This window comes from Spirosoma horti (genome assembly GCF_054776595.1).
In genome coordinates, this window is the sequence record NZ_BAAHBQ010000006.1 from 1 (window position 1) to 57,671 (window position 57,671).

Below are 57,671 nucleotides of genomic sequence, written 5' to 3' on the forward strand. Positions count from 1 at the left end.
AGAAGCGCTTCGCTATTGGTAATGCCCTGACCTTTCAATGCGTCGCTAAGAGCATCTGTGCTCCCTTTGAGTTCAGTTATTGATAAGCTCATCGATGTTAATTAGTTAAGTAATGGTAGTGAGTTATTCCTAAGACGGCATTTTGGGATTATGTAACACCTTTATAAAAAAATGACCGTTTGACGGAAACATATTCTAGGGTTTATGGTCGTACTATACCTATCCCTGACGAAACTCAACGTCGAGAGTTCGATTCAGGCGGGAGCCTATTCATGAACGTTCCTTTGTCTTAGACGGGAGGGTATTTGCAAGACAATCACTTGTTAATTTCTATCTACTTCACTTAACCCCATACGGGTAAGTAAAATACGTTACAGCTTTACGGCGGCAGGAGGCACTCACCAACTAATGCACAAACACGGGCAACCATTCAATCAGATTTCAAACAAATTTGTTGAACAAACGAATCCCTGGCCAGTTCAACCAAAGACAAATCTATACTCATATGGCAACACCTACCTGCCATCTAAACCCATAGTATCTATGCCTCCGTGAACAGGTCATAAAATTGGTAGGCCACCTTTGTGCCTGACAGGCTTCTTGCTGGAGAAGATCAAATCAATAGCTTACTCCTTTTCCCAGTGAATCGGTGAACCAACCGGTCGGTGCCTTTCGGTGGCTGACTGACAACACGCTAGTTCTTTTTGCGGATTGCTAATGAACAACAATGACCACTGGCTTCTTCAGCGTTTACCCCAAGCCATTCTCCAGTTAGATCCAGACGGATATATCACCTACGCTAATCCAGCGGCTACCGCCCTGACTCAATACGCCCTTCACGAGTTAGTTAATCAGCCCATTTCCTGCCTTTATCATCCCGTGGGTGATACCACCAAAGCGTATTACGAACTGAGCTTGGCTAAAAAAAATGGCCTATTCCGTACCCAGGGCTGGCGGACCAGGAACGATGGCACTACCGCCTGGTGTGAAATCAGCTATAACTGCCTATATGAGGAAAACACTACCTTCTTAGGCTATGCTTGTACGCTGACGGATCGCTCAGCTCAACAGCAGGAAGCCCTTCGACTTCGTCAACAGGAGGAGCGGTTTCGGTTGATGGTGGAAGGCGTCAAAGACTACGCCATCTTTATGCTCGACACAAGTGGCCATATTCTGACCTGGAATGAAGGCGCTCAACGCATTAAAGGGTATGCGGCTAATGAGATCATTGGTAAACACTTCTCCACCTTTTATACGGCCGAAGATCTGGCCGATGACAAACCGGCCCGCGAGCTGACGATTGCCATCCAGACGGGTAAGTATGAAGAAGAAGGCTGGCGGGTTAAAAAGAATGGATCGGTCTTCTGGGCTAACGTGGTAATTACGGCCCTGTTCAATGAAGCCAACCAACATATTGGCTTTTCTAAAGTGACCCGTGACCTGACCGAACGGAAACAAAATCAGGAAGACCTTCGCCAGAGCGAAGAACGCTACCGCTCCCTGGTGGAGCAGGTGACTGACTACGGCATCTTTATGATGGATGAAAAAGGGCGGGTCATTAACTGGAATGAAGGGGCCCGGCGCATCAGTGGCTATACCCAGTCGGAAATCATCGGCAAGTATTTCTCAATTTTCTACCCCCAGGAAGACATTCTCAATGGAAAACCAGCTCGCGAGTTACAAGTCGCCCTGGATTCGGGTACCTACGAGGAGGAAGGCTGGCGGGTTCGCAAAGATGGGCGCCTGTTCTGGGCCAGCATTGTCATCACGGCCATGTATAATTCCGCTGGCCTCCATATCGGCTTTTCTAAAGTGACCCGTGACCTGACCGAACGAAAAGAAGCCGAACGTATTTTACGGGAGAGCAATGATCGCTATCGCACCCTGACACTTGAGTTACAACGCTCCAACGAGGATCTTCAGCGATTTGCTCATGTGGCCAGCCATGATCTGAAAGAGCCTGCTCGCAAAGTGAAGCTGTTTAGTAGTCGATTAGAAGTGGAGTACCGGGCCATGCTGCCTGAGAAAGCTCAGTTGTTTGTCACTAAGATTCAGCAATCGGCTGACCGCATGTTAGCCATGATCCAGGGCGTTCTAACCTACTCCTCTCTTAACAGTACCCCCCAGTTGCTGGAATGGATTGATTTAAACCAGCTGTTGGCACAAATCGAAACGGATTTAGACGTGTTGATTCTTGAAAAGCAGGCGCAACTCACCAGGCAGACCTTACCGTCTATTGAAGGGATACCCCTATTAATCTATCAGCTATTTTACAATTTGATCACCAATGCCCTTAAATTCGCTAAAGCTACGGAACCTGCCCAGATCAGCCTCTCAACGATCCGCTTAACCGATGAGAAGTATATACAGATCCAAGTAGCGGATAAGGGGATCGGCTTTGATGCCAAATACGCGGAGAAAGTTTTTGAAACGTTTACGCGCCTACATGCCAAGGATGCTTATGAAGGGACGGGACTTGGTTTAGCCCTGTGTAAAAAGATTGTCCATCGTCATGGGGGAACCATCACGGTGGAGAGTGCCATCAATGAAGGGACTACCTTCCTGATTACGCTTCCCCGTAAGCAATCGGGAGCGTAACAGGATGGTAAACACTTATTGACTAGATCCAAGATAGCCTTTACAAACGGCCCAGACAGGTAGTCTGGATGTGCTATCCGAAGATGAGCCATTGTCATTTCGCATCGGATCAGCGACTGGACAGTTGGGACAGCAGCCCCTGAATATCTTGATCGATTAGTTTGATGGCGGCTTGCACCTGATTAATCAGATCAACACGAAGCTTCAATTCATCGACTTTATATTCACCCCCATTACTCAGCAGCAGTTGAATCGTACGTTCATTCTTTTTCTGCTTTGGACTCAGCCCTTCAATATCAATCCATTGACTTTTCAGTAGATAGGTTACCGAGTAACGCCCACTACTACTAAAAACCGGCTGAGAAAGCATATTCCAGACCATTACAGGATATTGATCTGAATGCGCAGGTATGTACCAGATATCTCGAAGCAGATTGCGAGGATGCTCCAGTGGAATTCGGCGCACCGAACGAAGGGATAATAGCCCTAAAAGTGAACTGCCTAGACCAGCGGTAATAGCGGTCGCTTTTGATTCATTCTCGGGTAGGAGGCCGGCCGCAATGCCACCAGCGGCCCCCGTCAGAATTGAGGAAACCGTGAGGTTTCTGACTCGGACCTGCTCGAGCCGATCCTGATAGACGATGAGTCGGTTAACCCGCAATGCTTCACAATCCAACTCAGCCGCTACACTGGCCACCTGTATGCGAAAAAGAGCAATCCGCTCCTGAATACGAGCTTTTTGCTCGGACACTAGAAAGCGTTGAGCCAACGAAGAGTCCTTACTTAGTTTCCCACATTGTAGCTGATAACTTTGTAGGAAAGGCAGCAGTCCAGCCGCATGAGCGACCATCAGATTATAGCGACTGTACCGGGGCAAAAGCCGGGTAAGCAAAGAGTCTGGTGGTTCAGTCCACTGATAAGACGTGGTATCATAGGGGTGATTTGGGTAACAGGAAGCCGCATGTGAATCTGGATAGAGAGGTCTGGAACAGCTACCTAGCAGCAGCAAAGAGCTCAACAGACTACCCAGCACACAAATAGATCTTACTAGGGTAATTGACATGAGTACAGGCAGTCTTGACGCTAAAAGCAGCCTAAAGACCTTAAAATAGCCATTGTGATTTAACCAGTCAACTTCCGTCAAGACTACCTGAGTGCGGCTCAATTCATAGTAATGACTAGTCGCTTCCCATCGGTTATCACCACGTCATAAATGGATTCAATTTCGGATAGATCAACCGTAACGGTGTCTATGGTGAGCTTTCCGTTGGCAGCTAGTTGAAACATATCTGGCAAGATCTCGCGAAATAGTTGACCTACATCCTGCCGTGTCCAACTACCTAATCCCGAACCGGATAGCTGTAGATTAACGCTGCGCAAATTTTCAGCGGATAGTTGGATCTTATCCCCGGTGACGCTCCCAATGGAGACAAAACGTACTGGGTGGGTAAAGGCCCCTTTGCCTTTTAGAGAGGTTAATATCAACTCCGCCGAGCGGCCCCACAAATAATCGACGATCACGTCTATCGGCGTATTATTGTGGATCGCTCGAAGTTGGGCTAGAAAATCCTCATCTGGCTGATCCACCGAAATGACTTCATCAGCTCCCAGGCTCAGCAATTCTTGCAGTGAGCTGAGATTACGGCCCGTAGCAATCACTCTCTTGGCTCCATAGTGTTTGGCAATCTGCACGGCCAGTCGGCCCGTAAAGCCGGTAGCTCCGTTGATCAAAACCACCTCCCCGGCTTGTATACGGGCCCGGAAGCGTAGTCCCATCGCCGAGCCAATCACCCCATTAGGCAGGGCCGCTGCTATGGCGTCATTCAACCCATTGGGTACAATCACCATCCGGTCTTTCTCCACTATAGCTTGCTGAGCAACCATACCGGTCACGCCCAAGGCGTAAACTCGAGTACCGTCGGCTAGCACACCCACGCCATCACCCCCAATAATTTTGGTTTGACCAGCCAATTGAGGTTGAGCGGAATAATGTTTACCGCTGGCTTGGCCTCGGTCGATGTGTTTAATGGCAGCCGCTTTAATAGTCAGCAGTACTTCGTCTTCGCTCGATACAGTCGGGTTAGGCATCTCGGCATAACGTGGCTCTCCCCCTTGTGGATGCATAATGGCAGCTTTCATCTTACTTATTGGTTGACTATTAAGCTAGGTTTGTTAAAGAGCCGGTAGTGATTGACTTAGTGATGGAGCTAGCCACCTGTAAGCGGTGATAGCTCGCATAGGAAATCAGAATTAATACCAAGGCTAGTAGCGCCGACGCAGAGTCGCGGACTGAATCGCCGGAAGCTAGATGCGCGATAAAACCTGAGATGACTGTGATTACGAAGCCTGCGTAGGCCCACTCTTTAATTCGGCCTTTTAGCAAGGGTGGCACGAGCACGGTTATGCCAATCACCTTAGCAACGGCTAGCTCTACCCGGAAATAATCCGGAAAACCAAAATGAGCACAAAGGCGCCGGGCCTCTTCAGACGTGAGGTAGGCATAGGCGTTGGCCAGCATCCATAGACTGAACATAACCGTCGTTACCCAATAAATAATGGTTAATCGTTTCATTGTATCGCTTCTTTTGTTATTGTTGATACAAAAGTAAAGGGCCAGTAGGCCCTCCGACGATAACATTTGTTACCAAATAGCGTATCCTGGCTTTGCTAATTGGGGCGAGCGATTTTGGCTTTAATCCGGCTCAAATGAACCCGGCTTACGCCCAGGTAGGAGGCAATGTAATGCTGAGGGACGCGCTGGACGATATGCGGGTTTTGCGTTAGCAAATTTTCATAACGCTCCTGAGGGGTATCCCGGATCAGCGAAAGAAAATGCTTCATATAATCTAGGGTGCGCCCAAACAAGGTCTCTAGGATTTGGCTACGAATAGCCGGTATCGCACTGACCTCTTCTAGTACTTTATCGATACTCGCTTTATCAATCCACCACAGAGTGCAAGGTTCGATCGTCTCAATGGAAAACAAGCTTGGCACACTATTTCGGAAACTCTCAATGGAGGAAACAGTCCTGTTCTCAAAAAAGAACTGAAAAGTAATATCCTCTCCCTTCCTATTGAACCAAACCCGTAGGCAACCTTTTTCAACTAAATAAGCTTTGCGGGATATGTCCCCTTCCAGAAGCAGAACGGTCCTGGCCGGTACCTGAATTCGGTGAAAATAGCCGGTATACTCCTCCCATTTTTCGGCCGACACGGGGAAATTTTTTCTAAATTTCTCGAGCATGATAATTTAGCTAGTTTGGCCACTAAGCATTGCGGTTGTAAACTAACTAAATATAGAATCGGTTCAGTGATCTGTTAAGCATAGGCAGTCTACGGTCGGTCGATAATGCGCCCTAATGTGTGTACGTTATTGGTAGCACTGCACAAACAACTTCATCTGAAAGGAGAGCGTTTTGTGAGCCGGTCCAGGATGGCCCTAATGGTAGACTCTTTACGTTAACAACTCAAAAATCTTATCCCTAAACGGGCATACGCACTGTTATTGGGATACTTACAATAACTTAGCCCACAAGAGTGCAACCGCTTTCGTTTAAGCCAAACATGTTTACGACCGATGACTGAAATTCAGATGTTGATCAATCAAACCGCCAATGCGTATCAGTGGACGAATAAGCTGGTTGAGACCGTGCCGCCTGACAGGTGGAGTATCATTCCTCCCATCGTAGAATCAAGTATTGCTTGGCAGCTTGGGCATTTGATTATCAGTCAGTATTTCCATTCAATTATGGTTATTCGGGGGCACCAAATGGATATTCTCCAACAGCTTCCAATCCGAGAATATAGTGAGTGGTTCACCGTATCAGGCCCTTCCTTGTCAGTAGGTAAAGTAGATTCAGTTAAATTAATAGCTGACTTGCAATTCATGCAACAAAAGTCGTTGGCTATATTAGCGACTCTGGAAACTTCAGAACTAGATAGTCCGCTAGAATCCACTCCTACTCCTCATCCAATCGCTAACACAAAACGGGAGGCCGTTGATTGGAATATCAAGCACACCATGTACCACTGTGGTCAGATTGGGCTTATTAAGCGCGTGGTGGATGTGCGCCATGACTTCGGCCTGCGATTAGCGAGATAACCGAATCGTAGGCCTTGCCATTTAAGAAACAGGTACATAATATTGATGCGTGAGTAAGTCCACTGACATCTGTACGGTCTATGAACAAACACTGGCACGTACGCCAAGAAAAACAGACTTCCCCGGCAAAGTGCTACTAGTTGGGTGTCTGACAGTATTGATCGCACCTGAATAGATGCACAAAAAATGCTTTTTTCAATTACAGCAACCGGGCTTAGTCGTTAGCCAGCTAAGCCTAAGCAGCGCGTTGCTACCCTCCCTTTTTAATCCATCCTGTAAGATGGCCAAGAGGGTAAACGACCGCTCATTTCCAGACGGATTCACCTTCGACCAACTAGCAATAGTCATTTCCCCAAACATATTCCTGCTAGTTCAAGGCGCATCATTACGCAGTCGACGCTGGTTTAACACACGCAACTGATAGAGCTGACATTAAAGAAGGTTAATGTTGCCGAACTTTCAAAAACTGTTAATATTGCCAACCGGTACGAAGCCGTCAGGCTGGCAATGGCAGAACAGGCAACCCAGCAGCAAAAAATAGCGGATGTCAGTTTGGTGGTGACAGGCCATAACGGACACCCGAATTTCGCAATGAAAATATCCCTGTTTGTTCTACTTAGTGCCATCAGCCTGTGTAGGGCCTACGCCCAGTCAACGGCAGACTCCACAGTCACCCGAGCTAATAGTCTCAAAATTAACCCACTGAGCCTTATTGTCGGCGACGTATCTGTCTTTTATGAACGGATGCTGACCAAACGTGCATCGCTGGTGGGTGGAGTGGGCTTCGGTTCGGAAACGTATGAATATCACAACGCCAACAACCCCACGCCGAGATTATTTCACTATAAGCGGGTTACGTTGGAATACCGGCACTATTTCCACCGGCGTCCTTTGTCCCCCACTGGCTTTTACGCAGGCGTATACGGTCGCTATTCCGGGCTCACGCTCGACGACTATCAGTTCGACAATCAGGGTACTATTATTCGAGACCCGAGCGGTAGGTTAGTCAGGGCTATACAGCAGCTTCACGTGTGGATGCCCGGCGCTATGGCTGGTGTGCAAACAAGCACACCGCGAGTAGTGGTCGATTTGTTTTTGGGACTTCACTATCAACTACCGACCAGCAGTCCCCCTCTGAAGGCAGTCCTGCCGGAACAGATGAGCCGAAAAGGTTTTACTCCCCGCTTTGGGCTGACCCTGGGCTATCGGTTTTGATGATTGGATCGTGTAAGGTCTGACACTCAGCCAACGTATACGATTTTTTACTCACCAGCTTGTTATTCGGCTAACTGAATTAAATCAACCGATAAACGAGAACATTGGATGCGATTAAAAACGGGACACAAATTACGGTCCCGTACCGGCCGTTGCGGTCACGACTTGAAGAGTCGCATCTCAAACAAACGCCCCATTTTAGGATGCATATACATAACCAATAGTCGCGCGTCTCCCTTTGGGGGAGCATTTTCTGAGAATTTTTGTAAAACGGCTATCTTTCTATCATTCAGGATTATCCTCTAAGAATTTGATCTAGTCAATCCAATAAATCACCTTTTATACTCTCTACTGACCTATAAGCCTGTTTCTGTTGTAGGAAACGGGAACCTTGAATTGATTTAGGCTCATTTTAGCCTAATTCTACTTTTAGCCATGCAGTTCAACGACCCGCTAGATTCAATAGCAACAGCCCAAACGGCTATGAGAAACGAGTACCGAAATGGCGCTACTGGGGTATGCGTCTCGGGAATCGTTTGGCTCACAACGGCCGCTGTTATCGACAACTTTTCAACCAAACAGGCCATCTGGGCACTCCTAATCGGTGGTGGCCTCATTCATCCCATTAGCACCTTAATTAACAAAATGATGGGCGTCAAAGTGGCTACCAGCAAAGGCAATCCCTTAACAGGCCTTGCTATGGAGGGAACCATTTTTATGATGATGACGATCCCGATTGCCTATGGCCTCTCCCTACAACGGCCCGAGTGGTTTTTTCAGGGTATGGGACTAATCATCGGAGGTCGGTACTTAACGTTTCGCACGCTGTATGGCAACAAACTATTCTGGATATTAGGTGGTCTGTTAGGCCTATCAGCTTATGGTTTATTTGTCACAAATACACAATCGTTGATCACTACTCTCACGATTGGCCTCATCGAAGTAATTTTCAGCGTTGTCCTTTTTTATGACTTTTCCTCGAAGCAAAAAGCGGAGTCTAAGAGGCTGTACACGTAACAAGGTCAACATTTTCGGCTGTTGCCAAAAGACATCTAAGCGTCTGGTGCACAACAAGAATAAGCTAATAGGAATCTATTTAGCTCTAAAAAACTAGCCTTTTTTGATATTTAGACACGAGCCGCTAATTGGCTATCTACCCTTTCCATAGGTTACGTCCCTAAGTACGAAAACTATATATCTAGGCTAACTAAGTTTGTTTGAAGTTAACCTAAACCTAATGCGATGTAAGGCATTAATTCGTTACAGCATTAAAATGAACATGCTGTATGAATCGCTCCTTTTTTTGGCTGGCTTTACTGATCGTAGCGGCTCCCACCTGTATCGCTCAACGGTACCAAGGTTAAAAGCCTGCTCAGCTTTATATCCCGTTACTCTACCTAGTCAGATACGTACTTATCCTCTGTTGTGATCATTGCCTTTGCTTTACCTTTGGGCCACTGCCGCTGCCCTCAAGCGAAACCCATTGTCGTGGCCTAGTTTGGCTGGCCCGTTCTCATTGGTTCAGTGGTAGTGAGCCTTGAGGTAAACCGCCCTACGGTATTACACAAACATAACCCCTACAGCGATGAAATGGCTAGCCTGGTTGCTGGAAGATAAGCCTGGCCCGGTAGGTAAGCTCCGAGTGGATGCTCCGGAAGACCCAAACCAGCCCCCACCCAAGAAGTGGGTAATTTGGGTCGCCATCATATTGGGTATTGCCTGCTGGGAGGTAGGCTTACTCTGGGTGGTTGACCAGTGGCCAGGGCTGAGGATTAGTCAAGGACTCTTGAAGCTGGGCGGCTTGTGCCTGTACGCATGGGTCAGCTATCGGGTGAGCACCAAGCCGGATTATGCCAATCTAGGCTGGTGGGGTGGTCTATTAGATAACCCATTCCGTAGCTCGGATAATGTCAACCGCTGGCTGCTCTATCTCCAACTTCTTCTACTTCCGGGCAAGTTGATGGCTTACAGTTTTGCCATGGGCTGGGTCATCTTCGAGCAGCTGACCAGGAGGCCTAGCCCATAGTGGTTTACTGACTGTCATTGCGCCAAGACTGATTCAAGAAAGCGGGCTGAGAATGGGAAAGCGGCCTCCTGGAGTTATACCCTAAAATTTATGTTCATTAACACGAGTGGAGCGTACGTAGGCAGCCTATGAAATTCTTGATTCCCTTGCTGATAGGCGGCATTTTTTCGTCTATTCTGTCAAGCCTCTTTCTGCTCTCTTATTACCGATTAGTAAGAGGGGCTTGTAAGACAACCGGACTGATTACCTCGTTTGATCGGAGTGCTTCCTTCCAGCTTCGCCAGCTTTTTGTTCCAATAGTTCGCTTTAAGACGGGGACCAATACCTGGGTTGAAAGCCAGCCTAAGCACTCGATATTTCATGAACTGAATTATTTCAGCCTTCACCGAGAGGTGCGGGTTCATTACCAGAAAGAGTCCCCAGAGAATTTCATCATTGAAAGTGGGCTGGAAGTGCTTATCAACTGGCTACTTATTGGTCTTACTCTTTGCGGTATAAGCTGGTTACTTCTTTAATAAATCAGCGATTTGTGAGATTGAACCTTTGGATGAGAATTTAGTCGTGTTGAGCGTCATCCCCTAAATGCACTATTGTCTGTCCAAGACCGTACAGTAACTGTCCAGAAACGGACAGTAATCCGTAGCAAAACAGGCTATTCCTAAGCGGAGTAGCCTGTTTTTTGTTTGGCAATAGATTTGTACGATAAAATGTAAACTAATTGGGCAAGGCAATGCGTCGAACGTATTTAGGCGAGTTTGAAGAGGTGGTACTGCTCATGGTCGCCATTCTGGATGGAGAAGGCTACGGGGTTACTGTCAGCCAGACCCTGGAAGAACATACGGGACGGGTGGTCACCTTCGGCACCGTACATAATACGCTCATCCGGTTGGAAGAGAAGGGCTTTGTACAGTCTGAACTGGGTGGTGCCACCGCCGAACGAGGTGGTCGGCGAAAGCGGCTGTTCAGGATTACGGCCCTGGGCAGCCGGGCGTTACAAGAGATACAGCAGTTACGGCAGGAGCTTTGGCAACTGCTACCACCTCAAAGCCTGCAACTAAGTAGCTTATGAACCCGAAACCGCAACCCCCGCGCTGGACACAACGGTTACTCCGATGGCTGCACCCCGCCGACACGCTGGAAGAAGTTGAAGGGCAACCTCGACGAATTCGATACCTACGAGTACTACCGGGTAGCTTACACTAAACTGGCCTTTCGCCACCAAACGAATATAAGCGACTATATTTCAAACACTTGCACTAAATCTGTTCTATTAAACGCCCCATTTAAGGAGCAAATACATGAAGAAGCCATCGTCTTAGGGAGGAGCATTTTATTCGATGATTCTACATTCATCACAAATAACTGGGTGCACCATTCTTTACCCGTCGATGATTGATTCGTCTGATTGAAAGCTGCTTTAAGCAATGAGATAAGTTATTGAGTTGGCTTCCCTATGACCTACTTTTGGATGATTAATCACTTAGCATTGCTTAATGCCTGAGCTAATAACTAAAAACCAATTTGGCACAAAGCCGCATTATCAACTCTTAGATGGACTGCGGGGGGTAGCCGCTATAATCGTGGTGTGCTTTCACCTTACCGAGCCTCTGGCCAACAGCCACCTTGACAACGTGGTCAACCATGGCTACCTGGCGGTCGATTTCTTCTTCCTCCTGTCCGGCTTTGTCATTGGGTATGCCTACGACGACAGATGGGATAAGTTAACCATCGGCGGCTTTCTTAGTCGCCGATTCGAGCGGCTCCAACCACTGGTGGTCTTGGGCATGACGCTGGGTGCCCTTGGCTTTTACCTGACCGACTCAACGATATGGCCTCTTATACATACCGTTCCGGCATGGAAGCTGATCGTTGTTTGGCTTATAGGCTGTACGCTGATACCCATACCCCTGTCAATGGATATACGCGGCTGGCAAGAAATGCATCCACTCAATAGTGTGGGCTGGTCACTGTTTTTCGAGTATACTGCCAACATACTCTACGCGTTGGGGCTGAGAAAAATGTCAACTAAAACATTGACTTGTTTTGTCGTGCTAGCCGGTGGTTTGCTTTTGCATCTTGCAATCACTAGCCCGAGCGGGGACGTTACCGGTGGCTGGACACTTAACGCCGAACAAATGCGGGTTGGCATAATACGTACACTTTTCCCATTTTTTGCAGGTTTGCTCCTTTCACGGGTAGCCCGGCCAATCTATATCAAACGTGCGTTCGTATGGTGCAGCGGGCTGATTATGGCTGTTTTACTAATGCCCAGAATAGGCGGAGCCGACCATGTTTGGATGAATGGGCTATACGAAGCGTTTTGCATCATCCTGGTCTTTCCCCTTATCGTCTATATCGGTGCCAGTGGCGTAGTGCATAGTCAAACGGAAGCGAAAATTTGTCAGTTTATGGGCAATCTTTCCTATCCCTTATACATGACCCATTATGTGCTGGTCTATTTTTACGTAGCCTGGGTGAGCAATCACAAAGGCATTACCTTATGGCAGGCTTGGCCTTATGCCCTGCTAACTTTTTCAGGCGCTATCTTATTAGCTTACGCCAGTTTAAAGTTGTACGATGAACCGGTACGAGCGTGGTTACGTAGCAAGCTGAAGTAGCATAAAGTATACACCCCTAAATTAGTGAGCTCTCACGTTATGTTTGCCAACGTTGGGAACTTTAGGCTAAGTACTCGTAGATGATTCGTTTCATTAATTCCCCATTCATGCGCAGTAAATTCTTCTTGTTTCAGATGGGAGCCTTTGATGAGCCATATAGTTTAACATCTGTCCAATGCCATCCGTCGCATAAGGTAGTCCATTACTACCAGAACTGAATTTATAAACTCGTTGATAAGGTACAAACACAGTACTTTATCGCAATTACTCGATAAGAGCTGGGAGAACGCATACTCCTTTAAATTAAAAAAAGGCAATTGCCTTCCTTATGATGAGATAGCCATTTATCATAATTCGTAGATTTTTTTTCTCTGATAAGCTGCGGGTGGGCTGAATGTGTTCGGACAACGCAGCAACAAAGCTGGCGTAATCAGTCAGGAGCTATCGGGCGGACCAGTTGGTACTGGCGTAATCGCGTCAGCTTATAAATGCGGACATCGGTGACCGGACAACCGCGGCCGCTCATCAGCAAACCAATGATTTTAACATGGATGCCAGCAACGGACTGGTCGCTTCCTTCTGGCCCCGCTGGTATAAAGTAATCAGTACGACTAACGCGGCCATCAACGGGGCCGAAGGACTAAACCTAGCACCTGAAAAAATCAACCCAACCATTGGCGAAGCCCGGTTTGTACGGGCCTTTTCGTACGTTCATCTGGTCCAAACGTTTGGTGCCATTCCGTACATCGACGCGTTCGTGACCGATCTGGAATCGGTGAAGGGTATTAACAAAATGGCGGAGAACGATGTCTACGCCCGCATCATTACCGATCTGGAATTTGCCAAACAATGGCTACCCGATCAGCAACCGGCCGATGTGCGCACCCGCCCCACCAAAGGGTCGGCAGTGACGTGTCTGGCGACGGTGTATCTCATGCGGGGTGATTATCAGAAAGCGTATACCGAAGCGAAATGGGTGATTGATAATAAAGATAAATTTGGGTACCGGCTGGAAGCTGACTTTCAGGATTTATTTATTGCTACCAAAGCCGATCAGCTCAAAGAAACCATTTTTGCGGTCGATTTCGTAGGTCAGAAGGTAGGACCCGAAAGTACAAACGATGATCTGATGGGCGCCGTGACGGGAATTCGGGGTACCGATCAAAACGGTTGGAGTGTGGCAGTACCGACCCTGAAGGTATACCAAAGTTGGGACGCCCGCGATTATCGTAAAAAAGTAAGTCTGGAAGACTCCATGCGCATCGGTGGTGTAGTAAAGCCCTATACCGCATTTCCAACGGCCGCTCGTCCGCACATTGCCAAGTTTGCCCGTTATCCGGGTAATGCCAACTCCGAAGGCCGTTATTCCGATCATAATTATGTTTGTTTCCGCTACGCCGAGGTACTACTAACGGCGGCCGAAGCGTTAGCCGAAGTAAACAATGGTCCGAACGCCGAAGCCATTGGTTATATCAATCAGATTCGAAGCCGGGCGCGCAACTGGGCTGGCCGCCAGACAAGCTTCCCGGCCGATGTGGCACTGGGTATGAGCAAAGAGGCTTTCATTAATCTGGTCCTGGAAGAACGGCGGCTGGAACTAGCCTTCGAGTTCAAGCGGTGGTACGACATCAAACGACGTAAATTGGGAGATGCTGTCTTCAAAGGGGATAACTCCCTGGAGCCACACACCAATTTTGACGCCAGTCGGGATTACTTGTTCCCTTAGTACCGAAATGGCCATCAACCCGAGTTGTTAGTCAAAACCCGCTACCTTTTGTCAGCCGAGGCCACGTGGCGATGGATGATGCAGTTGACTGGACAGTAGGATTAATTAAGAAGTTCTTTTTCTGAATAGATTCACCGGGCAACCCTTGCGGCTGCAAACTATAACCCGGCAAGGCAACTAAGATGACTTATCTGGCAATTGATACGATAAAAGAGCGAACCTTCGACGCCATCGTGGTCGGTACGGGTATTAGCGGAGGGTGGGCAGCCAAGGAACTGACCGGCCGGGGGTTACGGACGCTGGTGCTGGAGCGGGGCCGGGACGTCAAGCACATTGTGGATTACCCAACCACGATGGCACAGCCCTGGGAACTCGAACACCGCGGACAGGTGCCCCTGGCGGTTCGTAAAGAGTATTCGATTGCCAGTAAGAATTACGCATTTCGGGAAGACACGGCTCACTTTTTTACTAAAGATGCTGAACAGCCGTATGTACAGGAACAACCCTACGACTGGATCAAAGCGTATCAGGTAGGTGGCCGTTCGTTACTGTGGGGGCGTATGACACAGCGATGGAGTGACTTTGATTTCAGCGGCCCAGCCCGCGATGACTACGCCGTCGACTGGCCCATTCGCTATAAAGACATTGCGCCCTGGTATAGTTACGTCGAACGCTTTATCGGCGTGTCGGGGAATCGGGATGGCCTGCCCCAACTGCCCGACGGCGAGTTTCTACCGCCCCACGAGATGAGTTGCGTAGAGTCCTATTTTCAGAACAAGATGCGCAGCCGATATGCTGACCGACCGGTCATTATCGGACGTGTTGCCCACCTGACTCAACCGAAGCCCATTCATTATCAGCAGGGTAGAGCGAAGTGTCAGCATCGGAATCTATGCGATCGGGGGTGCCCCTACGGTGGCTATTTCAGCAGCAACGCATCGACCTTCCCCTGGGCGGCCCGCACCGGGCGCATGACGTTACGGCCCCACTCGGTAGTCCATTCAGTGATCTACAATGAATCGCGAAAACGGGCAATCGGCGTGCGGGTAGTTGATACGCAGACGCACCAGATGACTGAGTATTATGCCCGGATTATTTTCCTGAACGCGTCGACGATGAACACGAATTTGATCCTGCTCAATTCAAGGTCAAACCGCTTCCCGGACGGGCTGGGCAACGACTACAACGTGCTGGGCAAATACGTAGCGTTTCATAGCTACCGAGGACGGATTAGTGCGGAGTACGATGGTTTTCAGGAATTTAAGACCGATGGAGTCCGGCCTAATGCGTGCTACATGCCCCGGTTCAGAAACCTGCACCGGCAGGAAACCGATTTTCTACGGGGCTATGCCGTAGCCTTCTCGGCGGGGCGCGGTACGGTGCCGCACACCGAGGAGTTAGGCGTCAGCCTGAAAGAACAACTGCTGCAAACGAACTACGGAAACTGGAACGTGGGAGCCAGCATGATGGGAGAAACCATTCCCAAAGAAGCGAGCCGGGTTCGACTTGACCCTACGCTAACTGATCCGTATGGGATTCCCCAACTGCGTATTTCGGTAGCCTACGACGACAACGACACGAACATGTTGAACGACTTCTTCGATCAGTTATCCGAAATGTATACCGAAGCGGGCTTTACGAACATCCGTAAACTAGACACCCAACGTACTCCCGGCAACGAAAATCATGAGATGGGTGGGGTACGGATGGGGAAAGACCCTAAAACGTCAATGCTCAATCGCTGGAACCAGCTGCATAGCTGCCCAAATGTGTTCATTACCGATGGCGCCTGCATGACCTCGACCTCTACGCAAAACCCTTCTCTAACGTACATGGCCCTAACGGCCCGGGCGGCTGACTACGCCGTAAAACAACTGAAAGCACATACTATATAGCCATGATACCCCGTCGAACCTTCCTTAAAACAACGCTTGCCCTGGCCGGAACGTCGGCAATGGGCTTTTCAGTGAAAGGGGCAAAACCACGCCTGTCATTCTCCACCCTGGGATGCCCTAAATGGCCGCTGGCACAAATCCTGACGACAGCTGCATCCGATGGGTACGAGGCCATCGAAATTCGGGGGTTGCAGGGAGAACTTTTCTTGCCCAATTGCCCAGAATTCAGCACCCCGGCCCGGCTGGCAGCGACCAAACAGCAGTTTGCTGCCCACAACGTAAAAATCTGTAACCTGGGAGCCTCGACGGCCCTGCATTACCTTGATCCGGTGAAGCGGGAGAAAAACCTGGCCGAAGCCCGGCGGTTTATCGATCTGGCCCATGAGTTATCGTGCCCGTATGTCCGGGTGTTCCCGAATGATCTTCCCAAGGACCAGGACCGTGAGCAGACGCTAAACCTAATCGGAGAAGGCTTGCTCGACCTGGGGAATTACGCCAAAAAGGCGAATGTAACGGTGCTGCTTGAATCGCACGGCGAAGTAGTCGGAAAAGATGTGCTGCTGCGGATTCTGAAACAGGCCGAGCATCCGAACGTAGGCATGATCTGGGACATCTTTAATATGTGGTCGGTAACTAAGGAGACGCCAAAAGAGGTGTATCAGGCGCTGAAAAAATACATTCGTCATACCCATGTCAAAGACGGAAAAATTGTCGATGGCAAGCCGCAGCTCACGTTTTTGGGGAAAGGTGAAACTCCCCTCCGGGAAGCGATCGACGTGCTGAAAGGTAACCACTATGCTGGCTATTACAGTTTTGAATGGGAAAAAATGTGGCATCCTGACCTTCCAGAGCCAGAGCTTGCCTTCGCTGATTACGCCAAAGCAATTCAGACGTATTTTTAAACAAATTTTCGCCAACAACTGAGTTGAGGGTAAGTAGCCTATTTCCCATTCCGTTTACCGATTGAAGGCGTCAATAAAATTAGATGCGTAAGATGAATTTGGCTGATGCGACTCGCTGTAACTACTAGATTGTTGGACGATGTTTGCATTACGTCTGTACATGTGTTTCAAACAAGCTGTAACACGGTATCAGGCGGAGGCTCCTGCACGGCTTTTGTGAAATCATAAATGGTTGTCTTAACGGGTAAGGAGGTGGTGTGAAGCATCTAGTTGGCTAGCCATTTTTTTAGTTGCCTAAATCGAGCTTTAGGTATAATGATTTCCTTACACATCGCTTCATTCACCAGGGATAAACAATATTTTCCCTGTTGCCAATAGGCGTATTTCTGGATGCTTCTGCGATGAATAATAGCCTGGCGACTAGCCCTGAAAAATTGCATTGAATCGAGTTTAGCAGCTAAATCAGTCAAAGTTAAGTCAATGTGAAAGGTTCCTAACGGGTGGCATACCAGGTAGGCTCTATTGTGCACATAAAAGCAAAGACAATCGGCTACATTTAGAATCCTACTTCCCCCCTCTCCGTGCGCCTGGATTGTCTGAAGCCAAACGGGTGATGGTTGACGGGTGGGCTTTTGTTGATGTCGTTTCAGACGACTCTCAATGGCCGCCAGCAAATCTTTTGTTTTGAATGGCTTGGTTAGATAGTCATCGGCCCCCAGGTCCATCCCCCGGCGCAAGTCAACCATATCCGACTTGGCGGTTAAAAAAATAAAGGGAATAAACATTAAGGATTCATGCGTGCGAATGAGCTCTAATACGTGGTACCCGCTCAGGTGGGGCATCATAATATCACAAAGGATTAAATCCGGCGGTTGTTGTTTGGCTAAACTGACGCCTTTTAAGCCATCAGCTACAGCAACAACTTGGTAGCCTTTGAGGCTTAAAATTTCCACCAAGTTCTTTCGAATTGGCTCTTCATCTTCAATCAGTAGAATGTTTGTCGGCATATACAGGCACGGATAAGTTTATTTATTCAAAAATCTAGGGTAGATTATGAGTGGTTAGACTGCTGAGCCTACAGGTAATGCCTTTTTCCCGCGAGCACCAGAGCGCGTTCAGAGAAGGAATTACCTGGGGCGCCATCCAGTCAGACAGGTATGCGTTTACGTTATCTGGCTTGCCTGTTTGAGTAAAAGTTTGCTCCCTGGCGTGTAATCGTAAATCTACTAAACGACCTTGTTGATTAAGAAGGGGGGTAAAAAATAGTAGGGTCCGTAGGCTATGGGTAATTTCAGCAAACTCCGTTATCTGAACGGTTTGAATAGGGATTTCCATAAAAGTAAAATAAACCTATGGTTCGTATCCTTTTTAGCGACTCCCCCGTTTCTTTACCTAACCCCAAAAGTTATTTCACTGAAGCTTTTATTAGAGAATACACTTTTGGTTATATCCCTCTCCTGTCTGGGTAGTAATATACTTGTTAAAGTCGGCAAGAAAACACACCGAATATGGGGGCACTCGTTTTGACAATGCGTTTCTTAAGTAGACAGGGCTAAATATAAATTCATTTTTTATCAAATTGGTTACTAAAAGGTCTCATATTAAGGATTTATCTATAAAATATATTTACATGAAAGGAGAATAGGCATAGTTTAACTAAATAAACAAGCATGCTTAGGCCAAAAGCGCACTACCGCTAATTATATTGATACTCTACCTGTCCACCCTGCTTCAATGACTATCACAGTTGGATTGCGGATGGTGTTCAAGAAAACAACTACAGTGGATTCAGCTGTGAAACATTAAGTTGTAACTCTTATGCTCACGCTTTTTTTCACATGAACTGGGGTTGGAAGGAAAACTATAATGGCTGGTATGCATTGCAGGAGCACAACCCTGGGGCCAAAACTAGAATGGCAACCTCCATATAATCACTGGAATCAGGTATTAATTTTACAACCATGAAAAACCTTGTAAGCTTGGTTTTACGGATGTTCAGCCTGCTATTTGCCAGAGAGGCAACGAGGGTTTTGATGCCGGACGACCGGTCACCCGCTATCTGCACGGGCGTTGGCAATTGGCGAAAGTAGTGTCCTCTTCGGGTACAAAACCGGCGCTCGGATCGGTTATACTGAAATTATCGAGACTGGAAATAATCAAGTAGAAGACTACGACAAAATAGTAAGAGACGGCTCGTCCGTGCAGTAACACACTCGTTACCAGTCCTTATCTATAGGGTTAGTGCCGACACACGTACGTCTCACGGCCCGGCACTTCGAGCCAGTGTACGGCAATAGCTACTGTTAGGGCTTACGTAAATTCAGTCGCGCAGGGCCAGTAGCATGACAAAGTTCAACATAAGCACAAGGCAGATGATACCCACGTAGATGGCCCACAAAAAATACTCGATCCGGTCGGAGGCTACAAAGGCTGGGCAGTTGCAAGGAACTACTCGACACTCTCCCACAGCTCGATGTTATTCCCTTCAGGATCAAGGATATGAACAAACTTCCCGTAGTCATAAACGGCTATCTCATCAAGTACAGTCACGCCATCGTTTTTTAGCTGCTCCACCAGCTCTTCAATATGCTCGACACGGTAATTGATCATGAAGTCTTTTTTTGACGGCTCAAAGTAGTTGGTGTCTTTTTCAAACGCCCCCCAAACGGTTGTCCCTTGTTTGCTTGGGTCTTCGGCATCACGCCACCTGAACGTAGTCCCAAACTCATCCATGGGTAATCCCAGGTTACGGGAGTACCAGTATTTCATTTTCTGCGGGTCATCGCATTTAAAGAAGATGCCGCCTATTCCAGTCACTTTTTTCATGTATCTACTATAAACAATGTACTTGTATAAACTACTCGTCAGCCAAAAGCTTAATCGCTAGCCGATCGATCATTTGGCTGGCACCGGCATCATCATTTCCTTCACCAGCTTCCGTGTACTGACTCTTTCGATCAATCTTTTTGATAACTCCCGCTGCTGTTTTTTCAAAAGCAGTTGAGTGAATTACAACGTTATAATTATCTTTGCAACTAAGATACTTACCAACAAAGATAAATGAAGAACGACGTAGTAAGAAGACTGAGCCAGCAATATGCATACACGTCTATTCAGATGCATGAAGCCGTTGCCCGAAAGGCAGGATTTTCCGGGACTGATCATAAATATTTAGGGTTCTTCATACAAAAAGGGTCAATGACAGCCGGTGAACTGTCCGCACTAACCGGTCTGACGACAGGGGCAGTTACCGGTTTGATAGACCGGTTTGAAAAGAAAAAACTGGTGAAAAGACGATTTGCGGAAGACGATAGACGGAAGGTTATCATTGAACCAAATACGCCAGCCATAATGGCCCTACTAGCACCGCTTTATAAAGACTACAGAAAGGAATCGGAAGAACTCATTGCTTCCTTTTCAGACGAGGAAATTAACGTCATTGAAATCTATTTTTCGAAAGCGATTGACCTGATGAATGAAACGACCCGAAAACTCAACAACAAATAATCAAAAAAGTGAAAACATGGCCCCATATATAGTTGACTTCCAAACTATTGACAAAACAATACTCAAGCTTGTCGGCGGAAAGGGCGCCAACTTGGGCGAACTGACCAGGATTGACGGAATCCATGTGCCAGATGGTTTTTGTATCTCTACGCAGGCCTTTAAACGAATCGTTGAGGAAACGCCGTTGGTCAACGAATTACTGGATCAGTTGTCGCTGTTGAGGGTCGAAGAGCGGGATAAAATCAATAAAGTGAGCGCTAAGCTTCGCAGGGTGATCGAAGGGATCACCATCCCAGAAGACATTCAGTCAGCCATTACCCAACACCTCGCCAGACTTGGAGAAAACAATGCCTATGCTGTACGATCCAGCGCCACAGCGGAGGATTTGCCAACGGCCTCCTTTGCAGGCCAGCAGGATACGTATCTGAACATCATTGGAAAAGAGGCCCTCCTAGCCCATACCAGCAAGTGCTGGGCATCGCTATTTACTGAACGGGCAGTCATCTACCGACTCCAACAGACCACATCGTCGGCCCAATTCGACCACCGAAAGGTTTATTTGTCTGTTATTATCCAGAAAATGATTTTTCCGGATGTAGCAGGCATTATGTTCACTGCCGATCCTGTCACATCGAATCGAAAAGTACTCTCCATCGACGCCAGCTTCGGATTGGGCGAGGCCCTGGTTTCCGGCCTTGTGGATGCGGATAATTACAGTGTCTGCAATGGCAAAATTATCGCGAAGAAGGTATCCACCAAGAAACTGGCCATTTATGCGGTAAACGAGGGCGGTACCAATGAACAGGCAATCGAGCCTATCCGGCAGAACAGGCAGGCACTGACGGATGAGCAGATTTTACAACTCGCCCGCATGGGCAGAAAGATCGAGGCCCATTTCGGTCGCCCCCAGGACATCGAATGGTGTTTGGCTGATGACACGTTGTCTATCGTTCAGAGTCGGCCGATCACGACCTTGTACCCGATCCCGGAGACGAATGAGTCGGAAAATGCCGGACACGGCCCACTGGTCTATGTATCGGTCGGCCATCAGCAAATGATGACCGATGCCATGACGCCGTTGGGCTTATCTTTTTACCTTTTGATGACGCCTGCACGCATGCGCACGGCCGGTGGACGGTTGTTTGTGGATATTACTCGACAACTGGCTTCGCCTGCGGGCAGAGAAATGATCATCGATGTTCTGGGAAAATCCGACCCGCTCCTGAAAGATGCATTGACCACCATTGTCGAGCGAGAAAATTTTATCAACTCGTTGTCGGCTGACAAACAGGACCAGCATCCCGGCCAAGGTGATACAAGAAAATCTACTGCGGATTTTCAAACCCTCAATCACTATGATCCGGCAATCGTTTCGGATCTGATCAGGCGAAGTGAATCGTCGAGAAACGAATTAAAACAGACTATCCAGACAAAATCAGGATCGGATCTATTCGACTTTATTCTGGACGATATCCAGGAATTAAAAAGGAGCAAAGCCGACTCACAAAGTTTCGGTGTGATCATGACGGGTATGAATGCTGCTCACTGGATCAATGAGAAAATGAACGAATGGCTGGGGGAGAAAAATGCAGCCGATGCACTTTCTCAATCGGTCCCGAACAATATTACGTCGGAAATGGGCCTGGAGCTATTGGATGTTGCCGATGTAATTCGTCCTTATCCAGAAGTCATTGCCTATTTACAACAGGCAAAAGACGATAGCTTTTTGGATGAGTTGGTAAAGCTTCAGGGTGGGCAGGAAACCAAAGCTGCCATCGACGCTTTTCTAAGCAAATACGGAATGCGATGTGCTGGGGAAATCGATATTACCAGAACGCGTTGGCGCGAAAAACCGATTACACTTGTCCCTGTTATCCTCAGCAACCTCAAAAACCTTGAGCCCAATGCCAGCACCCGAAAAGTTGAGCAAGGCCGACAGGAAGCGCTGACAAAAGAACAGGCATTGCTGGCTCGGTTGAAGCAACTACCAGACGGTGAGCAGAAAGCCGAAGAGACCAGGCAAATGATCAGTCTTGTGCGAAATTTCAGTGGTTACCGCGAATATCCGAAATACGACATCGTTAGTCGCTACTTCGTGTACAAACAGGCGTTGCTGAGGGAAGCCGAACAGCTGGTACAAGCGGGTGTCATTCAGTCGACAGAAGATAGTTACTACCTTACGTTCGACGAACTTCAGGAAGTGGTACGCTCCCATAAACTGGATTACCAGATCATCCGCCAACGTAAAGAGGAGTATAAACTTTATCAAAAGCTGACTCCGCCACGCGTGATCACCTCCGACGGTGAGATCATTACGGGTAAGTATAATCGGGAAAATCTCCCGGCTGGAGCCATTGCCGGTCTGGCTGTTTCTTCCGGCGTGGTTGAGGGACGGGCACGTGTCATCTTGAGCGTGGAAGCGGCCGCTTCCACGGTGGAAGACGGAGATATAGTAATCACCACCTTTACCGATCCCAGTTGGACACCCTTGTTTTTATCCATAAAAGGTCTGGTCACTGAAGTTGGCGGACTGATGACCCATGGCGCTGTGATCGCCCGCGAGTATGGCTTACCAGCCGTTGTTGGCGTTGAGAATGCGACCAAACGGATCAAAGACGGGCAACGGATTCGCGTCAATGGAACCGACGGGTATGTTGAAATCCTATAAACAGCGCAATAGGTTACCCCTTGTTTAACCGGGGAGTTACTCTATCAATTAGACAAATTATTAGGAATGGAGTCAACCCTAAATGTGGTTGTTTCGGTAGATATGATCACCCTTTTTCGGTTGATCGCCATTCGTCCGGACAAGACACTGCTCCGGATTTAGAATTGACAGGCTCTCTCCTTATCAAAAGTCTTGAAATACTCTTTTTTCGCCAGTTTGTAAGTTAATGTTTTTTACAGCCCCTGTGCCCATAAACCCATAAGCAATCCCTACAATATGTACCTTCTTTTCAGGGAGTACAGCTTCGTATGCTAACTCGCCATTGATGTAATAATGGAGTTTGTGCCCGTCGCTCTTGCAGGATACGTTTATCCAATGGGAGAAGTCGACCCCGAAGCGAGATAAATCCGTCTTTTTCCCAGAAATCATATACGTCCCATTCAGTAGCGTAAGCTCCGAGATACAACCTTTCGTGGAAAGCGGTATCGAGATCGGCATATCGTCGGTGATCAGTTCGATCCACGTCTGTTGACAGGCAGCGGCTCCCTCGCCATAGTCATTTTTCACGTCGCTGCTGAACGAGAAGTCGGTTATCAGAACAGGGTCGAAATTACCGACATTGAAATACTTAACCATTGGGACCTGAGGCTGTAAAGGCACGTTTTTCTGCTGAACCCCAGCAATGGGTAGCCGCATCATATCCTGCCCAATAAACTCAGATGACTTCAGATAGACGGGCACTGGTTTAGTGGCAATGGTACCGAGCCAGCCATTGGTCGGAATGAGCAACGGGTGTTGTTTTACAATTTGCCTGCCAATGAGCAGCTTAGCCCAATAGAAGCCTGGTTCATAATAGATGGATGTATGCGTTTGACCGTCTTTATCCACCAGGGTTCGCAAGCGTGGGTTCCAGGATTGTTGAATATAAACCGAATCGGTAGGTGATGCCGAGCAATTATAGGTAAAGATGACCGAGTTCGGAAGATTACGAGTGAGGGGCTTACTGCTAAAGCTGTACTGATCGGCATGCAACTGAGGTTGTTTTTGATCAAACGCAACGGTGCCGATCAGAACAATCGCTATAACAAGGCCCGCCATCCAGCCAAGTTTCACCCAATTGGTGACTGGTTTAACTGGCCCCACCGGCAATTGCTCAACAGGCATAGGCGGCAAATCACCAGCTACCTGCGCCTTGACGAACGTCCGCCATTCGGGGTAGCCCGCAAATTGGGCCAGTGTGTCCAGGGTTGTCTTGCTGGGAAGATGCTGATAATCGACCCGGCCCCAGATCCGTCGGAGTGTACTTACACTCAACGAAACGGCGGTTTCTTCCAGAATCCGTTGCTGGAGATTGTCAAAATCGACACTTGACCAGGATTCGCTCGCTCCCCAATCGAGTTTCCGTTCAATAAGCTGCTTACATCGGAACAAATCAGTTGAATCAGAAACCATTGTGAACCAGCGTGATATAACTTGGCAAAACTTGATCGGCAATTGATTTGCAAGGTACTAAGTGAAGAGGGTAGGTTTGCTTCTTTCCATCATAAATCCTCATAAAAAGTATGATTAAGCACCCATTTTTAACCGTTGCGTTATGGCTATGCTTCTTTTTCCCGCTCAGTGCCCAGACGCTGTATGTCGATGCCACACGAGGGAAAGACGAAGCTAAAGGCACCCTGACCGACCCGCTGGCCAGTTTAGACAAAGCCGTAGCCCTTGCCCACGACTTTACAGGAAAGGAGCCCGTACGAATCAAAATCTATCCGGGCTTATATGTGCTTGGGCAACTTCTAGAACTAAAAACCCGCAGTTCATCGACCGATACGGTACGCTATAGTCTGGAGGCCATGACCATGCCCGATGATCCCGATTGGCAGCCGACGAAAATGCCCGTCATTCAATCGGTCTCTGCCGACAACTCCACCAGGCAGTTTGCCCATGCGATCGGCTTTTTGGTAGCCAAAAACAATGTCCGTTTTAAGGGGCTTAAGTTGTTAGGCAATGCCAATCCTACGGTTCGTTATTATTACCCCATTACGCGAGAGGACGAAACGTTACAGGGGTTGGATATCAGCCAGTGCTACTTCATTGGCGAAAAAAATTCGGCGCCTATCCAGGGGGCCATTTGGGCGCACGGTGGCGGAACCCATGTTGATCACACCATATTTTATGGTTGCAAGAATGCGCTGCTGCTCTTTAAGTCGATTACCAATTTTGCGCTGACCAACTCGATCATTTCCGGGGCTTATGAGGCTGCGGTTTGGTTTGGTCCCAATGAGCCCAACTTCCTGTTCCGCAATAACATCGTAACGAATTGCGCTTATTTCTGGCTCAGACCCGAGAACACGGCGCCAACCTATACGTTCTCTACCTCAGTCATTGCAGGCAACGCCCATTATATGGGTTTTTTCAGCCCAAAAGGGGCCATTGATGCCGACGCAACAAACCAGATTGAAAAGGATATTCGCAAAACAGGCACCATTTTGTTAAGCGAGGTAAAGACCAATGGCTTACCGGTAGACTACCTGAATCCGTTGCCGCAATCGGATGGCTATGAGCTGAAGGCGGGCATATTTAAAGCACCTAAACCCTAATCCTTTCGAAGTTCAGAATTAGTTAACCAGTGCTTTACACAATTTTGGCGGAGAAAAGTTTACCCTGCTCTATCTTGCGGGGTAAACTTCAACTGGTCAATTTACTGCGCGCTGGCTGGGCCAACTACGTTTGGATTTAGCTGATTTAAGCGGACAGCCAACCACTGGTCAATAGGGATAATTTATAAAACGCTGGCTTATAAAAGGTTGGAGTATATAACCAACAATCCTTTATGGCTTACCTACTGAAATTCAGTAAACATTTCCAGAATCTTCGTTAGCCCGTCCGGAGAATGCATCCAGTCGGTATTGTCCATTGTTTCCTTGCCTACTTCGGTAAATCGGGCAAACATTTGTTTTTCATAATGAGCAATGGCCGATGTTAAATCTGCAAACTTGTCGCTGGTTAAACATTCACTTAATTGTAGTGCGTCAAGCATGGCCATATTTACCCCCTCCCCTGCATAGGGTGGCATGGCGTGTGCGGCATCCCCCAGTAAAGTTATATGTGGTTGTGCGTCCCAGAATTGGTCTAAAGGCATACAGTACAATGGCCTGGGGGTGAAAAAGGATTTTCCGTCTTTAAACAATTCGAGCCAAATGCTGTCCCATTGAGCATACTCTTTTTTAAACCATGCCAGCACTTGATCACCGTCTTTAAAGTCAATAGCACTGTCCACCAGCCAATTAGCCTTCTCCCTCCAACCTAAGTAAAGGTCCAGACTACCATCGCCTTTGGCGCTTATGCTTATTGTTTTCGAATCACCAAAGGCCATAATTTTTCCCCCATTTACTAAGTCGTGAATGACAGGGGCATTCTTCGCAGCATCAGCAATATTTCTCTCTAAAATAGTAACGCCCGAATAAAAGGGTTTGAGTGGCGTAACGAATGGACGAATTTTAGAATTAGCCCCGTCTGCTCCGATGACGATATCGGCCATAGCCGTTTTCCCATTCTGAAATACAAGTTTCCAGGCGTTGTCAATTCTTTCGAGCGAAACAATATGACTGTCCCAAACCACGGTGTCAGCCCGTAAAGAATCCAACAAAATCGTTCGCAGTGGGCCTCGGTCAATTTCGGGCCTGAACCATTCATCGCCGAAACCGCCAGTAGACTCCTGGTTGTGTTGGTCAAAGAAAACAGTTGCCTGCTGATCAACAATACGAAGCCTGTCATTATCAGGCCTGTAGTTTGCTTTGAAGGCATCCATCAAGCCCGCTTTGTCCAAGGCTGCCAAACCTGATTCCGCATGAAGGTCTAACGTACCACCCTGAACCCTAACCGTCCGGTTAAGGTCTCGTTCATAAACATTTACATCGACCCCTTTGCGTTGCAAAAGCCGGGCGAGTGTTAAACCACCCGGACCACCGCCAATGATGGCTACTCGTTTATTCTTAACGACCATATCTTTTTAACTTGATGAATATCTTTCGGCAGCAAAGCTATGCGTACATTTAAGGATAAAATAACCGCAAATGATATTAAACTAGTCGTAAATGAAATTATCAATTACGGATAAACAGGGATCGGGTATCATGTTTGAATTTGCCCGGGCGATAGGTGCTACCATTCAGGGACGGTTCATCTATATCCCCGAAAGCAAGGGGGCGGGATTCATTACCGGCTTTTCCTGGGGAAACGATCTGCGAATGTTAATCCGAAATTATCACCTCAACGAGGATGTTTTCATCGAGCGCACCAATGAACTGGCTGAAGGGCAGGATGATGTCATTTTCCTGCTGAGTGGTATTTTTCCCTCGTCCATCCGGCCCAACGAGCCCTTAATCCTCGAAAAAGCGAATGTATTCATCTGCATGCATGCTGTTTCTTCCATCATGGCCATGCCGTCAAATACCCTCTTTGGCAGTGTGACGATTGGAGTTTCCCGACAGTATCTGTGTCAGCTTTTCGGGCAGTTAAGCCACCCCGTGGTAAGAAGCGTTCTGGATGCCAGCGCCAATTTCGTGTATGAAACCGACGTGTCCCCTCAGATCATCAAAACGGCCAGTGAAATGGTCCATCAACCTGTCCCCGAGAGTTTAGCGAGTCAGTATTACAAGTTAAAATGTGAGGAGTTGCTTTATTATATCTTCACCTTGTTACTGGCGCGTGAAGCGGTGCCAGCCAGTGGTATGCGTATCGAGGACATTAGAGCCATTTACGCCATAAAAGACCGTTTACAGTCGCGTTTGAACGAGCCGCCAACGATCGCCTTACTGGCCAGAGAGGCTGGCATGAGCGAGCCCAAACTGCGAAAACTCTTTAAACAGACATTTGGCAAAGGCGTTTTTGACTTTTATCAGTCAGCCAGGATGCAGGAAGCGGCCCAGTTGCTGAAGGTAAAGCAGTTGACCGTCTCGGAGGTGGGCTATCAACTAGGGTTCACCAACCTGAGCCATTTTTCAAGAGTGTTTGAGGATCATCATGGCATTAAGCCCAAGAAGTACTCAGCCCGCTAAGCGAGTCAACATACGGTTAATACGTTTACTGGATACGCATTACTGCCATAGCAGTCCAACCTGTTGACCCACGGAAACGCGGCAGGAAGCCGACAATCTACACCCGCAAGGCTACACAGCCATTAACCCTCACTCAGGATTTCGGCAGCCAGAACGTTAACCGTTTCCCAGGCAAACGGATACCACTGATCCCGATAAGCGTCGAACACTTCCGTAGCGGCTTCGCAGGCGAACAGTTTGTAGTTGAACTTGGTGTACTTACTCGCTAAATAACCAGGATAGTAATAGTTTTTTTGCTGAAGCCGGGCATGGTTGATTTTCAGTAACATGAGGTATTTCCCCAGGCTGTGCCGACGATAAGTGGGGTGGTAGAAATTCATAATCCCGGCAATACTTTGCGCCCCATTATCAAAAATACCAACGGCAATCAGCGTATTCTCATCCCGGATTTCAATCGCATAGGTATCGAATACAGTATAGGTTGACCCATCCAGCAGGCAGGACTCGACCGATTCGGGCGCATCGAAATTTATTCCCCCTTTATACGTTGCATAGAGCGCTTCCATCTCATCCGTAATTATCAACGGCTTGATGGTTACGGAGAAATTTTCATTAATTCGAAAGAGCCTGAGTTGTTCCTTTCCATAGCGAACATCCGCCAGCACGATACGTAACCAGTGTACAGGGCAAACGGTCTCCTCAAAGAGCACGGCATAGCAGGTAAACACTTCCTGCTGCATCCTAAAATACCCTTTGCTTAGGTACAAATCCAACTTGGTTCCTCTCATATTTCCTGGTTCTTTTGATAAGCGAAATAGGCGGTGAAAGGCGGTAAGAACCCAACGGCTGTTTCTGTGAGTATACATTCTTTCTCTATCTACTACAGCCAGCGTTAAAAATCAATTCCACACAACGGTTCTTTTTAAGGCCCCGACGACCTGTTTATGTAAACCGTATGATCATATTCCCCCTTCCGGCGGATACTGATTCCATTGTTCGAGCAGAAAATCAGCTAAGTCAGCGCCGGCTGCTCGTTCGGGTTCGGTGGCATTATCTTCCAGATAGGTCGAGACGGTTATGTTGAATCCCTGCGCCAGTAACTCACCGGCAACCCGGTTCCAGCGGTCAAAGGCGCTGCCATCTTTCGAGAGATCGGGAAACAACTCTATTTTTCGGTCCCGCACCGGAGCCAGTCGTTCGGCATTCAGGTACGATAATGCCCCTACGGCCAACCAAACAAAGCCCGGAAAATAAGGGGTCGCCACAACCGCCGTTTTGGGCGCTTCAACAATCGCCACAGGCTGATCGGCCGGAGCCGTTTGCAACTGGGGAAGTCCAAACAAACAGGGGGACTTCTGTACGTCGTTGCGCTCGTCCAGATAGGCCGTGAGCCAGGCAGGATATGGTATATTCTGCTCCGTACAGCGTTTGGCAAACGACGAGTGAACCCAGGTAGTCCGGCTTCGTTTTTCCCCATCTTTCACTACATAGGTGACGGTGTGGAACGTCTCATCGAATAATTTGATTTGACCGCCCCGTATGCGCTGGAACTCATCGATATACCAAAACACACACGCGCCCGGCCAACGACCCGAGGTGCCAATGTTGAACCGGTCTACCAGTTCATCGGCAACAGTACGCCCAAAATGACGACGCAGTAACCAGGCAAACTGATTGCGCTCATAATGCCCAAGCGACTGCCTAAGCACCTCGTCGGGAATGGCAAAAACGTCGCCCAACGAACCAGTCGCAGCTCTAACAGGCTCAACACCGGGTTTATCGAAAAGGAAAGCCGCTACCCGTTCAGCTTGTTCGAGCGTGGCGCTTTCAGTCTGTATTAGGTTGGTGATTATTTCGTGTTTCGATGCGCCTTTGTGTTTTTGTTTGGCAGCTATGGTAAACCAGGTTTTGGGAATGGGTCCTGGGTTGGTGCGAGCTTTTACTTCATCGTGATACGACAGGCCCGAAGGGCCCTTCTTATACGGATTGAGGTGATAGCCGCAGTTACTTTCACGGTCGCAACGCCCGTATTGTTCGGGCAGTGGTGTGTTGGTAAACGTATCGATATAGCGGCTCAACGTCCGACGATGTTTCGGTCCGCAATCGGGGCAGTCGGTCTTGATCGCTTTTTTGGGCAACTGATACCGAAAAGTTGACATGGCCATATGGGTAAAAATAAGTAATTGTTTTTACCTCTCCCCCGTCGGCAAGCTGTATTCCTGAAATCTTGTCCGGTAATGATCTGATTTCAGGATTTAACCTGCATTTGTTGACTTAATCAATGACCAGAAGTTGGTTTTCCGATAACTAAACTATACGATTCACACGACTATTAGTTATTTAATGGGCACATCATATTGTAACTATTCGCTATTTTTCGGGAGTTAACAAGTCACTTTCTTTACTGTCCACTACATGAAACGAGTGCTCTACCCCATTCCCGATTCCGTCACCTATTTATCTGGCCAGGGTAACTACACCTTCTGCCATCTACAGGATGGCAAAAAATTACTTCTTTCCCGTACCCTTTCTAATTGCCTGGAACAGTATCCGGATTTCATTCGCATTCATCGAACGTATGCCATCAACCCAGACTTTCTGGACGGAAGCCGCCGATTAAGTGCGGCTGTCGGCGAAGTCCATCTGGCAGGCCAGTGGCTCCCGGTTGGCCGACGGCGGCTGAGCCTCGTTTTTAAGCATGTAAAACAGTTGTCGGCCTTAGTAGATAAGTAGTCAGGGCTAACTAGTGCTTTTACTTTTTTACTTCTTTTGCTCAACGGAATTGAGTTGCCAGTGAACCATGAATTCAAAAACGGTATTTCGTGCTTTTTCACTCATGCTATGAAGTCACTCCGGGCCAACATTGGCCTACTTGCCAGCATTGCCAGCGAAACAGGGCACGACTATACCGAAGCGTATGCGGTATGGCAGATGGTTCGTCAGCATGACGATGCTTACCTGATTGTAGATACTGTACTTTGGCTAGCAAATCGTCAGAAAATTCATGTTCTCGACGCACTGGAACTGTATAGAGGAGTTGAAAATATTTTTGGGTAGAATCGATAACTTTCGTGGCTGCCTTGCTCAATCGCGGCCTGAATTACCGATAAGGGATACTGTGTGAAAGAATATACCGGCCCATATAAAAAAGCCCGTACTACGCTGTGCGTAGCCGGGCTCTGAACATCAATGGGTTAAGTCAGCCGATTAAAGCTGACCTTAAGACTCCCAAACCATCATATGGTAACGTCCAGATACAACAGCCATCTCTGGTCATTGGAGTAAACGCAACGTCACCCGGGTGCTTTATTCTTTTTTCTGCCGATAGAGTGCCACTTGAATGCCAACGGCTATGGCCGTCACGACTCCCTGCGTCACAAAAGAGATGAGGTGAAATTTGGCCAGCGCAAAAGCACCAATAACCAGAACGGCCGTAAAAATAGCCATTACGGCAGGACGTCGATAAAAAGGCGGCTTTGTATCCATTATATGTGCATCGCAGCGGTGCGTTAAGCCGTAAAGATAGCGTCTTTCATCTGCCAAAGGCAATCCATATTACTCTACCTATCGTATATACTTCTTTTCCGCTCTCCACACCACAGGTCGCTTTTCCCATTAGAAGCGGCCTGTTTTTTTTAGATCAGTCAAGCTGCATGAGTTAATTTAGTCTTTAATAAAGCCATAGATAGTAGACAAAAACTATTCTGGATGCAGCTGCAGCCCACAACGTTTATAGAAGTGGTTAATTTCGCGCACGGACGATAGTCGAATTTTAGGAAAATTAAGCGCCTGAAACATTCGCTCGTATCGGGTTCTATTGTTCGGCGTTCGGACGATAATGTGATGAATCATAATCCACTTGAGGCTATCCTGGCTCCCTTCCAGTCCTCCATATCGGCTCAACTCAAAGAGGGTTCTGTTGACGTATCGCCGTAAACTCGTTAAGGTAGAAACATCCAGTAGAATCAGCCCGGTAGCCCGTTCAAAACGCTGAGCCATGCAAATGGAGTAGTTGCCATCCATTACCCATTGATCGCCAGCAATGGCAGCATCGTGTAAGGCAATAAATTCATCGGTTGGACGCACCTGCCAATCTGTATTTGGCAAATGATGGAGTTGGTCGAGATGAATGACCTCGAAATTACATTTTCGGCCAATGGCATTGGCAAGTGTCGATTTGCCGCTGTTCGATGGGCCCAAAATGCATATGCGCTTTCCAAGTTCGGAGAGTGGGATCATGAATAAACTTCTGTTAAAAACAGACAATTTGACCTTAAACCTAACCAACCCACCTGGCGGCAACAATCCACTCAGAATAGACTGTTTGGCTACAGCATCTCTACACTTCTTTGCTTAACTGCACCTCGATCTGGCGTAGAATTTGGGTAAAGTCAGCCGGATTTTTCGCGAAGTCGATGGCATCTACCTCGACAGTTAGCAAAGGCCCAAGTTGGTAAGAAGCGACAAACTCTTCGTATAACCGATTCAGGTTATTGAGGTAATCGTCACTGATGGCTTGCTCAAAGGACCGGCCCCGCTTCTGAATTTGCTGACGCAGTTTTGGTAGACTGGCGCGCAGGTAGATCATCAGATCCGGGGGACGGATGAGGCTCGTCATATTGGCGAACAACGCCTGATAGGTCGCAAAATCACGCGCTAACATATCCCCGCTCTGGTATAAATTTCGGGCAAAAATGGCCGCGTCTTCATAAATCGTCCGGTCCTGGACTACGGTATGCGGCTCCCCCTGGCTAGTTTGGTTGGCCTGCTGTATGTCAATAATTCGTTTGACTTGCGCGAATCGACTGTTCAGAAAGTAGACTTGCAGGTTGAACGCCCACCGCGGCATATCACTATAAAAATCAGCCAGATAGGGATTTCCCTCAACGGCTTCGTATAAAACCTCCCAACCATAATGCGCGGCTAACTGCTCGGCCAGGGTTGTTTTGCCAGCCCCAATGTTTCCTGTAATGGCAATGTGCATAAGACAGAAGAAAAGAAAACGACGGAAAGAAAGGGATTTCTCGCTTCCGGTCGGCAACGAATGAACTTTCGCAAATTGGGTTTAATTTTGTAATAGAAAACGATTGAGTCCCCTTTTTTCATGATTGCTGCTGCGGCAGCCCGGTCTTTTGCCTGTACTGTACCTATGAAACCATACCGCGTTCTGCTCTATTATATTTATTCGCCCATCGAAAATCCAGACAACTATCGCGAAGAGCATCACCTGCTGTGCCTTAAGTTGAATCTGCTCGGGCGCGTTATTGTAGCACCTGAAGGGCTGAATGGGACAGTGTCTGGCCTGACTGCCGACTGCGAAGCGTACATGGACACACTCCGGGCCGATCCGCGTTTTTCCGGTATTGCCTTTAAAGTCGATGAAAGTGACGGGCATACGTTTCAAAAACTGCACGTTCGGGTAAAAGCCGAAATCGTTCACTCCGACCTCCCCGTTGACCCACGCCGGCAAACGGGCATTCATCTGGAACCGGACGAATTCCGGCAGCTCAAAAATGACCCCGATGTCGTACTGGTCGATATGCGGTCAAATTATGAGCATGAAGTCGGTAAATTCAAGGGAGCCATCACGTTCGACATGGAGAACCTGCGCGAACTCCCCGACCACGTTCATGAACTCGATCACTTAAGAGATAAGAAAATAATCACCTATTGCACGGGCGGTATCAAGTGCGAAAAAGCATCGGCTTACCTGCTGGCTCAGGGTTTTGAGAATGTCTACCAGCTTCATGGCGGCATTATCCGGTATGGTCTGGAAACAGGTGGCGAAGATTTCGATGGCGAGTGTTACGTCTTCGACAACCGCGTTACGGTACCCGTCAACCACATAAACCCGGTAACCGTATCGGTCTGTTACCGTTGCGGCACTCCCACCAGCCGGATGATCAACTGCGCCAGCCCGGTCTGCAATAACCACGTGACCCTCTGCGAAAACTGCGGTACCGAACACGGCGGCACCTGCACCGATGCTTGTAAAGAAGACCCGAATCTTCGCCCCTACGACGGAACGGGCTATTATGGCAAACAAACGCAAAGCTACTCGCCCGTTCAGGGCTACAAAAGCCGACAGGGACAACGGGTGAAAGAGTGAAAGAGCGAACAAAAGCTGGCTGGCCCTTTCACTCTCTACTCCTTACCACCGATCCAAACCCAGCAGTTTTCGGCCCAGGGGCGAAAGGTTAGCGGTTTGCTCGCGTTCCTTTTCCCAGTTACGCGGATCGCCCGGGAAGGCGTATCCTTCGGGGGCCTGCCGCTCGCGCCAGGACATAATGCGCCACTGCCGCAGGGCTTCGTTGTCTTCTTCGGCGGGCATCATGGAAATATACTGGGCAATACGGACCTTGTCCGCCGACAGATTGGGGCGTATGCCGTGAGGCTGTGTGCTGTTAAAAATCAACAGGTCGCCCGCTTCCATTTTCACTTTCACGAACTCGAATCCGGTGGTATCGGGTTTGAAATGGTCGCGGTCGGCGGGTTGGGTAAGCTTCCAGGTATCGTAGGTGCGGTAGAGTTCGGGCAGGCACTGAAAACCGCCCATGTTCTCGTCTGTTTGATCGGCGAGCGCCAGGACACCCTGCACGTTCTGCGGCCGGGTTTCAGGGTCGTAATCCCAGTGAATAAACCCCTTGAATTCATGCCCCGGCCGAACCGGAAAATTCAGGTTGGCCCGGTCGATGGTCACCCATAGCTTTTCGGTACCCCATATATCGACAAATGCATCGTATACCCGCTGGAATTGCCGGTTATCCCATTCAAACTGGTGGTTATAGAGTTCGACCATTCCACTGTTGGTCAATTCTTTCATCTTCATTTCCGCACGGGGCGGGGTATACCAGGTTGCCGGATCGTTGGGGTCTTTTTCTTCAAACGTCCAGATAAACCGGGCCAGCCGGTCGGCGTTTTTTTTGGGAACCGCCTGTTTGATAACGATGTACCCGTTTTCTTTCCAGAAAGCCCAATCTTCCTCGGATAACACCCGAAGCGGCTCCCGGTTAGGCCGGTCATTGAGTTTGATTTTACTGGTTGTAGCGGTTGAAGGATTTCCGGGAATGTCCTTGTGCGCATTGGCGGGCATTCCGGGTAGGGCCATTGTGGGCTGCATCGTTTCCATAGAAAAATAGGCTGTTAAGGTGTTTTTGTTGACTCAAAAGTAGTCTATCCAGGGAGTGGAACGTTAAGACGATACTAGCCACTTTTTGTACTATATTGCTCTCACGATTATCTTCCACCCAAGTTTAGGTCATTTAGCAGCAAAATCGTCTGATTTATGAAAGTTGCTCTTGAGCAGATCAGCCCCGATACCGACAGTTCCTTCCATCTGTTGCTTACTCCTCACCTGAGCGATGTTTTTCTGTGGCACTACCACCCCGAGTACGAAATCGTTTATATCGAGGGCGCGAATGGAACTCGTCACGTTGGTGATCATATCTCGCGTTACGAGGGAAGTGATCTGGTCTTCATTGGCCCTAACATTCCTCACCTCAACTTCGATTATGGCGTTAAAACCGATCATAGAAAGGTGGTTGTGCAACTGAAGGAAAACTTTCTGGGCGACGTGTTTTTGCAAGCACCCGAATTTGTGGCCATTACAAAGCTGTTTGACCGCGCCCGGTCGGGCATTTCTTTTTATGGTCATACCAAACAGGTTGTTGGCGAACGGCTGAATCAACTGGCTGACCTCCCTCCTTTTGAGCGGCTGATGCAGCTTCTAACCATTTTTCAGCTCCTGGCAACCAGCACCGAATGCGCTCCGCTGCAGGGAGAAGCCGTGGCCAGCGCCTACAACCTGAAAGAGCAGCAGCGGCTCAAACGGGTCAACCAGTTCATTGCCGAACAATATACCCGCCATCTATCCATAACCGAAGTGGCCGCTTTGGCAAACTTGACGGAAGCGGCTTTCTGTCGGTATTTCAAGCGGATGACCCGGCTCACGTTTACGCAGTTTTTGAATCAATACCGGATCAATCAGGCTCAGAAACTGTTACTACTGGATAATACCGTTTCGGAAGCCTGCTTTGCGTGTGGTTTTGACAGTCTCTCTTACTTTAACCGGATTTTTCGGCGGGTTACGGGCGAGAATCCGCTCCAGTTCAAAAAACGGCATCAGGCCTGAAAGCCGTATCAAAAAAGCCCCGGCATTAAGTTTCGTCCGTCCTTATGCCGTATTTGTGTAGTTTAGCGGCAACAAAAGTCAGTCGTCGATGGCCAAAAAAGCGGTGAACGCCTGTAAGCTACTGACCAGTACCCGATATCGACGATTGACACATGACAACCTAGTTTTTATGTCCGAACAAAAACCATTGATCCTTATTACCAACGACGACGGCATTACCGCCCACGGCATTCGCACGCTCGTTGACTTAATGAAACAAATCGGTTCGGTGGTGGTCGTGGCACCGAATAGTCCCCAATCGGGTATGGGACACGCAATCACCATCGCGAACCCCATTCGCCTGTATCCATCCGATATTTTTGGTGATATACCCGCCTACGAATGTTCCGGCACGCCCGCCGACTGCGTGAAACTGGCAAAAAATCACGTACTGAAAGACCGGACCCCTGACCTGGTCGTTAGTGGTATCAATCACGGCAGCAACTCATCCATCAGTGTTTTATATTCAGGCACGATGTCGGCCGCCATTGAAGCCGCTATTGAAGGCATTCCAGCCATTGGCTTCTCCCTGGGCGACTTTACCCAGCAACCCGACTTTTCACACACGCACGAACACATTCTCACCATTACCCGAAACGTACTGGAACGGGGTGTAGAACGCGGCACGGCCCTGAACGTAAACTTCCCGATCCGGAGCGCCGAGCCGCTGAAAGGCATTCGAATCTGCCGTCAGGCCAACGCCAAATGGCAGGAGGTTTTCGATGAGCGACGCGACCCGCACGGCCGCCGGTATTTCTGGCTGGCCGGTGATTTCGTCAACTTCGATACCCACGCCGAAGACACCGACGAGTACGCGCTATCACAAAATTATACGTCCATTGTTCCCTGTAAGTATGACCTGACAGCCTACACGATGATGGACAAGTTGAACGAATGGAATTTGTAATTATACATGATAAATAATAAATGATGAATGACTGGCTTAGCTATTATTCATCATTTATTATTTATAATTCATCATTAACAAACATGGCTTTACTAGGTAGTATGCTCAAAAACGGGATTCGATTATCGAATGTCGTCCGACTGCGGAAGTTCAATGCGCTTCGTCAGCAGCGCAAAGTCTTCCGGAAGCTTATTCGAAAAGCGCAGTTCACCGCCTTTGGCGAAGCCTATCAATTTGATGACTTACTCCGGGCGGCCGAGTTCGGCACCGAACGGGAGTTCTATCAGAAATACAAGCAGAACGTACCCATTCACGATTACAACAAAATGTTCGATTCGTGGTGGAAAAAAACGCTGGCGGGCGAACCAAATGTGACCTGGCCGGGGAAAGTGAAATACTTTGCCCTCAGTTCGGGTACATCAGAAGCCGCCACCAAGTACATTCCGGTTACCAAGGCGATGTCGAAAGCCATTCAGCGGACCAGTATCCGCCAGATTCTGACCCTCGGAAAATACCAGAACCTCCCCTCCACCCTGTACGAAAAAGGGTGTCTGATGTTGGGCGGCAGCACCGATCTAAGCGTTCGGGAAGGGCATTACGAAGGCGACTTGAGCGGCATCACCGCCAGTAAAATACCCCTCTGGTTTGAGCGGTTCTACAAACCCGGCCGCGACATTGCTCAGGAGCGCGACTGGGCGCATAAACTGGACGAAATAACGGAACAGGCTGCGGGATGGGACATCGGCTACGTGGTGGGTGTACCGGCCTGGATTCAGTTGCTGATGGAAAAAATCATCGCCCGCTACAATGTCAAAACCATCCACGACATCTGGCCAAACCTGATGGTGTTCTGCCACGGGGGCGTTTCCTTCGAACCGTATCGGCAGGGTTTCGAAAAATTGCTGGCCCATCCGATCACGTATATAGAAACCTATCTGGCTTCGGAAGGCTTCATCGCCTACCAGACCCACCCCGATGCGGAGGGCATGCAGTTGGTGCTCAATAATGGGATCTTCTTCGAGTTCATTCCCTTCAATGAGCAGAACTTCTCAGCGGACGGCGAACTGATCGAAGCCCCCGAAACCCTGATGATCGACGATGTGGAGGAGGGAAAAGAATACGCCTTGCTGATCTCAACCTGCTCCGGCACCTGGCGCTACCTCATTGGCGACACTATTCGGTTTGTCAATAAAAGTCGGGCCGAAATTGTCATTACGGGCCGAACCAAGCACTTCCTGAGTTTGTGTGGCGAACACCTGTCGGTCGACAACATGAACAAGGCCATCGAAATGGTTTCCGACGAGCTGGGTATTTCCATCCGGGAGTTTACCGTAGCGGGCGTTACCCACGATACACTATTTGCCCACCATTGGTACATCGGCACCAATGACGCCGTAGACGCCAACGAACTCCGCGACCGTCTGGATGCCAAACTGAAAGAACTCAACGACGACTATGCCGTTGAACGTCGGCACGCCCTGAAAGACATCAGCGTAACGGTACTGCCTACCCAAACCTTCTACGACTGGATGGCCTCCCGGGGTAAAATGGGTGGTCAGAACAAGTTCCCCCGCGTGCTGAAAAAGGGCATGATTGCGGAGTGGGAAGCGTTTTTGACGAAATGATGATTGACGATTCTATTCCGAGGCTTGTGGGGACACAGGCCTCTTTAGTGTGGTGTCAGTTTCTTAAAACTGACACCACACACAATCACGATTCACTCAAAATTTCACCAGTTCAGCGCTTTTGATAGCGGCTCAAGCAGTCGGGTGTAAGCAATGTTGGCGGCACCGATCAGGAAAACAACGCCCGTTGTGCGGTTGAAAATTAACACGACACGGGGCGTAAAGAGCCGTTTGAGTCGGTTGGCGTAGTAGGCCAGCGCCGATTCGGTCACAAATACGCCCACCAGCGCGGCAGCCATAAAGCCATATTGCTGCCCGACTGAATAATGCAGGTGCGACCGGATATAAGCAACAATAGCTACCCACGACACAAAGTTGACGGGGTTGAGCGCGTTCAGGAAAAAGCCGGTGGTAAAGTAGTAGACAAAATTGCCAAAACTCGTTTTAGGATACGCCAGCCGGGGCGTTCCCTTCAGGATGTTGACCAGGCCCATGGCCACCAGGAACAGCACCCCGACAATGGCCATGAAGTTCTCAAAACCCTGCACTTTAGGAATGAACGCGGTGCCCAGCAGAGCCGCTAACACAAAGAGCGTATCACCGGTGATAACGCCCAGAACAATTTTCATTCCCGAGCGAAATCCATTGTCAACACTGTTCTGGATCAGGGCAAAGAATACCGTTCCAAATGTCAGGCAGAGCGCCACGCCGACCAGGAAACCGAAAAGAATTGGTAAAAACACAAGCAGATTTTAGTTTGTTGGTTGTTCGTCGTTTGTCGTTTATGGTTTGTCGTTACCCACTGCACCAGCCCCGATCCCGATTTGATGGGGCAGCAACAACAAACTACAAACCACAGACCACTAACTAAGTTTAAATTCCCCGCATCCGGGCAACGATCAGTAGACCACTCACGCTGAGCGAGTCCGTGATTCGACTCGTCATGGCCATCTCAACGGCTTCGGCAAGGGGCAATTTCCAGATGCGTAAGTCTTCCGTTTCTTCGGGCGCATGATCGCCCTGCGTGAGTTCTTCGGCGATGTACAAGAATCCTTCCTCATCGGTTGCTGAGTTGGACGTATGGATGCGGGCCACTTTCGTCCATTTCTGGGCTTCCAGGCCTGTTTCCTCCTTCAATTCGCGCCTGGCCGACTCCAACGGATCGGTGCCCAGGGGCGAGCCACCCTCCGGAATCTCCCACGAATACTCATTTAATGGGTAGCGGTATTGCCCAACGAGGTAAGTGTTGCCCTCGGCGTCAATCGGTATCACACCAACGGCCTTGTTTTTGAAGCTGACAACGCCATAAATGCCGGGCGTACCAGCAGGTGTAACGACCTCTTCATGCCGAATGGACATCCAGGGATTCTCGTACGTTATGGCCGAATTGAGTGTTTGCCAGGGGTTTTCGGTCGAATTCATACAGACGCTAAAACGGTTCTCGATTTGGGTTATGTCCGTTGGCCCAGGCTAATTTTGAACTTCAACAGCCACGTGATTTCCCAATAATGCCGCTAAGTTATCACCTTTACCCCATACACGATGACAAGCTATACTGCCTTTTTGGCGATACCAGTCATCAATCAGGTTGTACTATTCTCGTAGACTACGCTTAAATTGACCGAAATTTGCTCGTTTTCCTCCTGCTTATCAACATGAGATTCCTTGTCCTATTGTTCCTTTCCTCGCTGCTCATTCGTTCGGGCATTGCCCAGACAATACGTTACGATGTCTCCTTCCCCAATGCGATTCACCATGAAGCGCAGATTAGCCTGACCGTTTCCCAGTTACCGAAGCAAACGGCCGTTTTTCGCATGAGCCGCTCATCGCCAGGCCGATACGCCACCCACGAGTTTGGCAAGAACGTGTATGATGTGCGGGCCTACGATGAAAAAAATCAGCCCCTGGCAGTTGTTCGGACAGAGGGCGATGTGTATACCGTACCGACGCATAAAGGTACCGTCAGGCTAAGCTACACGCTGTTTGGTAATTACCCCGATGGCACGTACATGGGCATTGACCCGCAGAGCATTCACCTGAATATACCCGCTACATTTATGTGGATCAAGGGTTTCGACCAGCGGCCTATTACGGTAAAATTTAACCTGCCGAATGATAATATGGGTATCGTGGCGACCCAGTTAGTACCCACAACGGACCGATACACGTTCACGGCTCCGGGTTTGCAATACTTTATGGACTCGCCGGTAAAGATCGGGAAGCTGGCCGTCAAGGAATGGAAACGGACCAATACCGATGGCAAGCCGATCACGTTCCGGGTTGCGCTGGAAGCCGCCGTTGCCGATTCGACGGCGAGCGGATTTGCCGGGAAAGTTGCCCGGATCGTGGATCAGGCGAAGGCGGTTTACGGTGAATTTCCGAGTTATGATTACGGCAATTATACCTTTCTGGCGAGCCTGAACCCGTATGTCCGGGGTGATGGCATGGAGCATCGCAACTCCACCATGATTACCGTGCCCATTGCTTTCACCGGACCAGAGAAGGTACTGGGCGTGTTTGCGCATGAATTTTTTCACTGCTGGAATGTCGAACGTATCCGCCCGAAAACGCTGGAACCCTTTAATTTTGAGAAGAGCAACATGAGTTACGAACTCTGGTTTGCCGAGGGTTTTACGCAATATTATGGCGAGCTGCTCCTCGTCCGGGCTGGCTTTACGCCGATCGATGAGTACACAAACACGCTGGCGAGCCTCGTGTATACCAAACAGCAAACGCCCGGAGCTACCCGGTATTCGCCCCTTGATGCCAGTTGCCATGCCGTGTTCGTCGATGCCGGCGTATCCATTGACCGAACAAATTACGGCAACATGTTTACCTCGTATTACACCTACGGAGCAGCGGTTGCCCTGGCCCTGGATCTGGAATTGCGCCAGAGCAACCAGTCGCTGGATACCTACATGCAGGCCGTCTGGAAACGGTTTGGTAAGCCCGAACAGCCCTATACGGTCGATGGTCTGCAAAGCGAACTGGCCCGCCTGACAACCCCCGAGTTTGCCCGTTCTTTTTTCAGTAAATACATCTACGGCCACGAAGCCATCGATTACGCGTCCTTGCTGGCAAAAGCTGGCTTCACTGTCAAGAAAGCGCAGGCTGGAAAAGCCTGGATGGGATCGGTTCGCTACGCCGAAAACAACGGCGGACTGGCTCTGCTTTCCAATACCGTTCGGGAAACGCCACTATACAAGGCGGGATTGGACATCGACGATGTTCTGACAGCCATTGATGGACAAGCCGTTACCAAAACGGATGCGCTTCAGGCCATTCTGGCGCAGCACAAACCCGGCGATGTCATTCAGCTAAGCTATACCCACCGGGGCGAAGCAAAAACAGCTCCCGTTACGCTGGCCGAAAACCCGGCAACATCGGTTGAGCCTTACGAAAAAACAGATCTTGCGCTTACACCTGAGATGCAGACGTTCCGGGCTAACTGGCTGGGTGCAAAAGCAGTGAACTGAACGAATGCCTATTTTAGTCCTTTGTTCGTGGTAAAAGGCAGGCAAACCGGCTACCACGAACACCACTTTTCCACCGCCGAATTGTTACCTTTGCCCATTATAAATCGTTTCCGTCGGTTCGAACGAATCATTTCTCCTATCCCACAGCTTCATGAGTGCCAGTCAACAAACGAAATACCGATGGATGGGCATCTCGCTGGGACTGAGCATAACGCTGCTGGCACTCAAATTCACGGCTTATTTCCTTACCTATTCAACCGCTATTTTAAGCGACGCGGTCGAATCCATCGTTAATGTCATTGCCAGCGGCTTTGCGTTTTACAGCATCTACCTTTCCGGCCAGCCCCGCGATCTGAACCACCCCTATGGGCATGGAAAAATCGAGTTTTTATCCTCGGGTTTCGAAGGGGCCATGATTCTCTCGGCGGGCCTGGTCATTATCTGGCAGGCGATACTGAGCTTTTTCGAGCCCAAAGTTCTCGCCAATCTGGATTGGGGATTTGCCCTGATCGGGCTAACAGCGGTGGCCAATGCCTTCGTTGGCTGGATGCTCATCCGGTCGGGAAAACAAACCGATTCAGCGGCCCTGACCGCCGATGGGAAACACCTGCTCACCGACACCTTTAGTAGTATCGTGGTGATGATTGGCGTGGCGCTGGTTGCCTATACCGGCCAACACTGGATCGACAGCACGCTTTCTCTATTCCTCGCCATTGTCATCATCTACAATGGATTTCAGATCACCCGCCAGTCGGTTGCGCGGTTGATGGACGAGGCCGATGTACCAACCCTGCACCGGGTTGTAAATCTGCTGAACGTTCATAAAGACCGAAACTGGATCGATGTCCATAATCTGCGCGTTCAGAAATACGGTGCTGATCTGCACATCGACTGCCATCTGACGCTGCCCTACTACTGGAAACTGAATCAGGTACACGAGGAAGTGCATCATTTTGAGGACACCCTCAAAGATGGTTTTCGGGGCGAGGTCGAGATTTTCGTGCATACCGATCCCTGCGAAAAAGAATGCTGTCATTACTGCCGCGTCGCGAATTGTCCCGTTCGGGCGTTCGCTTTCCTGAACGACGTAGACTGGACGCCGGACAACCTGCCGCTCAACCAGAAGCATTTCGTACCATTGACGGTACCGGGCGTATAGTTTAATCGGCTTTTAGGGTATATTTTCCGCGATTAGCCTTTGCCTATATATGAGAAGCTATTCTCCCGTTTTACTCGCGTTTGCCCGTCTTTCTGGAATCTTATCCATCTGGCTTAGCCTCGTAAGCATCAGTCTGTCAGGGTGTAAACCAGAATCTACGTTAAACGTAGCGCCACCTGTCACCCCACCCATTGCCGCTACTGTAACAACGCCATCCTCCGCTTCGATTTCAGCCCCCGTTGTTTACGCAGCCAGTTTTGATAACAACCTGTACGCCCTGGATACAACAACCGGACAAACTCGCTGGGTTTTCAGGGCCGATACATCCATTCAGTCAAGTCCGGCCATTGCGTATGGGATGGTTTATGTCGGCAGCAACGACTACAACCTGTATGCAATTGACGGCGATACCGGTAAAAAACGGTGGGCGTTTAAAACCGGCGGGATCGTGTATTCCAGTCCGACCATTGCCAATGGCATTGTATACGTAGGCAGCCAGGATGGTAAGGTCTATGCCATTGATGCCACCATCGGTAGTTTGCTCTGGCTGTTTACAAATACGTTCGGTTTTTACTCCAGCCCGACTGTCGCGAATGGCCTCGTCTATATTGGTGGGCAGGATAACCGCATCTACGCGCTGGATGCAGCTACGGGCCTTCGGCGCTGGGTATCCAGTGCCGAATATTTTATTCTCTCCAGTCCGGTCGTTGCCAATGGGCTGCTTTATGTAGGTAGCCAGGATGGTAAACTATACGCCCTGGATGCCGCCACAGGCAAGTTACGCTGGACGTTCAAAACGGGAGCAGCCGTCGATTCCAGCCCCATGGTGGCCAATGGGGTAGTCTACGTGGGCAGTGCCGATCAGCAGCTTTATGCCCTCGATGCGGCCACGGGGCAACAGCGCTGGGCCTTTCCAACGAAGGGCGTCATCTATTCCAGTCCGGTTATTGCTAACGGAATCGTTTACATAGGCAGCCGGGACCGTAATGTCTACGCCGTAAATGCAAGTACGGGCAAACAGGTATGGTCATTTCCTACGAATTATGATATTTACTCTACGCCAATGGTGGCCAATGGCGTCGTTTACGTTGGCAGCAATGACTATAGCGTTTATGCACTGGATGCGGCTACGGGCCGGAAACGCTGGAGTTTCAGGACCGGGGGAATTGTGGTGTCCAGCCCGGTCGTTGCCCAGAAGACTAGAATAACCGGAACGTACCCGACCATTAGCGGGGGCGGTAAATAACGTTGTAAAGAATCATCGATCTGTTCCGCTATTGAGATAACGAAACAGCGTATTAGCACTCAATTAGTATGCTCAAGGCTTATTTCATACAAATCATTTTCTGGTGTGGACTCGTTGCGGTGGCGGTTTCATTCCACAGTTGCATCGACGCCTACGATCCCGGTGTTCCACTGAACAGTAACTTATTGGTCGTTAGCGGCATTATAACGAACCTGAACGAAACGCAGACCATCAGCCTGAGCCGCTCCCGGTCTACCGTCGATAGCGGCTCGGTCAGTACGCCCATCCGGCGGGCCTCGGTAACGGTCCTCGTGAATGGGACAACGCCCATCACGCTGCTCGAAAGCCAACCCGGCATCTATAACTTTCCCGACGATTTTCGGGGGCAGGTGGGTACGACTTACCAACTGCGCTTTCGAACCGAAGAAGGTATTAGCTACGAATCGTCCGTTGAAACGATGGCGACCGTCGCTCCTATTCTGAAAGCATACGATCAGTTTAACCCACAGGGGCCAAGAACGACGGCCGATGGGTTGAATGTTCCCGCCAACGACGTCTATATCGATTTTCAGGACCCGGCCAATACCCGTAATTTCTACCTCTGGCGATGGCGGCTCTATGAACAGCAGCTCTGGTGCGCCACTTGCCAGCAGGGTCGCTATATTGTGCAGGATGTTGGCCCGGTAGGCAGCGGCCCCATTGATGTATTGGGCTGTGTGCGAGACACGACGCTAAGCTTGTCCATTCAATTCGACTATCCCTGTCGGGAGTTATGCTGGGATATTTTCTATAATACCGACATTGATGTTTCGGCCGATACCTACACAAACGGGCAACTACAAACGGGGCACAAAGTGGCGAGTGTCCCCATTTACCAGCGCAATCCGGCCCTGATTGTGGTCCAGCAACTCTCGCTGTCGCCTAATGCCTACCGCTATTATAAACTCTTTACGGATCAGGTTCAGAATACCGGCACGCTGGCTGACTCGCCACCCGCGCCTATTTCAGGAAATATAAAGAATCTGGCTAACTCGACGGAGAATGTCATTGGGTATTTCTCGGCTGCGGCCGTAACGGAAATCCGCCACAAGATCAAGCGGCAGGATGTAACGACGGGCACGTTTCAGGGCTTGTTTTATGCCATAAACGGCCGCACGCCACGCCTGGAATCGTCATTGCCTGGCAGCAGTACCTACGGCGGCAGCGTCGCGTCGGCACTTTGTGTCTCCAGCCGTACCCGAACCGATCAATTTCCGCCCGGCTGGAATGACTAACGAACTTTTCTACTCGCTGAACGGATGAGCCGACACCTACTTATACTGAGCATTTATCTGCTTTTCAGCCCGGTTCTCCAGGCTCAGATGATGGTTAACCTGAACGGAATTGTTCGCGATTCGGCCACAGGAAAGCCGCTGGCTGGCGCAGCCATTGTGGTCGACTATCGCAAAGCGCTTACGGGCACAAGCACCAATGAGCAGGGTCGTTTTTCCATCGACCTGCCCGCTGGTGACCATATTGTAGTAGCCCGATTGGTTGGCTTTACACCCGTACGAAAAGTCGTTCGCCTTTCCAGCGATCCCGTATCGATTCAAATGAATCTGATTACCGTTGAAAGTCAGCTGGAAGAGGTCGTCGTGACGACTAAAGGGTTCGATCAAACGGTCCGGCAACCCATTCTGGGTGTCAATCAGATCAATATGAGTGCCTTACGTAAACTTCCGGCCGCCCTCGGCGAAGTCGATTTGTTACGGGGATTGCAGATGCTTCCGGGCGTGTCGAGCGTTGGCGAGGCCAGCAATGGCGTTAATATCCGGGGCGGCACCACCGACCAGAACCTGATTTTGCTGGACGATACGCCCATTTTTAACCCAACGCACATGTTTGGGTTATTTTCGATCTTCCCGTCCGATGTGATTAGCACAGCCGATCTCTATAAAGGGAACGTACCGGCACGCTTCGGCGGACGGGCGGCTTCGGTGCTGGACGTGTCTCTGCGGAACCCGAATCTGGACCAGTTTAGTCTGTCAGGAGGTGTCAGTCTGGTGTCGAACAAGCTCACCGCCGACATTCCGATTGTGAAGGGGAAGTTTGGCATTCTGGTTTCCGGACGCGGGGCCTTCAACGATTTTCTGTTGCCGATTGTGTCGGACCGGCTGGCGAACATACGAGCCAAATTTGGGGATGCCGTCCTGAAAGCCTTCTGGCGTATTGACAATCGCAATACGCTGACCCTGACGGCTTATGGCAGTAAAGACTTGTTCAAGACCGATCTGCTGGCCAACCTGCCTAATGTAAACGGAACGGCTACCCGCTACGATCATCAAACGGTCAACGTCATGGCGCGCTGGTTCCGAACGTTGTCGCCCCGACTAAACTTGCAAACGACGGGCATTTATGTGCACTACGTCCCCAAAATCCTTTCGCCCGAATTAAGCGGCAATGTTGTCAGCTTGCGATCGTCGGTATTACAGCGACAGGTGAAATCGAATCTGAACTTCCAACTGCCCAACCAAAAGCTCGAATTGGGCGTCAGTGGTACCCATTACCGCATTGAGCCGGGCACCTTATTTCCTGGCCGCAGCGAAAGCGTAAATTATGTGACCACACCAACGGAGAACGCCCTGGAGCTAGCCATTCATGCCGATTACGAACGGAGCTTCAGTGACAGACTGGCCATTTCACTGGGGATTCGTTACTCCCAATTTTTATCGCTGGGCCCATCGCTCGTTCGGCAATATGCACCCGGCGAAACCCGCGATGATTTTTCGGTGATCGATTCGATCCGGTATGGCGCTGGTCAGGTAGCGAAACAGTACGGCGGCCCGGAACCCCGAATTGGCATTCGGTACACGCTGGGACCCAACGCATCCCTTAAATTTGGGTATAATATGATGCGCCAGTACTTACAGGTCGTCACGAACACCACAACGCCCCTACCCACCTCGCGCTGGAAAACCTCGGACCCGAACATAAAACCACAGATCAGTCAGTTGCTCACGGCCGGTTATTTCCTCAGCTTCAAGGAGAATATTTACGAACTCACGCTGGAAGGTTACTGGCGCACTACGGAGCACATTATCGACTACCGACCGGGCGCTGATTTTTTACTACAACCCTATCCTGAAACACAATTGCTACAGGGACGGAGTAAAGCGTACGGCATCGAAACCATGATTTCCAAGAAAAAGGGGGAGCTAACCGGCTGGCTGAACTACACGTATGCCCGCACCCTCAATCAGGTATATGAAGGCGCTTCGGTCGAGCAAAATGTAAACGCAGGTAAGTGGTACAAAGCCAGTTATGATCGCCCACACACGGTCAATGCCAACATGACCATCGATGTCGACCGGCACAATAGCTTTGGGTTTACCTTTGCCTATAGCACGGGGCGGCCCTACTCGGCCCCAACGGGTTATGTTACCATTGACGGGGCTCAGTACCCCTATTATGGCGAACGCAACAATGAGCGCTTACCGGCTTATCACCGGCTGGATTTCGCCTGGAACATTTATAGTCCAGGTATGAGAAAACGTCGTTGGGAAGGGCGTTGGGCATTTACCGTTTATAATCTGTATGGCCACAAGAATGTCTATTCTGTCTTTTTCAAGACCGAGAATAATAAAACCAACGCCTACAAACTCCAGATTTTTGCCGCTCCTATCGCTTCCCTGTCCTACAACTTCGTTTTCAAGTGAGCTTTTACCAGGCCAAGTGAACAGAGCAGCCACTGAATGTGGGGAAGCCATCTTTCCCACTGAGAAGAAATCTGGGGATATTTTATAAAAATAGTTGTATTTATTCTCTTTATTTACCAATTTTGTTTTACTTGTTACTGAGGTAGCAGACGAAATTGCTTTTTTTCAATTCAGGTTGTATTCAAAAACCAGCAAAAAACGGCCCTTCCTAGCGAATTGGGGCCGTTTTTTCTTTTTCACTTAAACACTTCCCTTTATTGAAAACTTGTCTGCCAATTGGAGGTTGTTGAGAACGGAAATTAGTACCGATGATAGGCATTTGGGAACTCATCCTATTCCCATAAATGACCTGTTCTGACGAAGACCTAGCAGTCTATACTCTGATAACGTTACAAGGTTGTTCACCAAATGCAGATGGATCTGTTCTTGTTTGATGGCTAAGAAACGATGTTCTAGAGGGTGAAAACCCAAACAAGATGGCTATGAACAGAGATTTTTTTATACGATCACTCTGGATCATACTGGTTAGCTTACTAGCCAGTTACCTGATGATTGCTTCCGTAAGCGGAGATTGGCGTGTGTTTCAATGGAAAACCCAATTGGTAGAGAATTGGAAATTTACGGGTGAAGCCGTTCTGGTCCTACTCTTCATCCTATTTCGCAAGAAGCTTAAGCAGAGTTAATGCAAAAATAGGTATCGCTCCGGCAGAGCATGCATTTGTGACTGAATAGAGTGAATAGGATCAAAAAATAACCCTATTAAACCAGTCTAGGGGTTAAGAACGCCTAATAAGTTGTCAGAGGCCGGTCATTGTCGTCTTGGTGGCCTGTGGCTTAACCCAACCTAACACCTTGAGTCCAAGCCAGCTGAAGAGAACACCGAGGGCGATCGAAATAAGGTTTCCTACGATCAGACCGAAGAAGCTGCCAATAAAGGCGTTGGTGGGCTTATCAGGGTCAAAATGAACCGTCACCGTGTCATTTACTTCGTATTCAGCGGGGGATGTTCCTGACTGGCCTTTACATGTATAGATCTGACCGGTAGCTGTCTTAAATTCCACAATGGGATAATAGACGGTGGATTTACCAAAGCTCCTTTCATTTCGAATAACGGTACCCTCAACCGATTGCCCATTTATGAACAACCAGCTTCCCCGGCAGAGCTGATAACCAGCTCCCAAAATGCATATGACGCCAAGCAAGAGCGGTAAATACTTCACAGGAAACAGGGGTTGATCTGGAGTTTAAACTTATGCCAAAACTACCCGTTTCAATTACCTCCGTCAATCGGATAAATATATGACAAGGCTACTACGTTTTACGTCAACCGACTATTGGTTAACTTGGTAGGCTAATCTCCGATTTTCTCTATATTCCAGTTCAGCACGTTGCTATTCGCTATAATTGGCATTAAAGAGCAGCTTAAGGGAATAATTAGCTCAATTAAGAAGCAGGCCACATAAAGTGCGGGACGAGCAAACGGCCCCTTCCTGCGAATTGGGACCGTTTTTTCTTTTCGTAAAAAGTAGCCCTCGCGCGTTTATTTAGACTGAATCTTATTAACTTTGCAACCAGTTCAGGCGCTCCCTGAATACAAACGCGTAGTAAGTGGTACGCAAGTCAACCCAATAGTCCTCTAGTGTAAGCTATATGAAAAAGTTACTGACTGCCTTACTGGTAGGCTTCGCGCTTTCCGCTCAGGCTCAGAAAAACGTGCTGCTGGATCAGTCGTTTTGGCAAAGTAAGCCAGATGTAAGTCAGGTTAAGGCGGAGATCGAGAAGGGCAGCAATCCCTCGCAATTCAATCAGGCCAGTTTTGATCCCGTAGTAATGGCGATTAATGCGCAAGCCCCCAACGAAACCATCAAGTATTTATTGGCGCAGCCCGGCAATGACGTAAACAAGCTGACGCACGACAGCCGCACTTATCTGCACTGGGCCGCTTACCGGGACAATCTGGAGATTGTAGAGTATCTGCTTGCAAAAGACGCTAAAGTCAGTGTAGGAGACAGCCACGGAGCTACCCCGCTAACCTTCGCGGCTGGCTCTGGAATGGCCGATACGCAGCTATACGATCGGCTTATCAAGAGCGGAGCCAACCTCAAAAAAGATGTTAACCACGACGGGGCTAATGCCCTGCTGCTGGCAATGGCCAGCGATAAAGACCTTAAACTGACAGATTATTTCGTATCGAAAGGGCTGGATATCAAAAGCACCGATGCGGCTGGCAACAATGCCTTTGGCTATGCGGCCCGGGGTGGTAATCTCGGCGTACTGAAAGCGCTTCAGCAACGGGGTGTATCCGTAGATCCGAATGCCATGATCATGGCTGCGCAAGGGTCGCGCCGGGGCCCGGCCCCTGCCGAGGTGTTTCAGTACCTGGAAAGCGCGGGTGTAAAGCCAGCCGCCGTCAATAAAAATGGTGAAAACGCGCTGCATGCGTTGGTGCGTCGGCCGGGGCAACTGGCACTGATCGAGTATTTCCTAAGTAAAGGGGCCGACGTAAATCAGGCCGACGAAGACGGAAATACGCCGTTTATGAACGCTGCCGCCAGTAACCGCGACCTGGGTACGCTCGAACTGTTGACTCCGAAAGTGAAAAATATCAATCAGGGTAATCAGAAAGGAGTCACGGCTTTGGCCATGGCTGTACAAAGTAACTCGCCAGAGGTCGTCACCTACCTGCTCGGCAAGGGTGCCGATATACAGGTGACCGATAAGGCTGGTGACAATCTGGCCGCGTACCTGGTGCAAGGCTACCGTCCGGAAGGACCTGGTCCAGGCGGTATGGGCAGCGGCCCACGTCCGGAAGGCGCCAATGCTCCTCGTCCTGAGGGCGGAAGTGGTGCCCCCCGCAATGATTTCGACGCTAAACTGGCGCTACTTCAGGAAAAAGGAGTTGACGTAAAGGCTCCACAGAAAAACGGCAATACGCTCTATCACCTTGCCGTAGCTAAAAAGGACCTCGCATTGCTGAAAAAACTGGAACCTCTCCAGATCGATGTGAACGCCCGCAATAAGGAAGGGATTACGGCTCTGCACAAAGCAGCTATGGTTGCAAAAGATGATGCCATGCTGAAGTACCTGCTGTCGGTTGGGGCCAAAAAAGAAATTCCTACCAATTTTAAAGAAACAGCGTTTGATCTGGCCAGCGAGAATGAATCGCTGGCAAAAAGCAACGTATCGCTTACTTTTCTAAAATAAGAACATGTCCTGTTTGTCTAAAATTAGCGTACTGGCACTGGTCCTGGCCTTTGCCCAACCGGCTGCGTCCTTCGCCCAATCGGGTACGACGCAATACAAGTGTATGATCCAGATGACCAACTACATGGGCGAAGGCGCTTACATTGTCGTCTCGCTCATTAACGGAAAAGGAGCATACGAGAAAACCTTATACGTACTGGGCTCTAACAAAAAATGGTACCCGGATGTAAAAGAATGGCATAAGGCTTTAGGCAAAAAAACGCCCAATATCAGCGCCATCACTGGGGCATCCGTAGCCGGTGGCGACCGCAGCGTCACGGTGCTGGAGATCGATAATACCAAAATCAACAAGGACTACAAGCTGCGCTTTGAAAGTGCGGTAGAAGACAAAAATTACAACGTAAAAGACCTGGAAATTCCGCTTACCACGGAGGCACTTGCCACCAAAAGTGAAGGTACGGGCTACATCCGCTACGTTCGTTTCAGCCCCAATACCAGCAACTAAGATGCAGTAACCGCGTTGCGACAACCGCGTTGCGCCAACCGATTACCTTCAATTAACAGCGGCCGCCTTTATGACCATTTCTGTTTGGAGATACAGCCACTTAGCCCTGGCTGTATCTTCTTTTCTTTTATTGTCCCTGGCATCGATCACAGGCATCATTCTGGCGTTTGAGCCCATTTCGCAGAAAATTCAGCCCTATCGGGTTGCCGATTTCAACCAGCTTACGCTGGCTCAGACGCTGCCCGTCCTGAAGAAAACCGTTTCTGAAATCAGTGAGCTGAGCATCGACGCGAATCAATTCGTGCAGATCAAGGGAAGTGATGCCGACGGCAAGAACCTGACCGCCTACGTCGATCCGCAAACGGGCAAAATCCTGGGTATACCGACGCCACAGAGCGAATTTTTTCAATGGGTAACGGCCCTGCATCGATCCCTGTTCGCCCATGAGGCTGGCCGGTTCTTTATCGGGTTAACAGCGTTCCTGCTGCTGCTGATCACCGCTTCGGGTACAATGCTGATCATCCAGCGGCAGCGAGGCATCAGACGGTTCTTTACCCGAATCGTCCGGGATAACTTTGCGCAGTATTATCACGTTATGCTGGGCCGGTTGTCTCTGATCCCGATCTTCATTATTGCGCTGTCGGGGACGTATCTTTCGCTGGAGCGGTTCGGGTTGATAACGACGGAGAAAATCGCGTCTTCAATCGACCTGGACGCGATCAAGTCAGGGCCGAAAAGCCAACTGGCCGACTTTGCGGTATTCAAAAACACGAAGCTTTCCGACGTTCAACGCGTCGAATTTCCCTTTTCGGACGATGTCGAAGAGTATTACACGCTGACGCTTAGGGATCGCGAACTGACGGTCAATCAGGTTACGGGCGACATTCTCAGCGAAAATCGTTACCCAACCGCTGTCCTGTTAACCAACCTGAGCCTGGATTTGCACACCGGCCGGGCCAGTGCCCTTTGGGCCATCATTCTGGCCATCGCTTCCGGAAACATCCTCTTTTTTATCTATTCCGGCTTTGCTATCACGTTTAAACGACGGGCAAACCGTGTCAGAAACAAGTTCTCGGCCGACGAGAGCCGGTTCATTATCCTGGTTGGGTCGGAGAACGGCAGTACGTTCCAGTTTGCCCAACTCATTCATCAACAACTTCTCAAACAGGGCCAAAAATCGTTTCTGAGCGAGTTCAACAACTACACGGTTTTCCCAAAAGCGGAGTATCTGATCGCGCTAACGGCTACGTATGGCCTCGGTGACGCACCAACTAACGCCAAACGATTTGCCACGCTGGTTGAAAAATACCCACAGGCGCAACCAGTGCGTTTTTCTGTACTTGGTTTTGGGTCGCACGCCTATCCTGATTTCTGTAAATTTGCCTTTGAAGTGAACCAACTCCTGTCGCGTCAGACCTGGGCGGTTCCCTTGGTGGATATTCATACCGTCAATGACCGGTCGCCGGACGAGTTTGGTTTATGGGCCGAAGCCTGGTCGCAACAAACCGATCTGCCGATATCCGTTTCGTCAGACCTGCTGAAAGCGCCAAAACCCAAACTTGATACATTAACCGTAACGGATAATACCCGAACGACCCAGCCCGACGGCACCTTTTTAATCCGGCTACGCACCCATCGAAAGAACGGCGTTATGTCGGGCGATCTGCTGGCCATTTACCCCGCCAACGATCACCGCGAACGGCTATACTCCATTGGTGTACTGGATAAGGAGCTTCAGCTGAGTGTCCGGCGGCATCCAAACGGACTGGGATCCAGCTTTTTACATGATCTTTCGCCCGGCGAAACAATTCAGGCACGGATCGTCAACAACGACCATTTCCATTTTCCTAAAAAAGCGCCGGTCGTGGTCATGATTGCCAATGGCACGGGTATTGCCCCGTTTCTGGGCATGATCAGTGAAAACAAACAGCTGATACCCTGCCATTTATATTGCGGTTTCCGGCAACTGGCCTCGTTCGAGGTTTATCGGAACTTCCTGAACGCAAGTCGGTCGGCTCAGCAACTCACGAACCTACACGTTGCCTATTCGCGCGAAGGCAATAAAGAATATGTCAGTCACCTGCTCACCCGCGACGCCGATTTCCTGGCCAATACGTTGATGGGAAAAGGAGTACTAATGATCTGTGGATCCCTGGCGATGCAGAAAGATGTCCTTGATCTATTGGAAACCATTTGTCAGACAAAACTGGGGCAAAGCCTTAGCGTATACCAATCTCACGGACAAATCCTGATGGATTGTTATTGATGGTCATTTTATAGCTTACGCAGGGGCAACGCTAACTGGCTGGAGGAGATGATTTCCCCGGCATCGGTGATCAGAATATAGCTGTACTGCGGGTGTTTTTTGATCAGCTTCAGCCCGGCATCCTTGCCTAACACCATAAGGGAGGTACTAAACCCATTAGCGATTTCGGCGCTGGGCCCCAGGACCGAAACACTAATCAGCCCGGTGGCTGGATAACCCGTGCTGGGGTTTATAATGTGTGCATATCGCTTTCCATTGAATACCACAAACTTTTCATAACTGCCAGAAGTAACCATCGCGCTTTCCCGCAAGGGTAAAATGGCGAAAATAGTATCGTTATGCATTGGATTGGTGATGCCTACCATCCAGTCACTGCCATCGGGTTGCTTGCCCCAGGTGCTCATATCACCCGACCCGTTGACAATGCCAGCCTTAATGCCTCTGGCCAGCATCATGTCGCGGCAACGGTCGGTGGCATACCCTTCGCCCAGGGCACCGAAGCCAATTTTCATGCCTTTGCGCTTTAGGAAAATCGTAGACTGTTTACGGTCCAGAACAATAGACCGATAGCCTACCTTCGCCACCGATTTCTTAATGGCTTCGGGTGTTGGCATTTCGGTCATCGAGCCGTCGAATTTCCAGATTCGATCCATGGCGGCAAAGCTGATATCAAACGCTCCGTTGGTCATTTTGGAGAGTGCGATTGCTCGTTCCGTTAAGGCAAAAACCTCAGCATCCACTTTAACGGGCGCGATACCGGCGTTTTTATTGACCATTGATATCTGTGAATCTGCCTTCCAGTCAGAAATCAAATTCTCGATCCGCGTTACTTCAGCAATGACTCGATCGATATTCGCTTCAGCCATTAGGGAATCCTGAGCAACAATTGTAATGTCGAATCGGCTACCCATCAGCTTAACGGTTCTTCTCCGTAGTACTTGAGCCGTCGTACTCAAACTGAATAAGATCAGGACCAGTAATAATGCGTGCTTCATGCTGTCAACTGAACAAACGCTGCCTCCTGAATCGCGGCTGTACCATGTATCTCGTTCAGGAACTGGTAGCGCCCGTTCGTGGAGTTAAAAAGTAGTCTGTAAAATTTATGTGATGGGGTCATGACGCCTACCGGCCACAAATACCCTTATAATCGCAGAACTGGCAGATTTCAATCTGGTCTGTTTTTTTGAATGGCTCGTTCAGGTCGAGCATCCGCTCAACTAGCTGACGTAACAGCTCTTCCGAATCCTCAATGTATTGCGCCGGGCTGTCGTTATCACCAAACCGGACCGGGTTCGATTTAAAGCCACCGCTCACGTCGCGAAACGAATAGAAGCCCGCTTCAACGGGCATGCCCTCCGCCCGGAAGATATCCTTCTTGGCCCGGTCGCGGGGCAGCCCGCCATAGTCACGGATGTTTTTGAGGGCCAGGTAGCGGTATAGCCACAATTGCCGCATTTTGTCTTCCTTACCGTCGTTCAGTAGTTTGTCGCTCAGGCCGACGGGCGTCTTTTCGGATAGATCGACCTTACCCGTTTTGTAATCGACAATACGAATCTGATCACCAAACTGCTCGATGCGGTCAATTTTACCAGCAATTCGCACCTTGATCGGGGCACGTCCCTCAATAGACACCGTGAGGTAGGTTTCCAGCGTTTGCTCGGTGCCAATGACGGTGAGGCCGGGGAGGGCATTTTGCTGCCGCTGAAAATCGAGCATCAGTTTCTGCGCCAGGTCATAGAGCAACAGGTTCATACCCGATTCAATAACCCGCCCTTTCATAGAAATCGCAAATTCTTCTTCCAGGAGGTTCTTGATAATCGACTCATCGATGGGTAACGATTTCATTCGATAGTCGAGATCCAGGCGCTCCATCACTTTATGCAGCCAGCTCCCGAACTCAGCGGCACCCATTTTTTCCTCGATGTCCTCCTCTTCACTAATGTTTACAATCCGGCTAAAGTAGAAGCGCATCGAACAGCTCACAAACTGGTTCAGGTAGGACGGATATAACCCTTTTGTGGTGAGCAACTTAACCAGATCTTCCCGGATGCGTTCCGTTTTTGGCACCCGCAATTGCGACAGATCGGCACTCGCCTGCTCGCTGGATCGTCCAAAGCGAACCGTCGGGCGGCTGATCCGCACCAGGCCGTTTGACCGGGGAACCAGTTCATGTTCCAACTGTCGGACAAACCGACTTGGCTCCCCTTTGCTGCTTCCATACGCATCGGTTGAGGTGGTATATAACAACACCACCTCGCTGGCCCGCTGCAGGAGCCGGTAAAAGTGATATGCCATGACGGCTTCCTGCTCCCGATAGGTAGGCAGGAGCAATTCAGACGCTATATCGAATGGAATCAGTGAGTTAAGCTTACGTGATTGTGGTAATATGCCTTCGTTTACAGACAGAATAATAACCCGGTCGAAATCCAGCGCCCTTGTTTCGAGCATCCCCATGATCTGCAACTGGCTCTTCCCTTCACTCGTAAACGGAATGGACGTCTGCCGGATCAGTTCATACAGAAATTGCCGGAAGCTTCGTACCGTAACCTCGGCCTGCCCCGCGGCCTGGCGGCCGTTGCGCGCTCCCTTACCCACGCTTCCCTGCCGCTCCAGCGTGGCTTCGAGTTGCTTGAGCAGGGTAAAGAACAGATAGAGATACTCGATTTCGATGGCATCCTGGCTGGTGCGATAAACATCGCGCAGAAGCTCGATCAGCTCATAAAATGTCTGAATGGCCTTCATCGGCTCTTCGTTGGGCCAACGCGTAAACAGCACCTGCACGAGCGGATCGTTCTGCCCCAGCTCCCTTATTTCCTGTTCGGTCAGGTAGACCCGCTGGTTCTTGACAATTTCTTTGGCAATCCACTGAAAAAGAGGTTCCGGCGGTAGCACGTCACCGTTTGGCAAGACCTCGCCCGCCCACATAAGTCCGCGAATACGCTCATACTGCTTCAGAAACGGGTGGTTGAGCAACTTCACCACGTGGCGGTGGTGAAACTTGGGGATCTTCAGGTCACGACCATCCCTGGTCCGGAATTCGTGCACCGTTCGCTGCATCTCAAACAACGTATCGACCAGGGTGAACATCAGCGACGAGCGCAGCGACAG

General features: G+C 49.4%; 53 protein-coding genes (1 of these 53 running past the window's edge). 33 read left to right on the top strand and 20 right to left on the bottom strand.

The window, feature by feature from the left end:
* The first annotated feature begins 717 nt into the window (after positions 1-717).
* Positions 718-2,598 carry a PAS domain S-box protein gene (locus ACYVAM_RS18410; protein WP_461069646.1) on the top strand — a complete coding sequence of 627 codons (1,881 nt, stop codon included), beginning with the start codon at positions 718-720 and terminating at the stop codon, positions 2,596-2,598.
* 109 nt (positions 2,599-2,707) lie between these two features.
* Here ACYVAM_RS18410 and ACYVAM_RS18415 read toward each other — a convergent pair whose 3' ends face one another.
* The 4 genes from ACYVAM_RS18415 to ACYVAM_RS18430 form a co-directional block, all read right to left on the bottom strand.
* Positions 2,708-3,661 carry a hypothetical protein gene (locus tag ACYVAM_RS18415; protein ID WP_461069648.1) on the bottom strand — a complete coding sequence of 318 codons (954 nt, stop codon included), beginning with the start codon at positions 3,659-3,661 and terminating at the stop codon, positions 2,708-2,710.
* A 98-nt stretch (positions 3,662-3,759) separates the two neighbouring features.
* Entirely contained in the window at positions 3,760-4,737 is a 978-nt protein-coding gene (locus ACYVAM_RS18420) for a quinone oxidoreductase family protein (protein ID WP_461069650.1), read from the bottom strand.
* A gap of 19 nt (positions 4,738-4,756) precedes the next feature.
* Complete coding sequence (locus ACYVAM_RS18425) at positions 4,757-5,170, bottom strand: DoxX family protein (protein WP_461069652.1); 414 nt, start codon at positions 5,168-5,170, stop codon at positions 4,757-4,759.
* A 95-nt stretch (positions 5,171-5,265) separates the two neighbouring features.
* On the bottom strand, positions 5,266-5,841 hold the full coding sequence (locus ACYVAM_RS18430; RefSeq protein WP_461069654.1) for a Crp/Fnr family transcriptional regulator: 576 nt from the start codon (positions 5,839-5,841) through the stop codon (positions 5,266-5,268).
* 333 nt (positions 5,842-6,174) lie between these two features.
* Here ACYVAM_RS18430 and ACYVAM_RS18435 point away from each other — a divergent pair, with 333 nt between their 5' ends.
* From ACYVAM_RS18435 to ACYVAM_RS18485, 11 genes are all read left to right on the top strand, one after another.
* Positions 6,175-6,699 (top strand): DinB family protein, encoded by a 525-nt coding sequence (locus ACYVAM_RS18435; RefSeq protein WP_461069656.1) that lies wholly within the window; start codon positions 6,175-6,177, stop codon positions 6,697-6,699.
* Between the two features lie 507 nt (positions 6,700-7,206).
* On the top strand, positions 7,207-7,914 hold the full coding sequence (locus tag ACYVAM_RS18440; RefSeq protein WP_461069658.1) for a hypothetical protein: 708 nt from the start codon (positions 7,207-7,209) through the stop codon (positions 7,912-7,914).
* A gap of 435 nt (positions 7,915-8,349) precedes the next feature.
* A complete protein-coding gene (locus ACYVAM_RS18445) occupies positions 8,350-8,931 on the top strand; it encodes a DUF7010 family protein (RefSeq protein ID WP_461069660.1) in 582 nt (193 codons plus the stop codon).
* A gap of 568 nt (positions 8,932-9,499) precedes the next feature.
* The gene (locus ACYVAM_RS18450; protein ID WP_461069662.1) at positions 9,500-9,940 is read left to right on the top strand and encodes a hypothetical protein; all 441 of its coding nucleotides are present in this window, start codon (positions 9,500-9,502) and stop codon (positions 9,938-9,940) included.
* A gap of 128 nt (positions 9,941-10,068) precedes the next feature.
* Entirely contained in the window at positions 10,069-10,455 is a 387-nt protein-coding gene (locus ACYVAM_RS18455; protein WP_461069664.1) for a hypothetical protein, read from the top strand.
* 215 nt (positions 10,456-10,670) lie between these two features.
* Positions 10,671-11,009, top strand: a complete 339-nt coding sequence (locus ACYVAM_RS18460) for a PadR family transcriptional regulator (protein WP_461069666.1) — start codon at positions 10,671-10,673, stop codon at positions 11,007-11,009.
* A complete protein-coding gene (locus ACYVAM_RS18465; protein ID WP_461069668.1) occupies positions 11,006-11,143 on the top strand; it encodes a hypothetical protein in 138 nt (45 codons plus the stop codon). Before ACYVAM_RS18460 ends, ACYVAM_RS18465 begins: the two co-directional genes overlap by 4 nt.
* Positions 11,144-11,433: 290 nt before the next feature.
* Positions 11,434-12,558 (top strand): acyltransferase family protein, encoded by a 1,125-nt coding sequence (locus tag ACYVAM_RS18470; protein ID WP_461069670.1) that lies wholly within the window; start codon positions 11,434-11,436, stop codon positions 12,556-12,558.
* Positions 12,559-13,105: 547 nt separating this feature from the next.
* Positions 13,106-14,284 carry a RagB/SusD family nutrient uptake outer membrane protein gene (locus ACYVAM_RS18475; protein WP_461069672.1) on the top strand — a complete coding sequence of 393 codons (1,179 nt, stop codon included), beginning with the start codon at positions 13,106-13,108 and terminating at the stop codon, positions 14,282-14,284.
* A 182-nt stretch (positions 14,285-14,466) separates the two neighbouring features.
* Positions 14,467-16,179 (top strand): GMC oxidoreductase, encoded by a 1,713-nt coding sequence (locus tag ACYVAM_RS18480; protein WP_461069674.1) that lies wholly within the window; start codon positions 14,467-14,469, stop codon positions 16,177-16,179.
* Between the two features lie 2 nt (positions 16,180-16,181).
* Positions 16,182-17,081 (top strand): sugar phosphate isomerase/epimerase family protein, encoded by a 900-nt coding sequence (locus tag ACYVAM_RS18485; protein ID WP_461069676.1) that lies wholly within the window; start codon positions 16,182-16,184, stop codon positions 17,079-17,081.
* Between the two features lie 266 nt (positions 17,082-17,347).
* Here the strand turns inward: ACYVAM_RS18485 and ACYVAM_RS18490 are convergent, their stop codons facing one another.
* Complete coding sequence (locus ACYVAM_RS18490) at positions 17,348-18,088, bottom strand: response regulator (RefSeq protein WP_461069678.1); 741 nt, start codon at positions 18,086-18,088, stop codon at positions 17,348-17,350.
* Positions 18,089-18,832: 744 nt separating this feature from the next.
* Here ACYVAM_RS18490 and ACYVAM_RS18495 point away from each other — a divergent pair.
* Both ACYVAM_RS18495 and ACYVAM_RS18500 read left to right on the top strand, forming a co-directional pair.
* Entirely contained in the window at positions 18,833-19,012 is a 180-nt protein-coding gene (locus ACYVAM_RS18495) for a hypothetical protein (RefSeq protein WP_461070837.1), read from the top strand.
* 30 nt (positions 19,013-19,042) lie between these two features.
* Positions 19,043-19,171 (top strand): hypothetical protein, encoded by a 129-nt coding sequence (locus ACYVAM_RS18500; RefSeq protein ID WP_461069680.1) that lies wholly within the window; start codon positions 19,043-19,045, stop codon positions 19,169-19,171.
* 358 nt (positions 19,172-19,529) lie between these two features.
* On the opposite strand, the gene ACYVAM_RS18505 is transcribed toward ACYVAM_RS18500, so the two are convergent.
* Both ACYVAM_RS18505 and ACYVAM_RS18510 read right to left on the bottom strand, forming a co-directional pair.
* Positions 19,530-19,907 (bottom strand): VOC family protein, encoded by a 378-nt coding sequence (locus ACYVAM_RS18505; RefSeq protein ID WP_461069682.1) that lies wholly within the window; start codon positions 19,905-19,907, stop codon positions 19,530-19,532.
* 31 nt (positions 19,908-19,938) lie between these two features.
* Complete coding sequence (locus tag ACYVAM_RS18510) at positions 19,939-20,184, bottom strand: hypothetical protein (RefSeq protein ID WP_461069684.1); 246 nt, start codon at positions 20,182-20,184, stop codon at positions 19,939-19,941.
* Positions 20,185-20,198: 14 nt separating this feature from the next.
* On the opposite strand from ACYVAM_RS18510, the gene ACYVAM_RS18515 reads away from it, so the two are divergent.
* Positions 20,199-20,588 (top strand): MarR family winged helix-turn-helix transcriptional regulator, encoded by a 390-nt coding sequence (locus tag ACYVAM_RS18515; RefSeq protein ID WP_461069686.1) that lies wholly within the window; start codon positions 20,199-20,201, stop codon positions 20,586-20,588.
* Positions 20,589-20,604: 16 nt separating this feature from the next.
* On the top strand, positions 20,605-23,256 hold the full coding sequence (gene ppsA / locus ACYVAM_RS18520) for a phosphoenolpyruvate synthase (RefSeq protein WP_461069688.1): 2,652 nt from the start codon (positions 20,605-20,607) through the stop codon (positions 23,254-23,256).
* Between the two features lie 183 nt (positions 23,257-23,439).
* Here the strand turns inward: ppsA and ACYVAM_RS18525 are convergent, their stop codons facing one another.
* On the bottom strand, positions 23,440-24,708 hold the full coding sequence (locus ACYVAM_RS18525; RefSeq protein ID WP_461069690.1) for a hypothetical protein: 1,269 nt from the start codon (positions 24,706-24,708) through the stop codon (positions 23,440-23,442).
* A gap of 110 nt (positions 24,709-24,818) precedes the next feature.
* On the opposite strand from ACYVAM_RS18525, the gene ACYVAM_RS18530 reads away from it, so the two are divergent.
* Positions 24,819-25,850, top strand: coding sequence for a right-handed parallel beta-helix repeat-containing protein (locus tag ACYVAM_RS18530; protein WP_461069692.1), 1,032 nt, complete (start codon positions 24,819-24,821; stop codon positions 25,848-25,850).
* Between the two features lie 242 nt (positions 25,851-26,092).
* Here ACYVAM_RS18530 and ACYVAM_RS18535 read toward each other — a convergent pair whose 3' ends face one another.
* Positions 26,093-27,256 (bottom strand): FAD-dependent oxidoreductase, encoded by a 1,164-nt coding sequence (locus tag ACYVAM_RS18535; protein ID WP_461069694.1) that lies wholly within the window; start codon positions 27,254-27,256, stop codon positions 26,093-26,095.
* Between the two features lie 91 nt (positions 27,257-27,347).
* Here ACYVAM_RS18535 and ACYVAM_RS18540 point away from each other — a divergent pair, with 91 nt between their 5' ends.
* On the top strand, positions 27,348-28,310 hold the full coding sequence (locus tag ACYVAM_RS18540; RefSeq protein WP_461069696.1) for a helix-turn-helix transcriptional regulator: 963 nt from the start codon (positions 27,348-27,350) through the stop codon (positions 28,308-28,310).
* 122 nt (positions 28,311-28,432) lie between these two features.
* Here ACYVAM_RS18540 and ACYVAM_RS18545 read toward each other — a convergent pair whose 3' ends face one another.
* Positions 28,433-29,098 (bottom strand): arginine-tRNA-protein transferase, encoded by a 666-nt coding sequence (locus ACYVAM_RS18545; protein ID WP_461069698.1) that lies wholly within the window; start codon positions 29,096-29,098, stop codon positions 28,433-28,435.
* A 171-nt stretch (positions 29,099-29,269) separates the two neighbouring features.
* On the bottom strand, positions 29,270-30,475 hold the full coding sequence (locus ACYVAM_RS18550) for a DUF6371 domain-containing protein (protein ID WP_461069700.1): 1,206 nt from the start codon (positions 30,473-30,475) through the stop codon (positions 29,270-29,272).
* A 250-nt stretch (positions 30,476-30,725) separates the two neighbouring features.
* Here ACYVAM_RS18550 and ACYVAM_RS18555 point away from each other — a divergent pair, with 250 nt between their 5' ends.
* Both ACYVAM_RS18555 and ACYVAM_RS18560 read left to right on the top strand, forming a co-directional pair.
* The gene (locus ACYVAM_RS18555) at positions 30,726-31,043 is read left to right on the top strand and encodes a LytTR family transcriptional regulator DNA-binding domain-containing protein (protein WP_461069702.1); all 318 of its coding nucleotides are present in this window, start codon (positions 30,726-30,728) and stop codon (positions 31,041-31,043) included.
* Positions 31,044-31,151: 108 nt separating this feature from the next.
* The gene (locus tag ACYVAM_RS18560) at positions 31,152-31,367 is read left to right on the top strand and encodes a hypothetical protein (RefSeq protein ID WP_461069704.1); all 216 of its coding nucleotides are present in this window, start codon (positions 31,152-31,154) and stop codon (positions 31,365-31,367) included.
* 249 nt (positions 31,368-31,616) lie between these two features.
* On the opposite strand, the gene ACYVAM_RS18565 is transcribed toward ACYVAM_RS18560, so the two are convergent.
* The 3 genes from ACYVAM_RS18565 to ACYVAM_RS18575 all read right to left on the bottom strand — a co-directional run bounded on the left by ACYVAM_RS18565 (position 31,617) and on the right by ACYVAM_RS18575 (position 33,294).
* On the bottom strand, positions 31,617-31,757 hold the full coding sequence (locus ACYVAM_RS18565) for a hypothetical protein (protein WP_461069706.1): 141 nt from the start codon (positions 31,755-31,757) through the stop codon (positions 31,617-31,619).
* A gap of 252 nt (positions 31,758-32,009) precedes the next feature.
* Positions 32,010-32,549, bottom strand: coding sequence for a P-loop NTPase family protein (locus tag ACYVAM_RS18570; protein WP_461069708.1), 540 nt, complete (start codon positions 32,547-32,549; stop codon positions 32,010-32,012).
* Between the two features lie 100 nt (positions 32,550-32,649).
* On the bottom strand, positions 32,650-33,294 hold the full coding sequence (locus tag ACYVAM_RS18575) for a deoxynucleoside kinase (RefSeq protein WP_461069710.1): 645 nt from the start codon (positions 33,292-33,294) through the stop codon (positions 32,650-32,652).
* 165 nt (positions 33,295-33,459) lie between these two features.
* Here ACYVAM_RS18575 and trhO point away from each other — a divergent pair, with 165 nt between their 5' ends.
* On the top strand, positions 33,460-34,419 hold the full coding sequence (gene trhO, locus ACYVAM_RS18580) for an oxygen-dependent tRNA uridine(34) hydroxylase TrhO (RefSeq protein WP_461069712.1): 960 nt from the start codon (positions 33,460-33,462) through the stop codon (positions 34,417-34,419).
* 42 nt (positions 34,420-34,461) lie between these two features.
* Here the strand turns inward: trhO and ACYVAM_RS18585 are convergent, their stop codons facing one another.
* Positions 34,462-35,439 (bottom strand): phytanoyl-CoA dioxygenase family protein, encoded by a 978-nt coding sequence (locus tag ACYVAM_RS18585; protein ID WP_461069714.1) that lies wholly within the window; start codon positions 35,437-35,439, stop codon positions 34,462-34,464.
* A 156-nt stretch (positions 35,440-35,595) separates the two neighbouring features.
* Between ACYVAM_RS18585 and ACYVAM_RS18590 the strand changes: the two genes are divergently transcribed.
* The 3 genes from ACYVAM_RS18590 to ACYVAM_RS18600 all read left to right on the top strand — a co-directional run bounded on the left by ACYVAM_RS18590 (position 35,596) and on the right by ACYVAM_RS18600 (position 39,012).
* Entirely contained in the window at positions 35,596-36,441 is an 846-nt protein-coding gene (locus ACYVAM_RS18590) for an AraC family transcriptional regulator (protein WP_461069716.1), read from the top strand.
* Positions 36,442-36,610: 169 nt separating this feature from the next.
* The gene (gene surE, locus ACYVAM_RS18595; protein WP_461069718.1) at positions 36,611-37,387 is read left to right on the top strand and encodes a 5'/3'-nucleotidase SurE; all 777 of its coding nucleotides are present in this window, start codon (positions 36,611-36,613) and stop codon (positions 37,385-37,387) included.
* Between the two features lie 83 nt (positions 37,388-37,470).
* The gene (locus ACYVAM_RS18600; RefSeq protein WP_461069720.1) at positions 37,471-39,012 is read left to right on the top strand and encodes a GH3 family acyl-acid amido synthetase; all 1,542 of its coding nucleotides are present in this window, start codon (positions 37,471-37,473) and stop codon (positions 39,010-39,012) included.
* A 104-nt stretch (positions 39,013-39,116) separates the two neighbouring features.
* On the opposite strand, the gene ACYVAM_RS18605 is transcribed toward ACYVAM_RS18600, so the two are convergent.
* Together ACYVAM_RS18605 and ACYVAM_RS18610 are read right to left on the bottom strand one after the other, a co-directional pair.
* On the bottom strand, positions 39,117-39,755 hold the full coding sequence (locus ACYVAM_RS18605) for a LysE family translocator (protein WP_461069722.1): 639 nt from the start codon (positions 39,753-39,755) through the stop codon (positions 39,117-39,119).
* 130 nt (positions 39,756-39,885) lie between these two features.
* Positions 39,886-40,434 carry an NUDIX domain-containing protein gene (locus ACYVAM_RS18610; RefSeq protein ID WP_461069724.1) on the bottom strand — a complete coding sequence of 183 codons (549 nt, stop codon included), beginning with the start codon at positions 40,432-40,434 and terminating at the stop codon, positions 39,886-39,888.
* Positions 40,435-40,667: 233 nt separating this feature from the next.
* Between ACYVAM_RS18610 and ACYVAM_RS18615 the strand changes: the two genes are divergently transcribed.
* From ACYVAM_RS18615 to ACYVAM_RS18640, 6 genes are all read left to right on the top strand, one after another.
* Entirely contained in the window at positions 40,668-42,488 is a 1,821-nt protein-coding gene (locus tag ACYVAM_RS18615) for a M61 family metallopeptidase (RefSeq protein WP_461069726.1), read from the top strand.
* Positions 42,489-42,639: 151 nt separating this feature from the next.
* A complete protein-coding gene (locus tag ACYVAM_RS18620) occupies positions 42,640-43,647 on the top strand; it encodes a cation diffusion facilitator family transporter (protein ID WP_461069728.1) in 1,008 nt (335 codons plus the stop codon).
* A 49-nt stretch (positions 43,648-43,696) separates the two neighbouring features.
* The gene (locus tag ACYVAM_RS18625) at positions 43,697-44,893 is read left to right on the top strand and encodes a beta-alanine-activating enzyme beta-propeller domain-containing protein (RefSeq protein ID WP_461069730.1); all 1,197 of its coding nucleotides are present in this window, start codon (positions 43,697-43,699) and stop codon (positions 44,891-44,893) included.
* Positions 44,894-44,961: 68 nt separating this feature from the next.
* Positions 44,962-46,167, top strand: a complete 1,206-nt coding sequence (locus ACYVAM_RS18630) for a DUF4249 domain-containing protein (protein WP_461069732.1) — start codon at positions 44,962-44,964, stop codon at positions 46,165-46,167.
* A gap of 24 nt (positions 46,168-46,191) precedes the next feature.
* Positions 46,192-48,588: a TonB-dependent receptor gene (locus tag ACYVAM_RS18635; protein WP_461069734.1), complete on the top strand. Its 2,397-nt coding sequence runs from the start codon at positions 46,192-46,194 to the stop codon at positions 48,586-48,588.
* A 482-nt stretch (positions 48,589-49,070) separates the two neighbouring features.
* Positions 49,071-49,271 carry a hypothetical protein gene (locus ACYVAM_RS18640; protein ID WP_461069736.1) on the top strand — a complete coding sequence of 67 codons (201 nt, stop codon included), beginning with the start codon at positions 49,071-49,073 and terminating at the stop codon, positions 49,269-49,271.
* Between the two features lie 114 nt (positions 49,272-49,385).
* On the opposite strand, the gene ACYVAM_RS18645 is transcribed toward ACYVAM_RS18640, so the two are convergent.
* Positions 49,386-49,808, bottom strand: coding sequence for a DUF3592 domain-containing protein (locus ACYVAM_RS18645; protein ID WP_461069738.1), 423 nt, complete (start codon positions 49,806-49,808; stop codon positions 49,386-49,388).
* Between the two features lie 430 nt (positions 49,809-50,238).
* Between ACYVAM_RS18645 and ACYVAM_RS18650 the strand changes: the two genes are divergently transcribed.
* From ACYVAM_RS18650 to ACYVAM_RS18660, 3 genes are all read left to right on the top strand, one after another.
* On the top strand, positions 50,239-51,792 hold the full coding sequence (locus ACYVAM_RS18650; protein WP_461069740.1) for an ankyrin repeat domain-containing protein: 1,554 nt from the start codon (positions 50,239-50,241) through the stop codon (positions 51,790-51,792).
* A gap of 4 nt (positions 51,793-51,796) precedes the next feature.
* Entirely contained in the window at positions 51,797-52,297 is a 501-nt protein-coding gene (locus tag ACYVAM_RS18655; protein ID WP_461069742.1) for a DUF2271 domain-containing protein, read from the top strand.
* A gap of 70 nt (positions 52,298-52,367) precedes the next feature.
* A complete protein-coding gene (locus tag ACYVAM_RS18660; RefSeq protein ID WP_461069744.1) occupies positions 52,368-54,563 on the top strand; it encodes a PepSY domain-containing protein in 2,196 nt (731 codons plus the stop codon).
* An 8-nt stretch (positions 54,564-54,571) separates the two neighbouring features.
* Here ACYVAM_RS18660 and ACYVAM_RS18665 read toward each other — a convergent pair whose 3' ends face one another.
* Together ACYVAM_RS18665 and ACYVAM_RS18670 are read right to left on the bottom strand one after the other, a co-directional pair.
* A complete protein-coding gene (locus ACYVAM_RS18665; RefSeq protein WP_461069746.1) occupies positions 54,572-55,558 on the bottom strand; it encodes an FAD:protein FMN transferase in 987 nt (328 codons plus the stop codon).
* Positions 55,559-55,685: 127 nt separating this feature from the next.
* Positions 55,686-57,671 carry the 3' portion of a PD-(D/E)XK nuclease family protein gene (locus tag ACYVAM_RS18670; RefSeq protein WP_461069748.1) on the bottom strand. The gene runs 1,044 nt beyond the window's last position, so the window shows 1,986 of its 3,030 coding nt (coding positions 1,045-3,030); the start codon falls outside the window, past its right edge; it ends in the stop codon at positions 55,686-55,688.

Coding starts and splice junctions, on each gene's coding strand:
- ACYVAM_RS18410 (WP_461069646.1), top strand. CDS start 718: ATGAACAACAATGACCACTGGCTTCTTCAGCGTTTACCCCAAGCCATT.
- ACYVAM_RS18415 (WP_461069648.1), bottom strand. CDS start 3,661: ATGTCAATTACCCTAGTAAGATCTATTTGTGTGCTGGGTAGTCTGTTG.
- ACYVAM_RS18420 (WP_461069650.1), bottom strand. CDS start 4,737: ATGAAAGCTGCCATTATGCATCCACAAGGGGGAGAGCCACGTTATGCC.
- ACYVAM_RS18425 (WP_461069652.1), bottom strand. CDS start 5,170: ATGAAACGATTAACCATTATTTATTGGGTAACGACGGTTATGTTCAGT.
- ACYVAM_RS18430 (WP_461069654.1), bottom strand. CDS start 5,841: ATGCTCGAGAAATTTAGAAAAAATTTCCCCGTGTCGGCCGAAAAATGG.
- ACYVAM_RS18435 (WP_461069656.1), top strand. CDS start 6,175: ATGACTGAAATTCAGATGTTGATCAATCAAACCGCCAATGCGTATCAG.
- ACYVAM_RS18440 (WP_461069658.1), top strand. CDS start 7,207: ATGGCAGAACAGGCAACCCAGCAGCAAAAAATAGCGGATGTCAGTTTG.
- ACYVAM_RS18445 (WP_461069660.1), top strand. CDS start 8,350: ATGCAGTTCAACGACCCGCTAGATTCAATAGCAACAGCCCAAACGGCT.
- ACYVAM_RS18450 (WP_461069662.1), top strand. CDS start 9,500: ATGAAATGGCTAGCCTGGTTGCTGGAAGATAAGCCTGGCCCGGTAGGT.
- ACYVAM_RS18455 (WP_461069664.1), top strand. CDS start 10,069: ATGAAATTCTTGATTCCCTTGCTGATAGGCGGCATTTTTTCGTCTATT.
- ACYVAM_RS18460 (WP_461069666.1), top strand. CDS start 10,671: ATGCGTCGAACGTATTTAGGCGAGTTTGAAGAGGTGGTACTGCTCATG.
- ACYVAM_RS18465 (WP_461069668.1), top strand. CDS start 11,006: ATGAACCCGAAACCGCAACCCCCGCGCTGGACACAACGGTTACTCCGA.
- ACYVAM_RS18470 (WP_461069670.1), top strand. CDS start 11,434: ATGCCTGAGCTAATAACTAAAAACCAATTTGGCACAAAGCCGCATTAT.
- ACYVAM_RS18475 (WP_461069672.1), top strand. CDS start 13,106: ATGGATGCCAGCAACGGACTGGTCGCTTCCTTCTGGCCCCGCTGGTAT.
- ACYVAM_RS18480 (WP_461069674.1), top strand. CDS start 14,467: ATGACTTATCTGGCAATTGATACGATAAAAGAGCGAACCTTCGACGCC.
- ACYVAM_RS18485 (WP_461069676.1), top strand. CDS start 16,182: ATGATACCCCGTCGAACCTTCCTTAAAACAACGCTTGCCCTGGCCGGA.
- ACYVAM_RS18490 (WP_461069678.1), bottom strand. CDS start 18,088: ATGCCGACAAACATTCTACTGATTGAAGATGAAGAGCCAATTCGAAAG.
- ACYVAM_RS18500 (WP_461069680.1), top strand. CDS start 19,043: ATGAAAAACCTTGTAAGCTTGGTTTTACGGATGTTCAGCCTGCTATTT.
- ACYVAM_RS18505 (WP_461069682.1), bottom strand. CDS start 19,907: ATGAAAAAAGTGACTGGAATAGGCGGCATCTTCTTTAAATGCGATGAC.
- ACYVAM_RS18510 (WP_461069684.1), bottom strand. CDS start 20,184: ATGCATATTGCTGGCTCAGTCTTCTTACTACGTCGTTCTTCATTTATC.
- ACYVAM_RS18515 (WP_461069686.1), top strand. CDS start 20,199: ATGCATGAAGCCGTTGCCCGAAAGGCAGGATTTTCCGGGACTGATCAT.
- ppsA (WP_461069688.1), top strand. CDS start 20,605: ATGGCCCCATATATAGTTGACTTCCAAACTATTGACAAAACAATACTC.
- ACYVAM_RS18525 (WP_461069690.1), bottom strand. CDS start 24,708: ATGGTTTCTGATTCAACTGATTTGTTCCGATGTAAGCAGCTTATTGAA.
- ACYVAM_RS18530 (WP_461069692.1), top strand. CDS start 24,819: ATGATTAAGCACCCATTTTTAACCGTTGCGTTATGGCTATGCTTCTTT.
- ACYVAM_RS18535 (WP_461069694.1), bottom strand. CDS start 27,256: ATGGTCGTTAAGAATAAACGAGTAGCCATCATTGGCGGTGGTCCGGGT.
- ACYVAM_RS18540 (WP_461069696.1), top strand. CDS start 27,348: ATGAAATTATCAATTACGGATAAACAGGGATCGGGTATCATGTTTGAA.
- ACYVAM_RS18545 (WP_461069698.1), bottom strand. CDS start 29,098: ATGAGAGGAACCAAGTTGGATTTGTACCTAAGCAAAGGGTATTTTAGG.
- ACYVAM_RS18550 (WP_461069700.1), bottom strand. CDS start 30,475: ATGGCCATGTCAACTTTTCGGTATCAGTTGCCCAAAAAAGCGATCAAG.
- ACYVAM_RS18555 (WP_461069702.1), top strand. CDS start 30,726: ATGAAACGAGTGCTCTACCCCATTCCCGATTCCGTCACCTATTTATCT.
- ACYVAM_RS18560 (WP_461069704.1), top strand. CDS start 31,152: ATGAAGTCACTCCGGGCCAACATTGGCCTACTTGCCAGCATTGCCAGC.
- ACYVAM_RS18565 (WP_461069706.1), bottom strand. CDS start 31,757: ATGGCTATTTTTACGGCCGTTCTGGTTATTGGTGCTTTTGCGCTGGCC.
- ACYVAM_RS18570 (WP_461069708.1), bottom strand. CDS start 32,549: ATGATCCCACTCTCCGAACTTGGAAAGCGCATATGCATTTTGGGCCCA.
- ACYVAM_RS18575 (WP_461069710.1), bottom strand. CDS start 33,294: ATGCACATTGCCATTACAGGAAACATTGGGGCTGGCAAAACAACCCTG.
- trhO (WP_461069712.1), top strand. CDS start 33,460: ATGAAACCATACCGCGTTCTGCTCTATTATATTTATTCGCCCATCGAA.
- ACYVAM_RS18585 (WP_461069714.1), bottom strand. CDS start 35,439: ATGGAAACGATGCAGCCCACAATGGCCCTACCCGGAATGCCCGCCAAT.
- ACYVAM_RS18590 (WP_461069716.1), top strand. CDS start 35,596: ATGAAAGTTGCTCTTGAGCAGATCAGCCCCGATACCGACAGTTCCTTC.
- surE (WP_461069718.1), top strand. CDS start 36,611: ATGTCCGAACAAAAACCATTGATCCTTATTACCAACGACGACGGCATT.
- ACYVAM_RS18600 (WP_461069720.1), top strand. CDS start 37,471: ATGGCTTTACTAGGTAGTATGCTCAAAAACGGGATTCGATTATCGAAT.
- ACYVAM_RS18610 (WP_461069724.1), bottom strand. CDS start 40,434: ATGAATTCGACCGAAAACCCCTGGCAAACACTCAATTCGGCCATAACG.
- ACYVAM_RS18615 (WP_461069726.1), top strand. CDS start 40,668: ATGAGATTCCTTGTCCTATTGTTCCTTTCCTCGCTGCTCATTCGTTCG.
- ACYVAM_RS18620 (WP_461069728.1), top strand. CDS start 42,640: ATGAGTGCCAGTCAACAAACGAAATACCGATGGATGGGCATCTCGCTG.
- ACYVAM_RS18625 (WP_461069730.1), top strand. CDS start 43,697: ATGAGAAGCTATTCTCCCGTTTTACTCGCGTTTGCCCGTCTTTCTGGA.
- ACYVAM_RS18630 (WP_461069732.1), top strand. CDS start 44,962: ATGCTCAAGGCTTATTTCATACAAATCATTTTCTGGTGTGGACTCGTT.
- ACYVAM_RS18635 (WP_461069734.1), top strand. CDS start 46,192: ATGAGCCGACACCTACTTATACTGAGCATTTATCTGCTTTTCAGCCCG.
- ACYVAM_RS18640 (WP_461069736.1), top strand. CDS start 49,071: ATGAACAGAGATTTTTTTATACGATCACTCTGGATCATACTGGTTAGC.
- ACYVAM_RS18650 (WP_461069740.1), top strand. CDS start 50,239: ATGAAAAAGTTACTGACTGCCTTACTGGTAGGCTTCGCGCTTTCCGCT.
- ACYVAM_RS18655 (WP_461069742.1), top strand. CDS start 51,797: ATGTCCTGTTTGTCTAAAATTAGCGTACTGGCACTGGTCCTGGCCTTT.
- ACYVAM_RS18660 (WP_461069744.1), top strand. CDS start 52,368: ATGACCATTTCTGTTTGGAGATACAGCCACTTAGCCCTGGCTGTATCT.
- ACYVAM_RS18665 (WP_461069746.1), bottom strand. CDS start 55,558: ATGAAGCACGCATTATTACTGGTCCTGATCTTATTCAGTTTGAGTACG.